46 protein-coding genes and 2 pseudogenes are annotated in these 55,078 nt (G+C 43.3%); 22 read left to right on the top strand and 26 right to left on the bottom strand.

The features are described from left to right. Nucleotides 1-289 precede the first annotated feature (289 nt). Both tnpB and L2748_RS14670 read left to right on the top strand, forming a co-directional pair. Nucleotides 290-361 (top strand): annotated as a pseudogene (tnpB, locus tag L2748_RS24725) (IS66 family insertion sequence element accessory protein TnpB); the annotation flags it as partial. Between the two features lie 442 nt (nt 362-803). Then, nucleotides 804-1,013: an SDR family oxidoreductase gene (locus tag L2748_RS14670; RefSeq protein WP_220783257.1), complete on the top strand. Its 210-nt coding sequence runs from the start codon at nt 804-806 to the stop codon at nt 1,011-1,013. A 55-nt stretch (nt 1,014-1,068) separates the two neighbouring features. On the opposite strand, the gene L2748_RS14675 is transcribed toward L2748_RS14670, so the two are convergent. Further along, nucleotides 1,069-3,141: a TonB-dependent siderophore receptor gene (locus L2748_RS14675; RefSeq protein ID WP_220783258.1), complete on the bottom strand. Its 2,073-nt coding sequence runs from the start codon at nt 3,139-3,141 to the stop codon at nt 1,069-1,071. Between the two features lie 700 nt (nt 3,142-3,841). Between L2748_RS14675 and L2748_RS14680 the strand changes: the two genes are divergently transcribed. The 5 genes and pseudogenes from L2748_RS14680 (at nt 3,842) to L2748_RS14700 (ending at nt 9,593) form a co-directional block, all read left to right on the top strand. Beyond that, on the top strand, nt 3,842-4,933 hold the full coding sequence (locus L2748_RS14680) for a methyl-accepting chemotaxis protein (RefSeq protein WP_220783259.1): 1,092 nt from the start codon (nt 3,842-3,844) through the stop codon (nt 4,931-4,933). Nucleotides 4,934-5,512: 579 nt separating this feature from the next. Next, nucleotides 5,513-6,201: pseudogene (locus tag L2748_RS14685) on the top strand (IS256 family transposase); the annotation flags it as partial. Nucleotides 6,202-6,324: 123 nt separating this feature from the next. After that, nucleotides 6,325-8,106, top strand: coding sequence for a putative bifunctional diguanylate cyclase/phosphodiesterase (locus L2748_RS14690; protein WP_248957714.1), 1,782 nt, complete (start codon nt 6,325-6,327; stop codon nt 8,104-8,106). Between the two features lie 748 nt (nt 8,107-8,854). Next, the gene (locus L2748_RS14695; RefSeq protein WP_220782580.1) at nt 8,855-9,352 is read left to right on the top strand and encodes a hypothetical protein; all 498 of its coding nucleotides are present in this window, start codon (nt 8,855-8,857) and stop codon (nt 9,350-9,352) included. Nucleotides 9,353-9,407: 55 nt separating this feature from the next. Beyond that, nucleotides 9,408-9,593 carry a hypothetical protein gene (locus tag L2748_RS14700; protein WP_220782581.1) on the top strand — a complete coding sequence of 62 codons (186 nt, stop codon included), beginning with the start codon at nt 9,408-9,410 and terminating at the stop codon, nt 9,591-9,593. A gap of 49 nt (nt 9,594-9,642) precedes the next feature. On the opposite strand, the gene L2748_RS14705 is transcribed toward L2748_RS14700, so the two are convergent. From L2748_RS14705 to L2748_RS14730, 6 genes are all read right to left on the bottom strand, one after another. Then, on the bottom strand, nt 9,643-10,917 hold the full coding sequence (locus tag L2748_RS14705) for a hypothetical protein (protein WP_220782582.1): 1,275 nt from the start codon (nt 10,915-10,917) through the stop codon (nt 9,643-9,645). A gap of 116 nt (nt 10,918-11,033) precedes the next feature. Continuing rightward, nucleotides 11,034-11,978, bottom strand: coding sequence for a PA3715 family protein (locus L2748_RS14710; protein WP_220782583.1), 945 nt, complete (start codon nt 11,976-11,978; stop codon nt 11,034-11,036). Next, entirely contained in the window at nt 11,968-12,948 is a 981-nt protein-coding gene (locus tag L2748_RS14715) for a hypothetical protein (protein ID WP_246616233.1), read from the bottom strand. Before L2748_RS14715 ends, L2748_RS14710 begins: the two co-directional genes overlap by 11 nt. Before the next feature lie 30 nt (nt 12,949-12,978). Continuing rightward, complete coding sequence (locus L2748_RS14720; RefSeq protein WP_220782584.1) at nt 12,979-13,878, bottom strand: hypothetical protein; 900 nt, start codon at nt 13,876-13,878, stop codon at nt 12,979-12,981. 2 nt (nt 13,879-13,880) lie between these two features. Then, entirely contained in the window at nt 13,881-14,606 is a 726-nt protein-coding gene (locus tag L2748_RS14725) for a hypothetical protein (protein ID WP_220782585.1), read from the bottom strand. A gap of 42 nt (nt 14,607-14,648) precedes the next feature. Next, nucleotides 14,649-14,960, bottom strand: coding sequence for a hypothetical protein (locus L2748_RS14730; protein WP_220782586.1), 312 nt, complete (start codon nt 14,958-14,960; stop codon nt 14,649-14,651). 477 nt (nt 14,961-15,437) lie between these two features. Between L2748_RS14730 and L2748_RS14735 the strand changes: the two genes are divergently transcribed. Next, on the top strand, nt 15,438-16,874 hold the full coding sequence (locus L2748_RS14735; RefSeq protein ID WP_246616234.1) for a DUF1176 domain-containing protein: 1,437 nt from the start codon (nt 15,438-15,440) through the stop codon (nt 16,872-16,874). A gap of 102 nt (nt 16,875-16,976) precedes the next feature. Here L2748_RS14735 and L2748_RS14740 read toward each other — a convergent pair whose 3' ends face one another. Further along, a complete protein-coding gene (locus tag L2748_RS14740; protein WP_246616235.1) occupies nt 16,977-17,501 on the bottom strand; it encodes a methyltransferase family protein in 525 nt (174 codons plus the stop codon). 641 nt (nt 17,502-18,142) lie between these two features. Here L2748_RS14740 and L2748_RS14745 point away from each other — a divergent pair. The 5 genes from L2748_RS14745 to L2748_RS14765 all read left to right on the top strand — a co-directional run bounded on the left by L2748_RS14745 (nt 18,143) and on the right by L2748_RS14765 (nt 25,182). After that, complete coding sequence (locus tag L2748_RS14745) at nt 18,143-19,081, top strand: DmsE family decaheme c-type cytochrome (protein WP_246616236.1); 939 nt, start codon at nt 18,143-18,145, stop codon at nt 19,079-19,081. Nucleotides 19,082-19,098: 17 nt separating this feature from the next. Further along, nucleotides 19,099-21,123, top strand: a complete 2,025-nt coding sequence (locus L2748_RS14750; RefSeq protein WP_220782589.1) for an MtrB/PioB family decaheme-associated outer membrane protein — start codon at nt 19,099-19,101, stop codon at nt 21,121-21,123. A gap of 39 nt (nt 21,124-21,162) precedes the next feature. After that, nucleotides 21,163-23,673, top strand: coding sequence for a DMSO/selenate family reductase complex A subunit (locus tag L2748_RS14755; protein WP_220782590.1), 2,511 nt, complete (start codon nt 21,163-21,165; stop codon nt 23,671-23,673). A gap of 14 nt (nt 23,674-23,687) precedes the next feature. Beyond that, nucleotides 23,688-24,353, top strand: coding sequence for a DMSO/selenate family reductase complex B subunit (locus tag L2748_RS14760; protein ID WP_028768110.1), 666 nt, complete (start codon nt 23,688-23,690; stop codon nt 24,351-24,353). Between the two features lie 118 nt (nt 24,354-24,471). Beyond that, nucleotides 24,472-25,182 carry a TorD/DmsD family molecular chaperone gene (locus L2748_RS14765; protein ID WP_220782591.1) on the top strand — a complete coding sequence of 237 codons (711 nt, stop codon included), beginning with the start codon at nt 24,472-24,474 and terminating at the stop codon, nt 25,180-25,182. Between the two features lie 109 nt (nt 25,183-25,291). Here L2748_RS14765 and L2748_RS14770 read toward each other — a convergent pair whose 3' ends face one another. After that, nucleotides 25,292-25,789 (bottom strand): hypothetical protein, encoded by a 498-nt coding sequence (locus L2748_RS14770; RefSeq protein ID WP_220782593.1) that lies wholly within the window; start codon nt 25,787-25,789, stop codon nt 25,292-25,294. A 190-nt stretch (nt 25,790-25,979) separates the two neighbouring features. Between L2748_RS14770 and L2748_RS14775 the strand changes: the two genes are divergently transcribed. Further along, nucleotides 25,980-26,330, top strand: coding sequence for a RidA family protein (locus L2748_RS14775; RefSeq protein WP_220782594.1), 351 nt, complete (start codon nt 25,980-25,982; stop codon nt 26,328-26,330). A 72-nt stretch (nt 26,331-26,402) separates the two neighbouring features. Here the strand turns inward: L2748_RS14775 and L2748_RS14780 are convergent, their stop codons facing one another. Next, nucleotides 26,403-26,840 (bottom strand): hypothetical protein, encoded by a 438-nt coding sequence (locus L2748_RS14780; RefSeq protein WP_220782595.1) that lies wholly within the window; start codon nt 26,838-26,840, stop codon nt 26,403-26,405. Between the two features lie 272 nt (nt 26,841-27,112). Here L2748_RS14780 and L2748_RS14785 point away from each other — a divergent pair, with 272 nt between their 5' ends. The 3 genes from L2748_RS14785 to L2748_RS14795 all read left to right on the top strand — a co-directional run bounded on the left by L2748_RS14785 (nt 27,113) and on the right by L2748_RS14795 (nt 28,711). Beyond that, nucleotides 27,113-27,451 (top strand): DUF805 domain-containing protein, encoded by a 339-nt coding sequence (locus L2748_RS14785; RefSeq protein ID WP_220782596.1) that lies wholly within the window; start codon nt 27,113-27,115, stop codon nt 27,449-27,451. Between the two features lie 278 nt (nt 27,452-27,729). Further along, nucleotides 27,730-28,056, top strand: a complete 327-nt coding sequence (gene yqfB, locus L2748_RS14790) for a N(4)-acetylcytidine aminohydrolase (RefSeq protein ID WP_220782597.1) — start codon at nt 27,730-27,732, stop codon at nt 28,054-28,056. Nucleotides 28,057-28,141: 85 nt separating this feature from the next. Next, on the top strand, nt 28,142-28,711 hold the full coding sequence (locus L2748_RS14795; RefSeq protein ID WP_220782598.1) for a hypothetical protein: 570 nt from the start codon (nt 28,142-28,144) through the stop codon (nt 28,709-28,711). Nucleotides 28,712-28,856: 145 nt separating this feature from the next. Here the strand turns inward: L2748_RS14795 and nrfA are convergent, their stop codons facing one another. The 3 genes from nrfA to L2748_RS14810 form a co-directional block, all read right to left on the bottom strand. After that, complete coding sequence (gene nrfA / locus L2748_RS14800; RefSeq protein WP_220782599.1) at nt 28,857-30,242, bottom strand: ammonia-forming cytochrome c nitrite reductase; 1,386 nt, start codon at nt 30,240-30,242, stop codon at nt 28,857-28,859. Between the two features lie 257 nt (nt 30,243-30,499). Further along, nucleotides 30,500-31,783, bottom strand: coding sequence for a sensor histidine kinase (locus tag L2748_RS14805; RefSeq protein ID WP_220782446.1), 1,284 nt, complete (start codon nt 31,781-31,783; stop codon nt 30,500-30,502). Next, nucleotides 31,780-32,457: a response regulator transcription factor gene (locus L2748_RS14810; protein ID WP_220782447.1), complete on the bottom strand. Its 678-nt coding sequence runs from the start codon at nt 32,455-32,457 to the stop codon at nt 31,780-31,782. Before L2748_RS14810 ends, L2748_RS14805 begins: the two co-directional genes overlap by 4 nt. A 243-nt stretch (nt 32,458-32,700) precedes the next feature. On the opposite strand from L2748_RS14810, the gene L2748_RS14815 reads away from it, so the two are divergent. After that, entirely contained in the window at nt 32,701-33,837 is a 1,137-nt protein-coding gene (locus L2748_RS14815) for an efflux RND transporter periplasmic adaptor subunit (protein ID WP_220782448.1), read from the top strand. 33 nt (nt 33,838-33,870) lie between these two features. Continuing rightward, entirely contained in the window at nt 33,871-37,002 is a 3,132-nt protein-coding gene (locus tag L2748_RS14820; protein ID WP_220782449.1) for a multidrug efflux RND transporter permease subunit, read from the top strand. Between the two features lie 147 nt (nt 37,003-37,149). On the opposite strand, the gene L2748_RS14825 is transcribed toward L2748_RS14820, so the two are convergent. From L2748_RS14825 to L2748_RS14845, 5 genes are read right to left on the bottom strand one after another with little or no spacing between them, the layout of a single operon-like run. Next, the gene (locus L2748_RS14825; protein ID WP_220782450.1) at nt 37,150-39,072 is read right to left on the bottom strand and encodes a pilus assembly PilX family protein; all 1,923 of its coding nucleotides are present in this window, start codon (nt 39,070-39,072) and stop codon (nt 37,150-37,152) included. 3 nt (nt 39,073-39,075) lie between these two features. After that, nucleotides 39,076-39,660: a PilW family protein gene (locus tag L2748_RS14830; protein ID WP_373317228.1), complete on the bottom strand. Its 585-nt coding sequence runs from the start codon at nt 39,658-39,660 to the stop codon at nt 39,076-39,078. Next, the gene (locus tag L2748_RS14835; RefSeq protein WP_220782452.1) at nt 39,596-40,036 is read right to left on the bottom strand and encodes a type IV pilus modification PilV family protein; all 441 of its coding nucleotides are present in this window, start codon (nt 40,034-40,036) and stop codon (nt 39,596-39,598) included. The genes L2748_RS14830 and L2748_RS14835 overlap by 65 nt, the downstream gene beginning before the upstream one ends. Then, nucleotides 40,033-40,512, bottom strand: coding sequence for a GspH/FimT family pseudopilin (locus L2748_RS14840; protein ID WP_220782453.1), 480 nt, complete (start codon nt 40,510-40,512; stop codon nt 40,033-40,035). The genes L2748_RS14835 and L2748_RS14840 overlap by 4 nt, the downstream gene beginning before the upstream one ends. A 2-nt stretch (nt 40,513-40,514) precedes the next feature. After that, on the bottom strand, nt 40,515-40,919 hold the full coding sequence (locus tag L2748_RS14845) for a type IV pilin protein (RefSeq protein WP_276516324.1): 405 nt from the start codon (nt 40,917-40,919) through the stop codon (nt 40,515-40,517). A 565-nt stretch (nt 40,920-41,484) separates the two neighbouring features. Between L2748_RS14845 and L2748_RS14850 the strand changes: the two genes are divergently transcribed. Continuing rightward, the gene (locus tag L2748_RS14850) at nt 41,485-41,913 is read left to right on the top strand and encodes a DUF4156 domain-containing protein (protein WP_246616225.1); all 429 of its coding nucleotides are present in this window, start codon (nt 41,485-41,487) and stop codon (nt 41,911-41,913) included. A gap of 76 nt (nt 41,914-41,989) precedes the next feature. On the opposite strand, the gene L2748_RS14855 is transcribed toward L2748_RS14850, so the two are convergent. From L2748_RS14855 to L2748_RS14890, 8 genes are all read right to left on the bottom strand, one after another. Next, nucleotides 41,990-42,646, bottom strand: coding sequence for a 3-oxoacid CoA-transferase subunit B (locus tag L2748_RS14855; RefSeq protein WP_220782455.1), 657 nt, complete (start codon nt 42,644-42,646; stop codon nt 41,990-41,992). A 12-nt stretch (nt 42,647-42,658) separates the two neighbouring features. Beyond that, nucleotides 42,659-43,399, bottom strand: coding sequence for a CoA transferase subunit A (locus L2748_RS14860; RefSeq protein WP_220782456.1), 741 nt, complete (start codon nt 43,397-43,399; stop codon nt 42,659-42,661). 94 nt (nt 43,400-43,493) lie between these two features. Continuing rightward, a complete protein-coding gene (locus L2748_RS14865; protein ID WP_220782457.1) occupies nt 43,494-44,387 on the bottom strand; it encodes a hydroxymethylglutaryl-CoA lyase in 894 nt (297 codons plus the stop codon). Beyond that, nucleotides 44,388-46,514, bottom strand: a complete 2,127-nt coding sequence (locus tag L2748_RS14870; RefSeq protein WP_220782458.1) for an acetyl/propionyl/methylcrotonyl-CoA carboxylase subunit alpha — start codon at nt 46,512-46,514, stop codon at nt 44,388-44,390. It abuts the gene before it with no gap. A 1-nt stretch (nt 46,515) separates the two neighbouring features. Continuing rightward, nucleotides 46,516-47,397, bottom strand: a complete 882-nt coding sequence (locus tag L2748_RS14875) for an enoyl-CoA hydratase-related protein (RefSeq protein ID WP_220782459.1) — start codon at nt 47,395-47,397, stop codon at nt 46,516-46,518. 73 nt (nt 47,398-47,470) lie between these two features. After that, complete coding sequence (locus tag L2748_RS14880; protein ID WP_220782460.1) at nt 47,471-49,078, bottom strand: carboxyl transferase domain-containing protein; 1,608 nt, start codon at nt 49,076-49,078, stop codon at nt 47,471-47,473. An 83-nt stretch (nt 49,079-49,161) separates the two neighbouring features. Further along, the gene (locus L2748_RS14885; protein ID WP_220782461.1) at nt 49,162-50,331 is read right to left on the bottom strand and encodes an isovaleryl-CoA dehydrogenase; all 1,170 of its coding nucleotides are present in this window, start codon (nt 50,329-50,331) and stop codon (nt 49,162-49,164) included. 99 nt (nt 50,332-50,430) lie between these two features. Further along, on the bottom strand, nt 50,431-50,826 hold the full coding sequence (locus L2748_RS14890; RefSeq protein WP_220782462.1) for a MerR family transcriptional regulator: 396 nt from the start codon (nt 50,824-50,826) through the stop codon (nt 50,431-50,433). Between the two features lie 366 nt (nt 50,827-51,192). Here L2748_RS14890 and L2748_RS14895 point away from each other — a divergent pair, with 366 nt between their 5' ends. Both L2748_RS14895 and gndA read left to right on the top strand, forming a co-directional pair. Beyond that, a complete protein-coding gene (locus L2748_RS14895; protein WP_220782463.1) occupies nt 51,193-53,097 on the top strand; it encodes a propionyl-CoA synthetase in 1,905 nt (634 codons plus the stop codon). A gap of 287 nt (nt 53,098-53,384) precedes the next feature. Beyond that, the gene (gene gndA / locus L2748_RS14900) at nt 53,385-54,920 is read left to right on the top strand and encodes an NADP-dependent phosphogluconate dehydrogenase (RefSeq protein ID WP_220782464.1); all 1,536 of its coding nucleotides are present in this window, start codon (nt 53,385-53,387) and stop codon (nt 54,918-54,920) included. Nucleotides 54,921-55,078 lie beyond the last annotated feature (158 nt).

Consider the following 55,078-nt stretch of genomic DNA (forward strand, 5'->3'; position numbering starts at 1 on the left):
TATTCAGGCTCCTAGGTTCATCTGGTGATACAGATGGTCCACTCTATTAAGCGGTGGACAGCGCTTCATACGACCTCATGTCGCACGCCCCAATATCATTTTCACGAATCAAAATGGTAAATGGGACAAGTAAAGCTTCGACTATAGAAAGGCTAATGCGAAAGGTTTTGCGTACCGTGACTTCATTGATTCTCGGAAATCCATCAATGAATTAAGTGCGGTGGTTGAACAACAAATGGAATTGTCTTCCACCGGTGGTAGCGTGTTTGTGTTCTGAAATAAAAATCGAAATAAGCTCAAAATTCTTTATTGGGATAAAACCGGCTTTGCGCTTTGGTATAAACAGCTGGAGCGAGACTAGTTCAACTGGCCAGCCAACATTAATGCCGAGCAGATGGTGTTATCTGAGCAGCAGTTTCATTGGTTACTTTCAGGTTTCGATGTGGTTGGCCATCAACACGTTTTCGTTGAGCTTAAATGGCCAATTCTGTTCCATACAGAATCTGACATTTCCTCCATCCTTGGAGGTCAGATGTACTCGTCGCGAGCCATAGCAGTATCTGCACATACGCCGACCGCAGGTCATTGGAACCACTGATAGTAGATATTAAATAATTCCTGGCCAAAATTAGCTGTCATGCTTTTAAATCACGTGTTTTTTAGTAGTTCAAAAATAAGACTAATAGAGAACGGTTGGCCTTCAGCAGAGCGAGATGGATAAGCTACCACCATACCGAAAGCCTTATAAGTAGAGGCCTAAAGAAGACCTTTGGACTTTTCGCTGAAATGGGCGCCCCCCCTATATGCATGCTAATGGTGGTGACCCGAATCGAATTGAACGTTTACAATCGCAGATCCCATTGGGACGAGGTGGCGAACTAGAGGAAGTTGCAAGTACGATAGCTTGGTTACTTTCTGATGCAGCTTCATATGTGACGGATTCCTTTATTGAATTAGTTGGAGAGCGGCAAAGCAAATTTGTAAATTTGAGCCATGAAAAAGCCCAATTTTGAATCTGGGCTTTATAGTCAGAGTTCGTTGTTGTGAGTGTGAATCACAACATGAAACTTAGAAGGTGTATCTAACGCTAAATTTTACCGTTCTGGGCTTGCCTACATTCACTTCTCCATTTTCACCGCCACCTAAATAGTCAGTATCAAATAGGTTTTCGACGTTCACTCTTAATTGTAGATCTTGCCCTGCCACAGGTATTGCGTAACTAACTCCGGTATCAACACGAGTATAAGCATCTTTTTCGAAGGTATTAGTGGCATCACCAAAACGGTCGCCTTCGTAGAATGCGCCTAAATTGACCGCTAGTCTGTCGGTGAGTGAATATTTAGCCCAAACAGAAGCAGTCCATTCAGGCACATCTTCAGGTCGATTACCTTGGAACTCGTCGTGCGAGCTATATTCAGCATCGAGATACATCAATGAGGTGATTAAAGATAGATCATCACTTATTTGCCCCATGCCACCAAATTCAAAACCGCTATGACGTTGCACACCGCCTTGGGTCGTAATTGGGTTATCGGCTGTGCCAGCATTAGTGAGAATATTCTCGCGCTCAATATTAAACACAGCAGCATTTAAGCGGATTTTGCCTGACAGTAGTTCCCATTTTGTGCCCAATTCAACCATTTTGCCTTTAATTGGGTCGAGTTCTAATCCAAAACTACCATCTTCATCGTCCATTACGCTACCTTGCGGCTCAAAGCTTTCACTGTAATTGGCATAAATAGAGGCATTATTGACCGGGTGGTAGATAATGCCAAGTTTAGGCAAAACGGTATGGCTGTCGGCATCGGTTTTATCTTGTTGATCGAAGCGAATACCTAGTAGCACTTGCCATTCATCGTTCAGTGAAATCAGATCCTGAGCAAACACACCGTAGTACTTGTACTCTTCGCCAGAGGCTTTAGCATCGGCATAGTCTAAGTCGGGTTGGGGAACAATAATAGCTGTGTTGATATTACCCTTATCCATTTTGCCTTTCACTTTTAGTGAGCTGTATTGGTGATCGACATAGTTACCGCCAAATAGCAGGTCATGTTGCATCCCCGCAAGCTCCATTGAGCCAATAAAATCGAAGTAAAATGCCTGTTGTTGCCAATCTTCAAGCTTGTTATAGGGTTTGTTTTTGTAACTACCGCTATCAGGGTCGTAGCTGCCAGTTTGTGGTTTACTTTCCCAGCGCTCACGTTCATTGTGTTGCTTGTTGTAACCTGCAGAAAATTCCCAATCATCACTTAACTGGTAGCGTAGATCTGCGCCATAGTTTTCGCTTTGAGCGTCAATTTTTGTCCATGGCATATCCCATATCATCGTATCGCCGCCAATTACATAGCCATTGTCATCGATTAAGGCGCCACTGTCTTGGCCTGCAAGTTCATCAGATTTGTCATAATGTAAGGATAGGGTGAGATCATCGCTAATATCAAAATCAGTCATTAAGCTGCCAACAAAAAAGTCACTCTCTTGTGCGCTATCATCTTGATATTCGCGCCAGTTTTGATTTTGCTCTTTCTCAAACACGGCGCGATAACGAACCGTTTTTGCTTCATTCAAACTGCCACCCGCATCAAATGAACCTCTAATCGATCCGTGTTCATCGCCTTTCATACCTAAAGTTAAGAATGTATTGTAGGTCGGTTTTTTAGTGACTAAATTGATTAACCCTCCAGGTGTTGATTGGCCGTATAGCAAACTTGATGGCCCCTTTAGCACCTCTACATTTTCCACCAAAGCCATAGGTAAACGGTATTTCGAAAAGTGCTGGTGTCCATCTTTAAGTAGGTTTGTGCTTTCATCCAAACTAAAGCCACGTAAGCTAAAACGTTCTCTGTCGGTAGTGACTCGACCAATTGAAATACTAGCATCGTTCTTGAGGGCATCACCCAATGTGCGAACCAATTGGTCATCCATCACCTCTTTAGGGATCACTACTACAGACTGGGGGGTATCTAGTAGAGATACATCTGAACGCATCGCGCCATGAGCTTGATCTGTGTTGTAATGCTGCTGGTGCCCGGTCACGGTGATGACTTCAATATTGGTATCTTCGGTGTTGGTAGCGAACGCGGAATTGGAGTGTAGAACAGCTGCGACAATTGCGGAGATTAGCTTTAATTGAGTATTCATGTGGTCAGCCTTTATAGCTCTTTGCGATGTCAGCTCTTTCGTAAGCTAATTTTGATATTCCATATCAAGTGTTAGACGCAGACAAGAGTTAAGTAATTTATGTTATCGAGGTTTTACCTTGATGCAAATGCTAATGATAACCAATATCAATTGCAAGTGAGTGATGGCTATTAAATAGGCTGTTGATTTCATGAATGGTAATTAATGTAAGCACAACCACTTTTTAACAAGCTTATTTCTGAAGCTATTTAATTTAAATATAGTAAATACAAAACTTTAGCTAGTACTTATTAATGACTTTTGAGTGGCGGTAATCATCTAAAATTAAGGAATATTAACTGAAGCTTAAAATAATGGTGTTGTAATGTTATAGTGATTTTAGTCGAGCATTAACTCTAAACTGATAGATGTCCGAAAATCCTTCTAACACAATCGTGATGACTAATCAAAAAGGAGGTCATCATGGTGGTTTTCAACAAAACGAAGCGTAGTGTAGCAGTCCTAAATAAGCGTCCAAATATCCGCTTCGAGCCTTTTAGGCGGTCTGAGGATTGTTTTTGATAGCAAAGTTGAACATTTGTCATAATAGGAATAATGAACACCTATTTTTGAGAGGTCGAACATCAAATTGCGGTGTAAAAAAACGATATGATGTGCTATGGATTTGTAGTGTTGTATAAATTAATTTAGGTCGTATTAAATGTTTGGATTTAAGAAAAATAAAATAGAAAATGAGGTGTTAAAGCAAGAATTAGAAGACCTTAAACAGAATTACCAAACTGATGTAGCTGCTCTGAAAAATCAGCTGCAGGAGGCTCAGAAACTTGTTCGCTCCGTTCAGCAGGAACACCACATTAGTGATGAGTTAATGTCGAGCAGTTTGAAAGGTGTAGATATGCTCCAAACCATTCGAACAGAGATGGTGGAGAGTGCGCAATCTATGGCGCATGAAAATCAAGAGCTGCAGCAACTGGATGAAATGTTTAAGCAAACTCATCAAGCTCTTACTTGTCTTGATAACCGAGCAGTGAAGATCAGCAACCAAGCCTCACAAAGCATTGAATCTGTTGCGATATTAGATAAAACTGCCACTTCTATTTCTCTTCTTGTATCGACTATTCAAGAGATTTCTGACCAAACGAATTTGTTGGCGTTAAATGCGGCTATTGAAGCAGCACGAGCCGGTGAAGCAGGACGGGGATTTGCTGTGGTGGCAGACGAGGTAAGAAACCTTGCAGGCAAAGCCAGCGAAGCCAGTGAACAGATTGACTCTTTGGTGAACCAAGTGCTAACGCAAGTGAATTCGATTAAAACCTCGATTGATGAAAACCAAACTTGTGCAGAGGAAGTATCAGCCTCCTCTGCGCAGATTGGTTCTGTTGTTAACGAAGTGGTCGTGAAATCGGAACACATGCAGCAGGTGATCCATATTGCTTCCACACGCGCATTCTTGGATACGGTCAAACTCGATCACGCGATTTGGAAGAACAATATCTATCGTCTCCTACGAAAAGGGGCATTCGATGAAACAGTTAATAGCCACTCTGAGTGTCGCTTGGGTCAATGGTACTACCGTGGCGATGGCAAGGGTTACAGCCATTTAAGAAGCTATGCATTGCTAGAAGATCCTCACAAAGATGTACATGAAGGTGGACGAGAAGCTATGAATCAAGCCAATTCTGGCAATATGGCAGGTATGGTTACTGCAATTAATGTAATGGAAGATGCGAGCGAGCAAGTCGTGGATAAAATTGACAATTTAATGAATGAGATTATTGTTAATTTAACGTAACTACACTTAGTGCCCACCTAAGCCAATATTTTTGCTAGTACGATCTTATTCATCGCACTAGCTCCTCACAACTAGCTTTGTCATACCTCTAGTTATTCATGGTTTGCTAATGTTCGGTTTTTCGAAAATGATAATTGTCCACGCTCGAGCTAGCTTCCATAGCTAGCTCAAAAAATTTGCCCCATTGTTGTTTAGTGCTTTTACTCATTCATATCTTGGTTGTGTACTTTTGCCCTACTAAGTAACCGTCTAACGAACCACACCTCGCATCGTTAATCTGACTATATGAAAATACCTGCCCAATGATAAATTTGGAGCATACGATGAAAATTACAGAACAGCGGCACAATGGCTGGAACTACTGCAGCAACGCAATAATTTCAAAGGCACTAATATTGAATTCTGCCAACACCATCATGTCGCTATTACCACTTACTATAAGCAACGTGCTTTAAAAGCTAAGAACCTGCAAAATCTAACCTTACTAAAGCCAAGTCTTAGTACTGCATCGTCACGCTTTATTCAAGTAAAACAAACCCCGACTGAAGCATCGTGCACTCTCATCAACATGCGGTGCAGTTTGATATCCACTATAAAGTCAAAGAAGATGGCCGCTATATCAGCAAGGCTGTTTACACACTTTTGGCGTTTAACATGCCGGGGAAGAAAGAGATATTAGGACTTCATTTATCTAAAATTGAAGGTGCTAATTACCGATTATCAGTGTTGACAGACCTTCATAATCGTGGCGTTAAAGATATGTGTCGATGGGCTGCTTCCCAGAGGCGATAGCGACTATCTTCCCTGAAACAGAGACTCAGCTGTGTGTTATCCATCAAATCCGTAATTCTATGAAGTATGTCGCCTCTAAGAATCAGAAAGCCTTTATGGCAGATTTAAAGCCTGTTTATCGGGCGATGAGTAATGACGCTGCTGAGCTTGCACTGGATGAACTAGAAGCCAAGTGGGGAAGCACTTACCCATTGGTCATAAATTCCTGGAGCAGGAAGTGGCATAACCTCTCACATTATTTTAAATATCCAGAGCATATACGGAAGGTGATTTATACGACTAATGCGGTTGAGGCCGGCCACCGTCAATTTAGAAAGCTGACTAAAACGGAGGGAGCGTTCCCTAACGAAAATAGCTTGTTGAAGCTATTTTATGCTTCAGAGAAATAGACAATGCCAATTCATAATTGGAGCCTTCGTTTATCTCAGTTAGCCATTTATTTTGAAGGGCGTTTAGACAGTGTGCTAGACATTTAAAAATTAGCCTGACACAGAATATTGAACGCGCTCAAAACTCTATATCCGAATTTATTAGTTTAAACCATAATTATAATGGAATAAGCTACGTTTTAAGTTCCATATTAAGGGTTATACCGTCAAATGTTCGATATACTTCTTGAAGTCACAGGTGCTATTCTTATAAGTGTTATCTTCTACACTATTTTTTGTGGCGCTAGACATCCACTTATACAAAATCAACCAGGTATCAAACAAATTACCATCGGTTATGGACTATTACTATTAAGTTCGTTCATAGATATTACAGACAATTTCCCCGCACTTAATTACCTCGTGATAATTGGTGATACTGAGTTGCAGGCATTTCTCGAAAAAGCGGTGGGGACGACCCTAGGTCTAGTGTTCCTATCGTCGGGACTTAGACTTTGGATTCCTATTATTCATGAACTGGTCAACACCCGCCAATCACTCAATAAGCTAACAGTAGAACTTGATGAACGAGTCCAAAGGCGTTCAATAGAATTAGAGCGGAGCAACGACAATTTAAAAATTGAAATATTGGAGCGTGAAAAAATAGAACAGAAACTCAAATATCAAGCTCTCCATGATTCACTAACCATGCTTCCCAATCGCTCTGCTCTCATCGAATTTCTTGAACACGAAATATCCAGCCCAGACAATCATGATTCTGTCAGTGCTCTATTTTTTTTAGATTTAGACAATTTCAAACAAATAAATGACTTACTTGGTCATCATCTGGGTGATGATGTGCTAGAAATTACCGCTAAACGTTTAAATAGCCTAAGTCTTACCAAAAATAGATTTGTCGGTCGTCTCGGAGGGGATGAGTTTGTGTTGGTCATGACAGACATACATCCAGACTTACATTTTGCCAAAGAATTAGTGACAAAAATGGCCCAACAGGTCATAAGTACGCTCGATAAGCCCATATACTTATATGAACATAAACTAAAAGCATCTTGTTCTATCGGCATCAAATTATTCCCAAGTCAGACGCAGGAAATTATTAGCGATTTATTAAGGCAGGCAGATATAGCGCTATATGATGCTAAGGGAAAGACAAAGATAAAAGGAGGGTTCAGTTTTTTCCACGAAGATATGCAGAGCCTAATGATTGAGCGAGTGAATCTTGCTAGAGAGATACATGACGCTCTGGAAAGAAAACAGTTTTACTTACATTATCAACCACAGGTATCAAGTGATGGCCAGGTATTTGGACTAGAGGCTCTATTGCGTTGGGAGCACCCTACAAGGGATATAATTGGACCTGACGAATTTATACCTATAGCAGAAGAAGCTGGGTTAATTGATAAATTAGGCCGTTATGTTTTACATAATGCTCTTTCTGAATGCTCTTCCTTTTTCGCCAATGAAGTCCGTGATACTAAGCTCAAAATAGCAGTAAACATAAGTCCAAGTCATTTCCTACAGATCGACTTTGTTAATCAGGTTAAAGAAATTATGGACTCTTTTGAACTTAATAATTGCCATCTTGTTCTTGAAGTTACTGAAAGTGTAGCGATTGAAAATATTGATGAAATTTCAGAAAAAATGGAACAATTACAGAAGCTTGGAGTCGGGATGTCGTTAGATGATTTCGGTACCGGTTACTCTTCTCTTAGTTATATCCAAAGATTGCCATTTGATACTATTAAAATAGATCGTTCCTTTATTCGTGATATTAATACTAATTCAAATGACGCAGCCATTGTAGACGCTATTCTCGCCGTGTCGAAATCGCTGGGGGTTACCGTAATTGCAGAAGGGGTTGAAACCAGAGAACAGCAATATTTTTTAGAACAGCGGGGTTGTGAACATTATCAAGGATATTTATTTGCACGACCAACTTTGTTGTTCGACTGTAGTAGCATTTTAAATATAGGTATCACTGACTCCACATAGCGCATACTATGTTTATTGTGAGTGAATGGAATTACGCTCCTACAAAATCTAATGTGTATTACTTTTGTTAGTACAATAACTCTAAGCCATTTTTGTCCAAAAATGAGTTAGACCTTTAGCCGTAACTCTAAATATTAAAGGTTACGCTGTTCTAACCAAGTGCAGATACGGCTGAGGCCTTTGATGGCATGGATGCCATCGTAGAGCTTACAGGGACGTACTTGAAGCGTGTCTCAGAAGTGTCTGCACATGCGCTGGCTGCAGACCATTGGAACCACTTTTGCTGATTGTTATCCTCAGCTTAAAAATGACAATCAGTTTTTGTGGGGGTGGGGTTACTGCTTCTGTTTATAAATATCAAACGGAGTTTGATTGCTCTAGCTTAAAAGCGATAAGGCCTCGCGTTGAAGCTTATCAAGGCTTCCACCATCGCTCACTGAGTTGCCAATCTCTTTTATCACTAAGTCCAGACTCTAGAATGTAATAACGTTCACTATCAAACCGCAAACGGGTAATGGTGGTACGGCTTGGAGTGCTAAATAATTATGGATGTCTTGGTTTTTTACCATTAAATCTATAGCTGTAATTAATCGCTGATAAACGCCTATAGAATATAGTGAGTAAATTGTTCTGAGTTATACGAATTGTGAATACTTAAATTGTATTTCTTGTTTACGTTTTTATGTGCAGTTGCAATAATTCCGCGCTATGTGCATGAAGCACTTATAAATATAAACAGGGAATAATAATGAAGTTTAATAAAAATTTACTATTTGTAGGGTTAGTTGTTTCTACCTGTGCTTATTCTGAGCCGCGAGTTGATGGTAATGATGTAGCAATCACTTCAAGCCATTCAAATTCAATTGAAACCACAGCGGATACGAGCTTTTCACTAGGTATAGGATATCAATATGGTGGAGTGTTAGGTGTCCGGTACAATTATCAAAAACTGAACCATGTTTTCTTTGGCTCTTTAGGTCTAGTTGGTGGAGCTTTAGGGTATCAATATGCATTTAGTGAGCAAAAACATTTGTTTGGATTCAGTGTTGGAAGTGAGGTCCTTACTAGTGAAGATGGCTTTGCAGTGCTGACATATGAGTATTATCCAAAAGGTTTTACTGATGGTGGTTGGCAATTTGGTGTCAGTGGAGGTGTTAGAAGGGAGGATGACGGCGGTTCTTTCGGGAATGTGGGAAAAACGGCTACCGAGCCTACCGGCATGATTTCACTGGGCTACAAGTTTTAAAAGCAGCATATTCTCGGCCAATCTTTTTTAAACAGCCTATTACTAAGGAAAGTAAATGAGCAAGCAAGTTGAACTTAAACTAACCGAAGATGAAGCTTGGGTACTTTTTGAGTTTGTTCGTCGATTTAGTGATAGTGACAAGCTCGATATTGAAGATCAAGCCGAGCAGCGTGCACTTTGGAATTTGTGCTGTACCTTTGAAACAACACTTCATTTAGAGCAGAACATCACTTATGAATAGTTCATCTCTCAGTGCCGCGCTACACTGAGAGATGAGTTTTAGCGATACATCATCGAAAATTGTTGTCGCTGAGCCGCATGAGTTGCTCTACAGCTTCGAGTAAATGATTTAACTTTTTCAATTCACTGCGACCTGCTAGTTCTTCGGCAAATTCTGTAGGGGTTGCCAATCCGTATTGACGCTTAAGTTTAAGTAAATCATCATCGTCAATAGCTAGGCAGCACTGGCCGTTGGCGTTCACCTCAAACACTAAACGGCGATATGCATCTTTTAGCTCCAGAAACTTTTCTACAGTAGCGGGTTTTAGCAATTTAGCGGCTTGCATTTTATGTTGGCAAACCGTTTTATAACTTTGATTAAAGGCGTTGGAGGCATCTTTGTATTTGGTGCCTTTAATAGCGGGGATGCCGTCTGCATCGAGCGCAACGCTTTTCACGTAGGGGAAATCAAATAACAATCCGTGACGATGGTAGTGGTCGTACACTGTGCGTCTTGTGGTTTTACCATTGGCGTCAGTATCGGTTTGTCTGCGTTTAATTACGTAATGAAAGTGATACAGATTAAACTGGAAACTGTGCGCTTTACCTTGATATTGCCCTTCATAAAAGGCGTCGATGGTTCGGCGGTGATTACCCCGATGAAACTCTTTGAACTGAGCTTCAAGTGCTTTAGATTTAGCTTCAGGCGTTATCTTGACCTGAGTTAAATTGTTGTCGTGGAGGATGTCTAAATGGTGGATGCGATCTGATACTGGCTCGCGCCAACGTTTGCGCATACGTAACCAGACCCACAGAATAGGAACAATAACACCAGCCAATAGCGCTAGGTTAATCGGGATTTTAATTTGCCCATCTAGGCTAATGAGCTGAATGAACTTTTCAAATACGAACCAATAAGCCATATGCCATTGAGGAAAAATATTTGCTATGAGCAAAGGACAGGCGGCAATGGCTGCCATTCTAAGCCATGGGCGGCTTATGGAGCGAAACAGTGGTATGCGTTTACCTTGGCGTTCGAGATAAGTGACTAATAAGGGAGCCGAGATTGTCGGTAGCCAATAGACAGAGCTCTCAATAACATCAAACACTAAATGAACAAGACTGCTGGTAAATTGCGGGTAGACATAATTTACCAAAATACCATAGCTGCTAAATGCAAGCAGTAACCACTTTAGTAAATTAGGTAGCTTGTCATTGTAATCAAGTGGGCCGGGGTGATGCTTAACTGATTCGACAACTTCAATGAGTTGCGCCTCGGAGGTGGCGGCTTCAACATTTGCTTTTATTTGCTCAATATTAGCTTTCACCCGTTTATTGTGGTTCATTTTATTCCTTCTAGTACCGCTGTTGCGCCAACAGTGTAAAAACGCCTATCTGTAGGCGTTTTGGTATTAATATTCACCGCTATTGAATTCGAATTTAATGTGGTAGCAATAAACTCTTACCTAGGCTTCCACCATGGCTCGCTGTGTTGCCAGTCTCTTTTATCACTAAATTTGGACTCTAGAATGTAATAACGTTCACCATTAAACCGCAAATGGGTAATGGTGGTACGGCTTTGGCTGCTATCTGTGCGTTTGGGCAAAGCACCTGACAGCTTAGTCTTGGTGAGCAGTTTAAGGTCGGAAAAGCCTTTGTATTGTTTGGGCTCAATATGCAGCGCACCTTTGCCGCTCTCAACGATATAGCGCGTTGTCAAACCCGCTTTGTCGTTAGTTTCACTTTTAATGACCACAGGTGTTCTGGCAACATGGTAGCCACTTGGCTCGCTTTTCCAGACTTTCCAATAGTAAAGGGGCAGTCTTTCTACCACTGGAATTAAAAAGCGCCCTTGATGAACAAATAAATTCAAATAATCAGATTGATACTCAGTTGCGCCCTCTGGGAGTTGTTGCGCTTGTACTCGTACCCCCAGTGCGCGGGTATCACTGTTAAGCTTGTAGTTAGCGGTATCAATCCAAAGGGGCGCTGGCGAATTTTGCTCTTTGTTATCTAGCGAGCCTGCCACAATGGTTAATCCTGGCCCCTCGTATAAACTGCCTGTATGACGAGCGATAACTTCATGAGTCTGAGTGTCCATAATGACGGTGCGTAGGGTGTAACGCCTTTCACCTGCATAGCTTCCGCCTGTCCATTGTAAGTATGCGCCCATGGTAAATTGTTCTTGGTGCGGCAGTTGCTTACATACAGCAGCGCTGAACCCTCGAACATCACCACTGTCATTTTCCATTGCTTCCAGGGCATCTATGCTGCACGCTTGCTTGGCATGACTTGCTGGCGAAAACGCTAGCGTCCAAGTCAAAATAGCGCAAGTTAAAAGGCTGCTGTTAAATAGCGCGGTTAATCTGCAGCAAAATGGGCTGGTTTTAGGCTTGTTAGTTAGCATTTTGGCTCTCCGATTGACTGCTGTTTGGATCTGTTTTCGATGCGCTTTCATCGTCGCTGTCACTTAAAAAATTGACGCCAGTTTGGTTTATTTGCCAAAACTCAGGGGAGGGTAATCGCTCGGTGACAAACGGATAACGCTTGCCATCATATTTAAGCTCGCTGCTAAAATTGATTGGTTCTACTTGATCGTATTCGCCATCGGTACTGTATTGCTGACCTTGGGTTATTAACTTTAAATCATGGTAGCCATGGCTAGTTGTTGGTAACACCTCAACTTCACCTTCAACGCCATAGTGCAGGTATACGCCACCGTTACTTCCAGCGAGATCTGTGCCTTCAATTTCGTAATCCAGTGGTAGGTGTTTCAGTACTGGGCGTAACTTATCACCTTGTTGTACAAATAAGGTCATAAAGCGGTTGGTTTTAAAGGCTTGATAGTCACCATGTTGCTGGCTTTGTGGGGAATTGTCGTAGTTGACGAGGTCGAGTATTAAACCCACTGCTGGCGTATTGTCGTTTAGCGCGTACTCGCGGTGAACGATGCTATTCGTGTCAGAATGCACCTTGATGTTGCTACTTTCATTAATGATCCCCGTATAGCGTGCTTCAACTTTATTACTATAGCGGTTAACGATGATCACTCGCCATAGATAGCTTGTGTAGTTATGCTCGATTTCTTTGTAGGGCTGGAAATAAGATAGTAACGCTTGCTCTTTATTATGTGGCAATACCCAGCACACAGGATAGTATGTTGCCGCGCTAATACCGTGCTTTCTGCTTAGGAGTGCGGAATCAAAATCGATCACGCTGTTTAATTGATTCAATCCACAATCTTGTTGTTGACCTTTTTGTTGCTCATATAACGCTTGTTCAAGAGTGTCTTTTTTTAAGCTGCCGAGTGCGTAGCTATTGGCGCTACAGAGAGTAGCCAATAGTAATGCGGTAAAAATAATTAATGGTTTATTCATAAGGTCGATTAACTTGTTCTGGTGATTTTATTAATTAGCAAGGGCGCGATAAATCGAGGTTTTATAACCTCTAACTTGTACGCCTTTACGTAGCGGGATAGCGTATTCGGGCGCTGGTCGGTTGCTGTAGTCAATATATTGCGGCGTGGCGTAATAAAACACACCACGATATTGCGCCGGTAAATCCGTTTGTTGCAGCAGATCATATTTAAGGTTATAGCTGCTGATAGCTAATGGCCTACCGTTATTGCTAACCACTTCACCCATTTTGTCGGCAAGGGCTTTCGTGGATCGATGTGCGCCTGCATCCTCTACCCAATTAGCGACTAACTGGCCGGCAGCATTGTGCTTGAGCGGCATTAAAATAGTGTCTTTAATCACAGGGATGGTTTTGACTTGCGCTAATTTCATTTGATAAAGCTCAAGCTGCAGTGCTTTGTTTTTCGATACTTTTTCTATGTGCGGTGCATTGATGCCATAAACCATGTGGTCACAGGTTATTTCGTCATAGCCTTGGTTGCTGCATACAGCGCCCCAGTCAGGCATAGTGATTTCAATCAGTGCAGCACCGTAACCAGAATGACTGCTACTCGATTTTGTGTCTGTCGCCTCAAAGTAGCTACCGAGAATGTTGTAATCAACACTGCGGCGGCTTTGCAACCAACGCTTGTTAAACGAGTCACTGCGTTTGCCTTCACAAATGAGCAGAGGGAAGGGGATACGGTTGCCTGCTTGTGCCGCTTGATACATGGTTTTACGTTCATGCTCATCAAACTGACAACTGCCTAAATCGGTCATCAAAGTTTGAATTTTTAGCGCATTTTCAGCATCAGCATGGCTTGGCAACAGGCTACAGCCGCTGAGTAAACAGATGCTTGTAAAACAAGTTACTAGTAAGGCATTAGACCCTGTGTTCGTTAATATAAACATGATTATTGCTGTAACCTTTTTGAGTCTGAGCTTGATTCTGGAACAGGGGCTGAATCTGCAATAAACTTGCGTGCTTGTTCAAGGTTCATGCCTTTATTGCCCGTTATGGTTTGTGCTCTTAAGGCGGCTGATTGTGCGATGATCTGTTGTAATAACTCATCGGTGAGCAGAGTGTATTTTTGGTAGGTAAATCCAAATAGCGAGTTATCGCCGTATAGCGCGAGTTTGTCGCCAGCTTGATAACTATCCCAATCCTGTTTGCTAATGCCGCAAATATAATCGTTGCCCCAGAAACGGTAGCCTTGCAGGTATAAACCACCATCACAGGTACGACTGTAATAGCCAAAACGTTTATCATCAATCGTAGTAATGACGACAGCTTTATCGGCAATAAAACTATGTAGCACTACAGGTAAGCCTTTAGCTATTGAAAAGTGCAATAACACGGGAATGCCGATAGTGACAGATAAGATAACTTTTATCGGGCTGCTAGGTTGATTATCGAGGTTTACTCTTAGCCATGAATTTTTCTGCTTTAATCCCCAAAACATGGCTATTAACAAAAGCAGCGATAGCGCAGCGGCAAAAAGGCTGAGTCGCTCGTAAAGCACATCATTAACTAAGGTATCGCTAAATACGGCAACCATCATCAAGGCTAATAACAACATAAAAAAGTACCCCAGTACTTTTTGCGTTGTGGTGGTTTTTGGCGCGAAGATATTACCCATGCAGTTCCTTAGCTTGTGGTATTTTGAGGTTGTTGAATGATTTTACGATAAAAGGTAGGGCAAGTTTTGTGATAATAGGTAAAAGATCCAAATTGCTAGCGGCGTGTTGGCCCATAAACCGTAGCGCAGACTTTTATAATGAACCTTGGAAAACACTAAGCTGCCAATCACCAGTATGCTTACCCAAATTAAGCATTTAAAGATAAACACGAGACCTGTGCCTACACCTTCATGGTCGACCCGTGCCACACCAATCAAAAAGTTGGGGCCGATATATTGCAGTAGCGGTATGGCAATCACAAACAGCACCTTGCCGAGCCGTGTCTGCATTAATGTTGAGATAGCGTTTGGCATATTGTTATTAGTCCGATTTCTTGTTTTTATGAATGATTGTTTTCTATTAATGCAGTTTTAAATAGCATGTTAATAAATGCCTTTTAGATAAATGCTATCTAATGTTCTGGATGAAGTCTGGGTTCAACCATTGAGGCCGGCACCTTATCGATAGTCGCTTTATGATTACAAGTGTATGAATTGTAAATTGTTATAACGCCTTGCGTTTTGTGATGAGCGTCACAAAAATGCTTTCAGTTTGAATACCCTTGGCTGTTATCTATTCACAATGGCGGCGTCATTAAGGCGTAAGGTGTTTAGCAATACGATATAAATTAACTTATTAGCAATCATTTTTTGTTGGATAGGTTTTTTATCGAAAAGTCATCAGCTATTGGCAAGTAACAGAAGTTTAGGCTTACGCAAAGGATTGCCAATTAAATTTATCGTTTGGAGTGTTTAATGCTGCCGTTTTCGAAAACAGTAAGATCTGGTTCCATGTTTGTTTCAATATTTGTCTCAATGTTTACCTCTCCATTTACGTTAGCGTTACAGGTGCAGAGCTTTTCTCATGGTGACTGGCAAGTCACCTGCGATAATACTCACGCCTGCCGTACGGTGGGTTACCATAATCCTGAACAACAACATAAACTTGATGAGTACGCTCCGGTTTCTGTGATATTGGAACGAGCTGCGGGAGCTGACGCCCAGCTTACGGGGAAAGTGAAGTTTGGTCAGATTGCAATGGATTCGACTGACAACCGTGAAAAGTCTACTGAAACAATCACCCTGAGCATTAATGATAACTATCAAAGCCAATTAGGCCCTGAGTTGCCAGTTTATGAAGAAATGGAGCTTAGCTTTAGTGGTGAGCATGAGCTAAGCAAGGAGCAAGTTAGCCAATTACTCAATGCACTAACCATGAAGGGCCAGGCGTCGATTAAATTTATCGATAGTGCGGGCAAAGTGTGGCGATTATCAACTAAAGGCTCTACTGCTGTTTTATTAAAAATGGACGATTATCAAGGCTTGGTTAACACGCCTTTTGCGATTGTGAAAAAAGGCGTTCGTAGCAACAATTTGGTGCAGCCAAAGCAAGCGCCTGTTATTTCGGTACCCGCTCAGCCAATACCCGTTACAACTGCCGCAGATCTTGCATTGGCCACAGATACTGACTTTATCCTGAGAATGAGATCTGCACTTGATAACGCCTGTGATAATGTCCCTGCAGCAGACGAGCCTTTAAAGCTTGAGGTTGCCAGACTGACATCAAATAAGCTTGTTGTGTCAACTATGTGTTGGTTCGCTGCATATAACTATGGCGAAGCTGTGTGGCTGGTTGATGATAACTTTGAGACTGGACCTGTATTAGTGACTGATAGTGCGGTGAATTATGCTAATGGTGTAATTGATGAGTTTATGCGTGGGCGAGGAGTAGGAGATTGCGTGTCTGGAAGGCGCTATATTTGGAACGGCAGTGAGTTTGTTTTAGCTGATTCTTATTCTACCGGAGCCTGCCGAGAGATTGCGGCTGGCGGAGCTTGGTATATCCCTACCACTGTGAGCACGGTTATTGTTGGCGATGATCCCGCTGCCGGAATCGATTGTCTGTCTGAGCAAGCTTATAGCACAGAAGGTATGACTAAGTGTGGTCAGCGAGAGTTAGCTAATGTCGAGTGGAAACTCACCGAGGTTATTAAATCTATTAGTGCCCTTGAACACGTGGCAAGTAATAGCGAGTTAAGCACTGCCTATCGTCAGGCGCAGACCTCTTGGTTAACGTACCGTAATGATGTCTGTAAGGCGGAAATGCTGACTTACGTTGAAGGCTCGATGGCAATGCCTGTATTGGTAGGCTGTAAGCTTGAGCTAACACAAAAGCGCTTAAAGGAGCTGCAGTTAACTAAAGAGTCGCTTACTTTCCGCGACTTTTAATTGCTCAAAAGTTATTGAGAGCCGATATCTAGTGATGATAATCGGCTCTTATCAAGCAATGTGATTTCTTTTCTATTTTGTCTCTATCCTATTTTATTTGGGTCAAACCCAAGGCCTGACTCGTTTTTTATAGTCAATAAACTCCTGACCAAATATTGTTTCAAGTGCGCGTTCTTCCGGCGCAATTTGAAATCGCTGCATATAAAGCATAAAGCCGACAATACCGAACATGCTGCAAAGTGAGGCTAAATAAACAGCCCATGCACATAAAGCTAATGCCATACCTAAATACATAGGGTTACGGCTGAATTTATACATGCCTGAAGTGACGAGTGCGGAAGTGGACTCTGGTTTGAGTGGATTAACAGTGGTGCGTGCCTGTCGGAAGCTAATGACGCCAGCGATGGCTGAGGCCATGCCTAAACTTAACAAACCGTATATGGCTATCTGCCTGATGATGGTTATATTAGCTGTGTAGGCATTCGTTGCAGTTAGGCTTGTGTCAGAGCCTGTAACTTGGGTTAACGCGAGAGTTAGCTGTGCAATTGTCCACATAATGATTGCTGCAATGAATGCGACAATAGGTGGCGGGATAGTATTTTCTAATCTGCGAATAAAAATTGGCAAAACTCGTCCTGTGAGTTATCTAAGATGTGAACAAAATAATAGGCTAACCAAGCTTATCAATAAATAGCCTTGCGCTAATTATGAGCTGGCATGTTGACAATAGCGTGAAGCGGGGAAAGTTCTTTCATACCTAAAGTGTACAGCTGTTTAGTCTGTTGTTTTTGGTTTATACGCAAATAAACCGAAGATTTAAGCGTATCTAGACAGGTGAAAGTGGGGTGTTTTGTTGTTTTTATCCACAACTTTCATACTTATTATGGGGTATTTTGTGGTTATTGCTTGTTAGCGCCAAATTTATTCGTGATCTAGCTTCAGAATATAACCATAATTAAAACAGGTTTATTAACAATGCTATATCTAGTGTGTAACCAATGGTGATGATAATCATTCTCGATAGAACTCTATCTTATTGTTATTTAGTGTTTTGTTTTGTTTGCGTGTTTATAAGGTTCTTTTGAGATAAATCTTTTTAGTGTGAGCTATTAAACGGTTTTGATAAAAACGAGCCTTACGCCTCACCTTGTTAGTAGATATGCACAATATTGAATTCAGATATTCTTAAATAATAAAATACCCACTTCGATATACAACCGGCCTGTAAGTTAATGTCCAGCATAAAAACCATAAAGTCAGTGAATTTTATGGCCAAATTAATGGCTACAAGTTTACTCACTCTGCTCATCAGCGTTGTGCCTGCACAAGCGACTCCCTGGGATAAGCTAGATTCAGCTCAACTCGAACAAAAATTAACAGAAAAGTTTAGCGAGGGTAAATACTCTCCAAAAGGCGCTGACTCTTGTCTTATGTGTCATAAGAAGAGCACTAAAGTCATGGCGATTTTTGACGGTGTTCATGGCGACATGAGTAATAGTAAATCGCCAATGGCGGGAATTCAATGTGAAGCCTGTCATGGTCCACTAGGGAAGCATAATCGTGGCGGTAAAGAGCCAATGATTAGCTTTAGCCCTGACAGTAAGTTACCTGCCGAAACGCAAAACAGTGTTTGCCAAGGTTGTCACAATGACCCTAAGCAGATGGCATGGCATAACAGCACTCACAATCTAGAAGAAGTGGCTTGTAGTGATTGTCATAACGTTCACGCGGCAAAAGATCCTGCTCTTGACCGTTTAACGGTTAACGACACTTGTACTTCTTGTCATACCCGCGCTAAAGCTGACATGAACAAGCGCTCATCACACCCAATGAAGTGGGACCAGATGACGTGTATTGATTGTCACAACCCACACGGATCTATGACCGAAAGCGCGTTGATTAAGCCAAGCCTAAATGAAACTTGTGCTGAGTGTCATGCCGACAAGCGCGGCCCATTCCTTTGGGAGCATGCGCCGGTAATGGAAGACTGCTCAAGCTGCCATACGCCGCACGGCAGTGTTAACGACAACTTACTTAAGTCGCGTACTCCACAGTTATGTCAGCAATGTCACGCAGACGATGGCCACGCAAGTCGCATGACAAGCCAAGCCGGTCTAGATGCATTCAGTGCTGGTAAGAGTTGTTTAAATTGCCACAGCAAGATCCATGGTTCTAACCATCCTGCTGGCAGCAACTTTGCCCGTTAAGTCTAGGAGTGACAAATATGCGTTTAATTAAACCTTTTTCATTAAACCTGATCACCCTAGCGTTATTGGGTGCAGGTTCTAGCGTGTATGCGGCAGACTTTGGTGTGCAAAACGCCAATATCGCCGCAGGTAAAACCGCAAACTATCAATGTAAGCGTTGTGTTGAAACCCAAGGCTACACAGGTAGTGTTGGCGTGAGTGTTGGTGCGGTTGATGCAGATGACAACCATGCCATCAATCAGTTTGGCACCGGTGAAGACGGTGCTATTGCTGGGGTGAATGCCGATCTTGCTTATCAGCAAAGTGGCTACAAAGCGAAAGTTCAAGCTCATCAGTTGGGTATGGATAACGGCTTTGTGACTATGGAAGCAGGTAAGAGCGGTCACTATAAGCTTGATGTCGATTACCAAACGATTACTACGAACCAAGGCAGTAATGCTTCGACCAATCTTTGGCAAAACAATGGCATGCTAACGCCAAGCGATCAAACTCGCGTATTGGATTTAGCCTTACAAAGACAGCGCAGTGGTATTGGTTTTGAATATGACTTCTCTGAAGTATTAGGCCTTGGCCTAAGCAGCTATGCACGCTATGACCGTGAAGATAAAACCGGTCACCGCAGCGCAAGTCTAATCAGTCCAAGCCCAACTAACTTTGCTGAAGCTGTTGATGAAACTACTGATAAATTCAGTGCCGGTGTGGTACTTGATGGCGCTAACTGGTTGTCAGAGCTGAGCTACAACGGCTCACGCTACGACAACAACATGAGCGATTTAAGTCTGCCATATGCCTATGACGTTTATAGCGCAACGCCAGATAACCAAGCGCACCAAGTGTCTTTGTCTGGTCAATACCGTTTAGCTTCGAGTGTATTTAGCGGTCGTGTGGTAACAGGTCGTATGATCCAAGATCAAGACCTTATACAGATGAGCGGCAACCCAATTCAAAACTGGGACGGTCAGGTTGATACCTTAAGCTCAAATCTAGCAGCAAGCACGCGAGTAAGCAGTCGCTTACGTCTAGGTGCAAGCTATGACTACAGCAAGCGTGATAATCGCTCATCGGTATTTGACTTTGCTCAATACGAGTTCAATTCAATGTCAGGTGCGTTTAAACAAAACGTGCCAATGGATATTGAGCGTCAAACTTTTAAAACCAATGCTAGCTACCGTATTGCCAGTGGTTACCGCTTACAAGCAGGTTACGATTACAAACAAGTTGAGCGTAGCTACGGTGAGCGTGAAGAAACCCGTGACAATGAGTTTTGGAGCAAGCTAAACATCCGTGCGATTGACAAGCTTACCCTAGATTTTGGTGTCAGCTATGGCGAGCGTGGCGGTAGTGACTACCAAGCTAATGAGCTAACTAGCGACGAAACCGAGTCGTTAATGCGTAAGTACAACCTTGCCGATCGCAAGCGCACAGAAGTTAACGCCAGAGCAAGCTATACCCCGCTTGAATGGTTAACTTTCGATGTTAGCACTTACTACGCCAACGATGACTATGACGCAACTGAAATCGGTCTGACTCAGGCTAAAGATTACGGTTACGACATGAATGTTCATATTCAAGTTGCTGAGCCGTTGTCAGTGTATGCATTCGCTGGTCAGCAGTGGATTGATTCAGACCAAAACGGTGACCAAGCGTCAGTTTGGCACACTGAAGTTAATGACGAGTTCATTAACTTAGGTTTGGGGGCTACTTACTCCGGCTTAATGGATGGCAGATTAATTTTAGGTAGTGATTATCTATTTGCTAACTCGTCAAGCAACACCGGTGTTAACGGCTACAACACTGGTAACTCAAATACCAATGCTTATGGCAGCTATTACTCGTACAACCACAGTGTGAGTTTATACGGCCAATACCTGATCTCTGAGCAAATGGCTGTCAAGTTGGCTTACCAGTTTGAACGTTATTTTGATACCGACAGTGCTGCGGTCACTCCCGATAGCATTCCAGGTTTAGTGACCTTGGGTGACCTGAACCACAATTACAACGCCCATCAACTGATGTTGACCTTCAGCTACAAGCTGAAATAAGTCGATTCAGATATTAATAAGTTTGAGGAAAACAAGATTATGGAACGTAGAAGTTTCTTAAAAATGAGTGCCGCGCTGGGCTGCGCCGCAACAGTTACCGGCTGTAATTCAAGCTCTGATGATGCCAATGTTATTCCGCCACAGCCGCCAGTAACTGACGAAGTGGTGAACTGGTCATCTTGCCTAGTTAACTGTGGTTCTAACTGTCCAATTAAGGTTTTTACTAAAGACGGTATCGTAACCCGTGTCGAAACTGACCACCAAGTAACCGATGAGTACGGATTACATGAAGTACGTGCTTGTGCGCGTGGTCGTTCACTACGTCAAAGAAACTACGCTGTTGACCGTCTAAAGACACCAATGAAGCGTGTTGGCGAGCGTGGTAAAGCTGAATTCGTACCAATTAGCTGGGACGAAGCAACTAGCATTATCGCTGAAAAGCTTGCTGCTGTTTACGCACAAGAAAATGGTGCTAAGTCAGTATTCCGTAGCTACGGTTCTGGTGCTTACTACGGTTTTGCATCAAATGCGTGTTTCAACCGTCTATTTAACCTAAACGGCGGTTACCTTAATGCTTATGGTAACTACTCTTGGGCGCAGCAGATGGAAGCGGCGAAGCACACTTTCGGTACTGGCAGTACTGCTGGTTCGTCAACGATTACTATCGAAGACAGTGACTTCTTCTTAGGCGTGGCTTACAACCCAAGCGAAATCCGTCAGTCGGGTTCTGGTGAAGGTTACGATTACCTACAGGCGCTACAAAGAAACAACGGCCTAGAAGTGGTGATGATTGATCCTCGTTACACTGACTCTATGTTAGGTAAAGAATCAAGCTGGTTACCAATTCGTCCAGGTACAGATGCTGCGTTTGCTGAAGCGGTTGCTTATGTGATGATCAACCATGCTAACTTTGCGGGTCAATCGCTACCGTTTGTACTTGAGCATTCAGTGGGTTTCAACAAGCAGTCAATTGAAGATCAAAAAGCGATTTTTGCAGCGAGCAGCGATGCCACTGACCAAGAATACGCTAAAGTGATGAATTCAGATGAAAACTACCAAGACTACATTCTAGGTCAAGGTATTTACACTGACGCTAAAACACCTGAGTGGGCTGAAAAAATCTGTGGTATTTCTGCAGAGAAAATCCGCTATATCGCTGGCAAGCTAATGACAGCTAAAGCACCTTACATTGTTGTGGGCGCTGGCGTTAACCGTCAAGCAAACGGCGAGCAAAGCATGCGTTCTCTATACATGCTATCAGTGCTAACCGGTAAGCTAGGTACTCGCGGTGCATCAAACGGTGAATTGCCATACATGAGCAGTATGTCTCGTGCAGGTATTCCAACAGGTAGCAACCCAGTTAAAGAAAGCATCTCTTTCTTCACTTGGTCTGAAGCGATTAACCATGGCGAAACCATGACGGCGCGTAGCCACGGTATTCGCGGCACTGATGGCCTTGATACGCCACTTGGCGCTAACATCAAGTTCATTCTGTCTGCATCTGATAGCTCGCTACTGAACCAGCACGCTGAAATCAACAATACGGCTGATATCTTCCGTAATGCTGAAGACTTATTCATCGTATCGTGTGATTGCTGGATGACGCCTGGCGCTAAGTTTGCTGACATCATCCTACCTGACACTAGCTGGTTAGAATCAAACGACTTAGTTAACGATTCATATGCTTCTGGTTCATTAGGTTACCTAACTGCAATGTCTTCTTCTGTTGAGACAATGTGGGATTGTAAGTCTATGTACGAAGCGGCAGCGATGATCGCCGACAAGATGGGCGTTGGTGCTGGCTTTAGAGATGGCAAGAACGAAGATGAGTGGTTAGAAGAGCTTTACCAAAGCACTAAAGCTAACAGCAATAACATCGGTGTTTCTCCTGCGTTCCCGGCCACTTACAAAGAAGCACAAGAAATTGGTTTCTTCCGTAAGAACATGAACGACAACCACGTTGCACTGCAAAGCTTCGTTAAAGAAGGCAAAGCGCTTTCAACACCAAGTGGCAAGATTGAAATCTACTCTGCTGAACTTGCATGGCGCGCGGCTAACTGGGATCAAGAGTCTGAGACAAAGGTTAAGGGTGACACCATCACAGCTATTCCACAGTACACAGTAACGTGGGACGGTTATGAAGATGAAGGCACTAAAGAAGATTACCCAATTCAGTTAGCGGGTTACCACACTAAGGGCCGTACTCACTCAAGCTACCACAACGTACCTTGGTTACGTGAAGCCGTAGAAGACGCAGTTTGGGTTAACCCAATGGACGGCGCTAAACACGGTTTAAGCTCTGGCGACAAGGTTGAGATGTACAACGAGCGTGGCTCAATTGAAGTGACTGTACGTATCACACCACGTGTTGCTCCTGGTGTATTTGCCCTAGGACAAGGTGCTTGGTACAACCCAGGCAACAAGCGAGGCAGCACTGGTCATATCGTTGACGAAGGCGGCGCAATCAACTCGTTAACTCGCTACCAGCCTAGCCCTGTCGCTAAAGGTAACCCACAGCACACTATTCGTGTTGCCATTAAAAAGATTTAAGAGAGTAGTTAATTATGACTGAAGCAACTCAATACGGTTTTTACGTCGACAGCACTAAGTGTACTGGCTGTAAAGCGTGTCATGTATCTTGTAAAGACCGTCAAGGTAACGAGATCCGTAACAATACCAACCCTGAACAAAATGGCGTACCTGCGCTAAATGGTGTGACTTGGCGCCGTGTGTACGAATACGGTGGCGGACAATGGACTGAAGGTCAAAATGGCTGTTTTGAGCAAAGTGTATTTGCTTACTATATGTCTATTGGTTGTAACCACTGTTCTGAGCCTGTGTGTGTTAAAGCTTGCCCGACGGGTGCAATGCATAAACGCCGCGAAGATGGTCTAGTACACGTTGCACAAGATCTATGTATCGGTTGTGAGAGCTGTGCTCGTGCATGTCCTTACGATGCACCACAAATTGACCGTGAACGTAAAGTCATGACCAAGTGTGATGGTTGTTTCGAGCGCATCGCTGAAGGCCGTAAGCCTGTATGTGTTGAGTCTTGTCCGCTACGTGCACTAGACTTTGACACTATGGATAACCTACGCGCTAAATATGGTAACGGCGATGGTCACATTGCACCATTACCACCTGAATCAATCACTTCACCAAACCTTATCATCAAGGCGAACGTGAATGGTGGACAAGGCGGCGATATCCTAAACCCAACTGAAGTATAATTTCAGTTTTTGGTTAGTTATCTAACTTACTGTTAAGTTATTTAAGCTATCAAGCATTCGTATTTAAGGATCACAAGCGCAGCGGGCTGCAAGGCCCGCTTAACTTGTAAGGTAAATTATGTCTTCAAAATCTGAGTCGTTAAGTCATTCATCTATTGCTGCCGTGGACTTTGTCGAGTACCAAGGGCTAGCACGAATACTGCATCATTGTCTTATTCGTTATCCCGAGGCTGGTTTTATCGACGGACTAAAAGAGTGTGATGTGGCTGGCAGTTGGCCAGAGTTTGGCGGGCGCGAGCAAAATTACACTGGTCGTCAATTGCTGGGCGATTTTTTACAGCAATGGTCGAGTGACGTGAGCGCGGAAGATGCAGAGAAGGCATTAATTACCTTAAAGCTGGACTACGGCCAACTTTTCTTCGGACCTGGCGAACCGACAGCTGTGCCGCAAGGCTCAGTCTACTTGTGTGAAGAGCAGTTAATTAACGATAGAACCACGGTTGAACTGATGGATTTTTATCGGGCTCATGGCGTTGAGTTGCAGCTTGATTACAAGCAGCCCATCGACCATATTGGTTTGTTTTTCGCTGTACTTGATCAAACATTTGGTCGTTTGCAGAGCGAAACAGATAACCAAGCTTTGATCCGCTTTACTCAAGTGTTATTACAGCAGCACCTATTACCTTGGGCAATGCGTTGCTGTGAGTTAGCTGTAGAGCATGCCAACACCGATTTTTATCGCGGTATTGGTTTGCTAACTACAGACTTCTCATTGCAACTGCAACAAGACTTCCAAGTGCTAGCACTGGATAAACGCTTGTTCCGCTAATACGTTAGCGGTGATGTGAGTACTAAAAAGCCCGTAAATTTAATTTACGGGCTTTTTTTATGTGTCTTGAGACTCGCGTATTATTGGCGTAAGTTGCCTGATAAAAACCTTAGTTAAAACTACCCATATTGCGGCTTGATTGGCGTTTTTCGCTGCGTACTTGTTCTAGTTGGGTATTGATTGTCTGTAATAACTGGCAAAGTTGTTTTGCATTATCATCGAGTAGCGCTGCAGGATTTTGATTATCTGCGCTTGGGGTGATTAATGACTGGCTCCATTGGTAGCCGATAGTTAACACTAAATGCTCTGATTGATTGAGTTCGCTTTGCTCAATCTCTTTGACAAATAATAAACGGCTCGCAGCAAACAAGCAGTGCAGGGCAAGTTCATTAGCCAAGGGCGTTTGTTCATCGCTTGTCATAGCTGGCAGCCACACAGGTTCTCCTTCAGCAAAAACTAATGCCGAAATCGTGTTGGTCACTGTGCTAAGAGAAGTCGCACCACCAAACAGTTGCACCACTTTTTCTGATTTTTGCAGTGTCAGGGCTAAGCGACTAGCAAGGATGGACTTACTCCATTGTTGCCCTAAAGAACGTCTTAACGTCATCTCATCAAAATCTCATATAAACAGCCTCATCATAGAGGCTAAACCAAGCTGAGAGATAAGTTTAGCATTTTGGCAATTAGCCCGATGTGCTAGGTGCAGCATTATCGGATTAAGATGCTAAATTCACTAGGTCTGCGGCACATTTCTGTTAAAATCCTGCCTCTATTTTGATGAATTTTAAGGTTCCCCAATGGATATTCAACGTGTTAACCCATGTGCAAATTGGTCAGATGCGACCGTGTTTAATAACATGGTGCATTTTGTCGAAATTGCAGCTGATGTAGAAGGCGATATGCTTAGCCAAGCAGAGCAAGTTTTTGCTCAAGCAGAAGCGACACTTGCCAGTGTGGGTAGCGATAAGTCTCGTTTGCTATCAGTGACTATTTACGTGACAGATTTTGCCAACGTAGCGGTATTTAACCAAGCATGGCAGGCATGGTTACCTGAAGGATGCGCGCCTAGCCGTGCATGTTTAAAGGTAGAGCTTGCTGATCCAAGCTACCTTGTTGAAATCGCTTTTGTGGCTGCGGTTAAGGCCTAGTTTTAAAGCTTAATTTAAAGCTTAATTTAAGGATTAGTTTTAAAATTAGCTATGGCTATCATTATGCGTCGGTTATTCTAATTGCTTGAGTAACTGACGTACATGAGCGCGAGTATCATCAATTTTACTTACAACAGCTTGTGCACTGGTCTCATCCTCGGGCAACAGCTGCCAATTTGATTGCCAGCTCAGTTTTAGTTCCTCTGCTGCCACACTGAGCTCTGGTTCGGTTATCATACTCAAGTCGGCAATTAAATTGACTTTCACCCAGCCTTGGCGTGGATTACCTTGCACAGGATCTTTGTCGTAATGGGCGGCATAGACAATTGATTCGAGTTCGGAAAGTTGCAGCAATAGCTCAAAGCTTGCTGAGCGCACATTGTTGTTATACTCAGTGATCTCCATGCGCCAAACGTTGTAGCTAAACCCCACCAAAGCAAACAACATACTAAAGACGGCTGTAAGTTGAAATACCGAAATGGTTTGCTCACCAGAAATTGCGATCTTCACAGTTAACGCCTTTTGTTAATGTGCTTAGCATAATTCTAGCCAATGCTACTCGAGCTGCATGCCTGACTCGTAGATTACACAAGCGGTTTATGTATTTGCTTAGGGTTATCCAATTAAGGATCTGGTCTGATGAGTTAGCGATGAACTCTGCTTAAGCTACTGTATCTGTTTAAATTTATTGTATACAACTTTTATATTAGTAGTGGCTATTGATAGCATTTAAGCGGGGTGGTACTTTAGGGCGGTTTTATACATTATAAGGAGATCATGATATGGAACACTTTATTGGTGCGTTAAAAAAATATGCTGAATTCAGTGGGCGAGCGCGTAGAACTGAATTTTGGATGTACATGCTAATTTATTTTGTTATCAACTTTGTTTTAACTTTACTGGGTTTAGATACCATTGCACTCATCGTTGCTTTGGCTTTAGTCGTACCAAGTTTAAGTATTGGCGCAAGAAGATTGCATGATACAGGCCGTTCTGGTTGGTGGCAGCTGCTTTCACTTATTCCCATTATCGGTGCTATCGTACTTATCGTTTTCTGGGCACAAGATAGCCATGATGCGAATAGTTATGGTGCAAACCCGAAAGAAGGCGTACCTGCGTAACTTTACTTTGCTAAGTGGTGCTCTTAAATAAGATGTACTAGCATCACCTGGTTTAAACAGGTGGAAAGCGACAAGTATGGCCTCACGCTATTTTTAAGCTTTCTACCTTCCTCAAATCCCTTACCTCAAAACATTGTGTTGGTGCTTATCTCTGTGACAGCCTTATTCTAAGTTCTAAGCCGGTATCCGCTAGTTGGTCTTAGTCTATTAATTGTGAAATTACATTTAATTTAGATATGATATCAGCAGCTAACTCATTACTTTATAGGCTAATTCATTTGAGTGCTTGTATGACATTCTTGCCAAAGCTTGCAGGACAAATTATTTCAGCAAAGAAAACAGCAACAATAAGAGATGTTAGTGATAGTCATTTTTTTGCAGGCCAAGTAGTAGATGCGCGAGTCCATGGCACTGAGCAGTATATTTGTCAGATTGAGATTATTGATATTAAACCTATTCAATACCATGAGTTAAACCGAAGCCACGCTAAAGCTGAAAATCTGCCGTTTGTCTTTATTTTAAAGTGGTTGATTCGGAGAATTTATCCAGGTGAACAGCAACTCTTTTATATTCAGTTTAAAGTTCATGGCGACTCGCCATATTGATTAGCGTGTTATTGAGCTTTTGCGCTGCTTAGCATTTGTAGGTGTTGATGGATTAATGCGGCGGTAGATTCAACTAGGAGGGACGATGCGGGTTTTATTAGTGAGTGATATATTCGGTCTATGTGAGTCGACTGATTTGTTGATTTCAGCGCTTACTGCGCAAGGTCATAGTTTAGAAATCGTAGAGCCCTACAATAAACAGCGGCATGACTTCGTCGATGAAACTGGCGCTTATGATGCCTTTGTTGAGCATTGTGGACATGACGATTATCTTGCGCTTACAACCGCTGCGCTAGTTGCATTTAAGCCTGATGTGGTGATTGGCTTTAGTGCCGGAGCCAATGCGCTGTGGCGGGCATCGACCTTAAAGCAATCGAATGGCCTGCAGTTTATTTGTTTTTATCCAACGCGAATTCATCGGTTTTTAGACCATGAAGTAAATAGTACAACTGAAGTGATTTTCCCGGCATTTGAAAGCGCGTTTGATGTGGCAGAAATAGACAAGGCGATAGCAACAAAAGAAAATGTCACCACACAAGTAACGCCCTATCAACATGGCTTTATGAATAGCCGCTCAAAGGCATATTCAGATATGGCGCAGGCTTATGGTTTGGATTTACTTAAAACACGGCTACTGGCTTACTCAGCATTGTGAATACTATTAGGCAACACTGATTGCTAATTTGTGAGGGAAGACAGTTAAAGACAATAAAAAAAACCGGGGAGGATCCCCGGTTTTGAGACTGTGAGCTGTCACTCTTTTTGATACTTTACTCCTAAGCTAACGGCAATAGCTACTGCTAGTTCGCACCGTTGTTTGCTTTATATTCTGCCTCCCACTTTGGCACCACTTTTTCGATAAAGATGGCTTTATCGGCGCGCATCTTATCCATATCCATGCCTAATACAGCTTGAGCTTTCGCTTTAGTAGAGATATCTGGAATCGCCACCGTGGATACGACACCTTGCGAATTGAGAATTTCGGCTAGCTTTTTACGAGCTTCAGCTGATTTTGCAAGTGATGTTTTAAGGATGCGAATACCTTCTTCAGGTGCGTGAGCCGCAATACCGTGCGAGGCAATGGCAAAGTCCCAGCGCCATTGCGCATGACGGATATCAGTTAGAGCCGCCGTCATTTTCTCTTCGTTAGCACCCGCTTTCCAAGCGGCAGCGGCTTCAAAGTGAGCTTTAACTAGTTCGTCTTCGGCTTGTAGCTTTAGCGTGTTTACTTTGTCTTTGTTAGTTTGAACAAGAGCCTGCATTTGCTCTTTAGTTTGGTCATGACAGTTGGCACAGGTAAATTCAAACTGATCAAATGGGCTGCCTACGTTATGGTCAGTGTACTCTTTGCCTTCTGCATTGGTGACACGCGGCATATGACAATCGGTACAAGACACCCCCATGTCACCATGCAAACCTTTGGCTGTGGTTTCATAACCTGGATGCTGAGCTTTTAACATTGGTGCTTTAGACAATTGATGCGTCCAATCTTTAAACTTCAGCTTGTCATAGTAAGCTTCCATCGCTTCTACTGACGTACCGCCATCCCATGGGAACTTAACCCAATTTGGATGCTCTTCATTCTTTTCAAAATAGTATTCAACGTGACACTGACCACAAACCATATTTTGTTTTTCAGTTTTGTCGGCTTTATCAAATGGTGTGCCTAGTTTGGCAAACGCACGTTCAGCGAAGGGTCTAGCAATTCTCAGTTTTGGTGTGCCTGGCTTATGGCAATCTGCACAACCTAGTACGTGAACGATCTCAGGGCCGCCTTTAGCCCACTTACCTTTAAAGTATTCAGCTTCACCTTGTTCCTCAATAACTCGTGGCACATCAGGGCTTTTACAACTCCAACAAGCCATAGGCATTGGGCCTTCATCTTCTGTCATTGGTGCGCCTGTACGAAGGGTACTTCTTAGGTCGGTAATCACATATTGGTGTCCACGTGGGGCATTGTAGTCTTTAGAAAAACCATAACCGGCCCACAAAATCACTAAGTTAGGGTCGTCTGCTAATGCGTCTGTGACTTCTTTACTTTCTGCTGTCTTTTGCCAGCTTTGGTATTGTTTAGGGAAGCGCTTTTCATATTGGGAATTATCAGCAGGATTGGAGTTTGCAGTGGCATTTAGGGTCATCAAACCTATGCAAGCTCCTATTAAGAGGGGGATTTTGTATGCGTTCATTTTTATCTCATCCTTTAAATAAGGTTTTGGTTATATGTAAAATGTAGTCGCTAGCTTGATGTTGTCAAAACTAATAGGATGATATTTTTTACATTTAATTTACGTATCGCTTAAGAGGGAGAGAACCCTAGAACTTAATACTACAGATACAATGTCTAAAAATTGATTTGTTGCTTTAACGACGACTTTGTCATTGGGGAGTTCTAAGCGGTTTTACTGATAAAAAATTATGGAAAAGCAGCGGTATAGAAAAACCGCTATATATGCTCTCCAGTACATGAGAAAGTTAAGCTTGCAAGATAACGTAGTGGTTCAGTTTGTATTGTTAGCTGCCAGTTTTGTTGTTCACAAATTTGCTGAACCAGTTTTAACCCTAATCCAAAATTGTCTGACTTACTGGCATCGCTATTTAGCTGCGCTTCTTGCGCGCTATTGTTTTCTATGGTGAGCCTATTGCTGGTGAGCGTAATAATAATCATACCTTCATCTATGTGCTGCATCGCATTACGGATGAGGTTCGCAGCAACGATTCTAACCAGAGTTTTCGGCTGTAAGACTGTCACTGTACTCAACTCACTTTGCAGCTTTACTGCTTTGCCTTTGAGCAAATAGCTGTGTTCTTCAATAAGCTCATTTATCAGCGAATTTAATTGGAAATCACTGGCTGCGGATTGTGCTATCTCTTTACGAGTCAGCCATAGCAGAGTTTCAGTCAGGTGATGCATGGTATTGCTGGCCCTGATTATTCGCTGTAATACAGGCATGTTGACGGGCGATATCAGTTGCTCTAGTAAAGCTGCGTTGCTCTTTATCACTGTTATAGGCGTTCTTAGCTCGTGACTTGCAAATTGGAGGAACTGAGACTCACGCTGATAAATATTATCAACTTGTCGTAAGCTTTGGATTATTTGTTCTGCGAGTCTATCAAGTTCGCGATAGCCAAATGAGGGGATAGGTGTATCAAGATCGCTACTGCTTAATTGTTTAGACCATGTATTAAGTCGATAAATTGGTTTTGCTAAGTAACGAAAGCAAAACACAATTAATATGACCAGTAATAGGGTAACAATAACAGAAACGGTCCAGATCTGCTGTAACTGTGAATCTGCAATATCCCAATAGCTAGCCGTTTCAGATTCTTCATATTGTTGTACAAGGTAATAAATACCACTATTAGTATGTTCGGCCGTATAGATAAAGTAGTCTCTATGTTGGGCTTTATCTGTTTGGGTTATACCGTCAGCGTAATAATGCTTACCAACCTGCAATTCTTGTTTAGAAAAGGTGAGTTTAATGCTTTCTGGTAATGCTTGATATTGACGAAATAACTGGGCATCTATAATGGCTAAACCCGGGGCGACAGGTTCAAATCCTTGAGCATTAATGAGTTCTTCAGCCTTATGCATGCTCACGCTAAAAGAAGTATCTAGGGCACGAAAGTAGTTCTCTCGTGCCCACAAGGTATAACTCAGTACCAGTAATAACAGTATAAAACTGCTACCTCCAAGTACTAACGCGGTTAAACTTTGGCGAAGTTTCATTGAGTACTCTTTGGGCGTAGAGCCCATCCTTTACCGGTATATGTAGATAGCATATCGGCAATGTTGACTTGAGTTAACGCGCGACGAAGATAGTACACCTGTGCTTTTAATACATTGCTACTTGGTGGCTCATCACCCCACAATTTATTTTCTAGTGATTGGCGACTGACTATTTCAGGGCTTGCACGCATGAGTACTTCTAAAAGGGTGTAACTGGCTGGTGTGAGTTCAAGTTGCTCATTTTGGTAAGTTACAATTTGTTGTTCGCAATCCATGATTAACCCTGCAACTTCGAGTCGTTTTACACGGCTACTCTTTCTACCCGCTAAGGCTTTTATGCGTGCAATAAGTTCTCGGTTATCAAACGGTTTAGCTAAGTAGTCATCGCCGCCAGAGGCAAAGCCTTCGAGTTTATCGTCAATACTCGAAAATGCAGTTAGAAACAGTATTGGGGTGTCGATGCCACTCGCTCTTAATTGTTTGCAGAGACTGTAACCGTCGAGCTTAGGCAACCCAACATCAATGACTAACACCTCATATTGATTGTTGCTTGCTAAGTTCCGCCCAGCAATTCCATTACTTGCATGATCGGGTAGCATCTGCGAGATCTCCATTAATTGACTTAATGTCTCGGCAAGGTCGCGATCATCTTCAATCAATAAAACACGGATCATCTTGGTTATTCCAGTTAGTTTTCGGCAAAAGGTCTATCTAGCCTCGGAGACTACAGTTTAGCGACTTAGGGGTAAATATTGAGTAAAGCGATTTTATAAATTTACATGGGATTTTAGTATGGCATTTACCCGTTTTTTACCTATCAGCTTTTATTCTATGCCCATTAAATGTTAATGCTCGAATTTTATAGCTATTACATTAGCTGTTCGGGCAATTCTATATGGTACGAGTAAAGGTTAAACATGGCTTATCATTTAAAGCGAGTGACCCGATTAGGTTTGCTCTTTGTCGTTATTTTTAGCGTTGCTGCTTGTAATAAAACCAGTGGTGATGAATCGTTTAGTTATTCAAATACTGCCAATGTTGCTACGGTTACCGCAAAGCTGACCCAAGTGACTTTGTTTGATGAGCTACAAGGGCGAGTTAGACCATTACGCAGTGCTGAAATTCGTCCCCAAGTAGAAGGCATCATCACTCAGCGACTGTTTAAGCAAGGGGATACCCTTGCTCAAGGTGAGGCATTGTTCCAAATTGAGGACGATGTATTTACGATTGATGTTGAGATTAAACAAGCTGCGCTGGCACAATCGCGAGCAAACTTAGCGTTAATACAGAGTCAAGTCGACCGTTTTACTCAATTAGATCGTACACAAGCTGTTAGCAAACAAGCCTATGAAGAGGCTAGTTTTAATTTGCAGGTTGCCGCTGCCACTGTGCAACAAAATAGTGCCCAACTTAAACATAGCGAGCTGCAACTTGAATATGCAACTGTAACCGCCCCCATCTCAGGGATTATTGGTGAGGCATTGGTTACAGAAGGGGCATTAGTTAGTCGCACAGACCCTAAGCCTCTCGCTATGATCCAGCAGATTGATAAGGTTTATATCGATGTGCGTCAGCCTGCATCCAACCTTGGTCAGTTGCGCAGATTACTCGCTAGTGAACAACGAAATAGCGAGCAAGGGGTTAACGTTATTGTTAAGCCATCGGCTGATACCGCTGATAATATTGACGGAAAGGTCCTGTTCTCAGGGATCAGTGTTGATGAAAATACTGGTGACCTGAATATCCGTATTATTGCTGATAATCCCCAACAGACGTTACTCCCTGGCATGTATGTGCGCACTCAAATCCCACGCCAGAAGCTGCAAGCGATAACGCTTCCTGAGCACGCTGTGCGCCGTAATAGTGCAGGTCTAGCCTATGTTTACGTTATTTCTGACGGAAAATTTGAGCAAAAAATTGTGACAATTGAGGGACTGCAATATCGGCAATATGTGATCTCTGAAGGGGTGAGTGCAAACGACATTATCGTGGTGACCGGCCAAGATCGTTTACGTGAAGGGGCTACGTTGGTCCTATCAGATTGGCAGCAGTAATACGCAAACGGATTGCGTAAGAGGAAGTTTATTGTGTCGCATTTTTTTATATCTCGCCCAGTATTTGCTTGGGTTATTGCCATTCTAATTAGTATTGCTGGGGTCGTCGCTATTCCTAAATTGGCTGTAGAACGCTTCCCGAGTGTGGCGCCGCCAAGTATTGGTTTGTATTTGTCTTACCCTGGAGCGAGTCCAGAAACGATAAATGATAGCGTGGTAACCTTGATTGAGCGTGAGATCTCAGGGATCAATGGCTTGCTTTATTTTAGCTCTTCCTCAGATGCTAGCGGCAGCGCTTCAATTACGGTAACGTTTGAAAATGGTACCGATCCTGAGATGGCGCAAGTTGAAATTCAAAATAAAATCCGAGCAATTGAGCCAAGATTGCCATTAGCCGTTCGTCAAATAGGTATCACAGTTGAAACAACCTCTTCAAATAATTTGATGTATTTAGGGCTTATCTCGCCTAATGGTGTTTACTCGGAGCAACAACTGAGTGACTACATGGTGCGTAATGTTGTTGAGGAGATAAAGCGTGTCCCTGGCGTTGGACGAGTGCAGATGTACGGCTCAGAATTTGCGATGCGGGTCTGGGTTGATCCTGTGGCATTGACTGGCTACAACTTGACGATGGAAGACGTGACTTTTGCAATTGCAGAGCAAAATGTCCAGATCTCTCCAGGTAAAGTGGGTGACTCGCCGACATTCGGTGGTCAAAAGACGGTGCATTCACTGACGGCGCAAGGACAGCTGGAAACGCCTGAACAGTTTAGAACCATTGTATTGCGATCAAATAGCAATGCCGGCATGGTGTTACTCGGTGATGTCGCAAAAGTCGAGTTAGGTGCGCAAAACTACCTGTTTAGTAACCGTGAAAATGGGCAGCAATCCACATCAGCAGCGATTCAATTGTCTCCAGGGGCAAACGCGATTGCAACATCACAAGGAATAAGGGACCGTATGGTGGAGCTGAAGCAGGCTATGCCAAGTAATATGGATTACTCCATCACCTCTGATGCGGCTATTTTTGCCAAAATCTCAATTCAAAAAGTGATAGTGACATTGCTCGAAGCAATGGTACTGGTATTTTTGGTGATGTACCTATTTTTGCAAAATATCCGTTATACACTGATCCCGGCTATTGTTGCCCCTATCGCCTTGTTAGGGACATTCGCAGTGATGTGGTTAATGGGCTTTTCTATTAACGTTTTCACTATGTTTGGTATGGTGCTAGCGATTGGCATTATTGTTGATGATGCCATTGTGGTCGTTGAAAACGTCGAACGGGTGATGGCAGAGACGGGGTTGCCACCTAAGGCGGCAACAGAAAAGGCAATGAAGAGCATTTATAGTGCTGTGATTGGCATCACTGCGGTACTGGCGGCAGTATTTATTCCTATGGCATTTGCCTCTGGCTCAATAGGCACTATTTTTCAGCAGTTCTCTCTTGCAATGGCGGTATCGATTCTGTTTTCAGCTTTTTTAGCATTGACCTTAACGCCAGCGCTTTGCGCAACATTATTAAAGCCGTTATCTGAACATGCACATCATCGTCGTGGTTTTTTTGGCTGGTTCAATCGAAGCTTTAGCGCTTTTACCGAGCGAGTGACTCTAGGTGTTGGCTATCTTGTGAAGCGTGTGAGCCGGGTCATGGCATGCTATTTAGTCCTTGTGGCGGCCTGTATTTATAGTTTTACTTTAGTACCCAGTACCTTCTTACCTGAAGAGGATCAAGGTTACTTTATGACCTCCATCCAACTACCCGCAGATGCAACAGTGGAGCGTACTATGGATATTGTCACTCGTATTGAAGAGTTTACTTCAGAGCGAGAAGCCGTTGAGGGCAATATGAGTGTACTTGGGTTCAGCTTTAGTGGCACAGGACCGGGCTCAGCATTTGGGATTACAACGTTAAAAGATTGGCAGCAGCGCGCTGGTAGCTCGACACAACAAGAGTTAGCGGCATTAAGTGATGAGTTAAGTGATTTGACAGAAGGTGAAGTATTTAGTGTTTTGCCTGCTGCAATTGATGGTTTGGGGAACTCATCGAATCTGTCTTTCCAATTGCAAGATAGTGCAAATGCGGGTTATGAGCGTTTTCAGTCGCTACAACAAGCATTTCTTGAACAAGCTTATGCCAGTGAAAAACTCGCATCGGTTTTTTATGAAGCGCTCCCTGAAACGAGTAGCATTCATTTAAAAATCGACAGGGCTAAAGCCCGAGCATTGGGTGTGCCGTTTAATGCCATTAGCGACACCATTTCAACGGCAATGGGCTCTAATTATGTTAATGACTTCCCGAATAATGGTCGTTTACAACAGGTGATAGTTCAAGTACAGGCTGAGTCGAGAATGCAGCTTGAGGATATATTGCAATTAGCGATCCGTAATGAGCACGGCGGAACGGTTTATCTATCGGAATTCGTGACACCTGTTTGGCAAATGGCGCCGCAGCAATTAACTCGATTCAACGGCTTATTAGCTGTTTCTGTTTCTGCATCACCTGCGCCAGGGATCTCTACAGGAGAGGCAATGTTAGAGGTTGAGCGAATAGTGGCATCTTTACCTTCCTCAGCGAGTGTTGAATGGACTGGTTTGTCGTTACAAGAGAAACAAGCTGAGTCTCAAACCGTGTGGTTACTACTGTTTTCTATGCTAGTGATCTTTCTGGTATTAGCAGCACTATACGAAAGCTGGTCGATACCGATAGCGGTAATTTTAGTGGTGCCATTAGGGATAATCGGTGCCATTGCTTCAGTAATGCTGAGCGGCGGCGCCAATGATGTTTTCTTTAAAGTCGGCTTAGTGACGATTATTGGCTTATCAGCCAAAAATGCTATTTTGATTGTAGAGTTTGCCAAGCAAGCTCAAGCCGAAGGTAACCATTTAGTCGACTCTGTGCTACTCGCAACAAAGCAGAGGCTTAGACCTATTTTGATGACATCACTCGCCTTTAGTTGCGGAATTATTCCCTTGTATTTAGCCACGGGACCGAGTTCAGAGATCCAACACGCGATAGGTACAGGTGTGCTTGGCGGTATGTTTACTGGAACTGTGTTTGCAGTGCTATTTGTACCGGTATTTTTTGTGTTCATTTGTCAGATTTTGGTGCTTCTTAGAAAGCAAAAGTCTGCGGCTAATGTCTGTAAGGTGCTAACTGAGTAAGTTTGCGTATTAATGATACTGGATTAATATGAGCTCAAGGCGCAATATAATGTGCCTTGAGCTTTTTATTGTCAGCGCGAAACAATCTACTTCAGTTGGTGATTTAAGACTGGAAATTGAGTCTTATTTTACAAAATTAGTGGTCGATTAGTAAGATTGCCATCCTTTAAATACTAAGCTTGGTGGCGCTGCTTTCACGACATTACCAACGTGACCTAGACCCAAAGCTTCATCATAGTGAATACCACCAGCGCCAGATATATCGACTTTCTTACCCAGAACAGAGCCCTTAAATGCGACATCTGAGGCTATTTCCACATCGGATAACGGTGCATAAATCGCAGCGTATATTTGCTCTACACCACCTAAAATATCGACTCCAGTGCCACTATAAGAGCTGTATATTGAAAACACAGGGATCCCTGCCTGTGTTAAGCCATTAGTAGGGGTATTAATCGTTGAGCCTGAACCGATAATAAGCGCTCCCTTAACGATAAGCGTTAAGCTACTGTTATCGGGTATTGTTAAAGTGCTTGCACCTTGTAGATAAAATCCACCCTTGGCATACAGAACTACATTATGCCCAGGCTTAATTTCAATATTTCCATTAATTTTGACATTGTCATACATGAGAATATTGTGTTGATCACCTAAAAATGTCGCGTTAGTTGAGGGGATAGGATTATATTCTGCTCCAGAACCTCCCCCTTGGGAGTATTCCCCTCGAGTATTACTGAGTGTATAGACGGTACTAGACGCCCCTTTACCGGTATCTTTAATAATCAAGTCTTTAGCGCTATCAGCAAAACTGTCGACAGTTAATACCGCATTTTCAATATCGAGTGGATCGCAAGTCAAATCGTTGGGATCATTTGGATCTAATATTCCGTCATCAATCGGTTGTTTTTCAACCAAAGGGACTTGTGGCAGTTGCGGTTGAGGCGGTGAAACTTTGTAAGGCGCACTGGCGTATGGATCGCTTGGATCATTAAATGCCCCAGCGAAGCGCAAATTGTCATTGTTAATGATGGCATGAGTGGCAGATAAGGTTACGTTTCCCTTAGATTTGACACCGTTTATACTCCCTTCGACCTGTTTATAGTTAGCGTAGGTTTGTCCAAGTCCTGCAACAGTAACTCGCGTTAGGCTGATATCCCCTTGGGATAAGATGTCGCCGCCAATTGTTTCACCATCAGCTGTGACTTCGCCCATTGAGGTGATATCACCACCCACAGGTGTTTCGCTTATGTTGACGTAACTATTGGCATGAATAGCTCCAGTAATGGAACCACTGGTTTGCTTAAAAAAAGTAAATGCCGATGCATTGCCACCGATAGTGCTATCAGACAACATTGTAATCGAATCATTACTGTGCACATTACCGGCTATATGGGCTGAGCCACCAAAGTTGACTTTGCCGATAGCAATAAGATCGCCATCAATAATGCTGGCTCCTGATAATGTTATAATGTCATTATCATTGAGGGTTCTGACGGTCACATTGGCATTTTTATTTATTTCACCTTGAGCCGGGTCTGAATTGTAGTCACCCAAGCTTGAGTCGTAGCTGTCAATTATGCCGCTGCCACTTAGCGATATCCCGTCACAGCCTATAACTCCACCGCCAAAGCCTGATGAAGATTGCGATGAGCCACTGACCAGTTCAAAGTTAGCTTTTAACTTAGTTTCACCATCAAAGCGTTCACCATCACTTTGTAAAAACAGCTGATTACTACCCGCAGGGATATTGGCTATGAGGTTATAGGACATATTAGAAATGCCACTTGCAGATCCGCTGGTTTGCATTGCAGCAATTAGTTGATCTAGCGTTTGGTTAGGATTTGCTGCAAGTTGGGCATTTAGATAGTTATAGGTATCGAATACGCCTTTTTCTGCGACTAACCGTGCATTCATTTTCTTTTGAAAATTACCACTGAGGCGCTCTTGTGCAACATTATCTTTTAATGAGTTAAGGACTAATACGCCAGCCATCATACTCATAATTAGCACAGTGACTAAGGTAAAGCCTTGTTGTGAACCCTTAAGGTTTTTAAAGTGCAATCCTTGCAAAACCTAACCTCCAGTTGCTTTTGTGAGAATTATTCCCGTTAACGCAATATCTATTTGCATTGGAGCGGCTGGACCGACTCCTGCTGGTTCCCCTTGCTGTGCTTGGGGAGTAATAGTAATGGATACCAGATCATCGACTCTAGTAAATTGAATATTTTGCACACCAGTTAAAATTGTCTGCGGATTTGCATCGATATCACAGAGTAAATTAACGCCATTAAGGCTATATTTTTCGGTATAAGGGGCAATCGGGCGTGAACCGTCACATGCTATGGTGTTAGCGGCTTGGTTTACGTCTAACTCTGTTGGCGAGGTAATGCTGACAATGTTTGCTTGTTTTAAACTGCGAGTAAATGTTTGGGTACTAAAGCGTAATACCTCTTGAGCGTTTTCGATATTCTTGCTGCTTAAGATAACAGAGTTTATTGAGGTGTATGCAAGTGAAACACCTAATATTAATGTCATACTAATAAGCAAGGCTATTAGTATCTCGACGATAGTAAAACCCTGTTTTTTTGATATGTTAGGGTGCATTACAGGTACTCGGCAATTGTGGAAATGCAGCGTTAATATTGATTTGGTTATCATTTATCCCTTGGTTTGGGTTGTTCACTCTTTCATCCGTCCAGCTGATGTTGATGGTGAAGTTATTATTAAATGCATTGGCTGCAGTGCCAATTAACGCCATGCTGTAACCTGTGATATCCGGCGCTAACGTATTATCGATGTAAGCTTGGTTGAATGCTTTAGCGCCATGCTGTAGATCACAGGCATCAGCCCATACCCTTTCTACTGCATTGTTTGCCTGAATCAAAGCTACTGTATATTGGAAGCTATTATTTGCGTATTGCAGAGACTTTAGTTGTCCAGCTGCTAGTGCAAGTAACGCAACAGAAGAGATAAACATAGCGATTATCACTTCAACCAAAGAAAAACCGTTTTGTTGTTTTTTTAACTGCTTCATTGGCAATTTGCCGCTTTAGTTAGCAACGTTTGGCCACTAATATATATGCAAAGAAGCCTATCATCTGTTTGGTTATCGTTATCTGTAACTAATAAATTCGCGGCAGTTATTGCACCAGTTTTGGAGATAGTCATATTTTGGAGGTTATTGACGTTGATAGATGAATGAGTTGGTGAAAACTGCGCTAATGTCCGCTCTTGTGCGGTGTCTTTGTCTATTTTTACTAACCATTTACTGCCAGTAACAACTAAATCTATTTGTTGATCGCGCTTTGCTGCTTCACTGCGGGCAAATTTAACAACACTTTGTAGTTGATTTGCGTTGGTGGTTATACGGTCATTTTTAATTTGTGCAGAGAAAGAAGGCAGAGCAACTATTGCCAAAATACCGATTATAGCCAGCACAACGAGCATTTCGATTAAGGTTATGCCCTTATTAAAATTGTTTGTTTTTAGTCGTTTCACCTGCCAAATCATGTCTATCTCCAGCAGTCATCAATTAAAGCGTTTGTTTGCCCGCTGTGATCTATGCTCAATTTGCCACAGCCATCAGTTGATTGGGCGTTTATTGGTGTTGCTGTTAAGGTAAATATTGTGGAGTCATTTAGATTACCTGGTGTAGCTATTGCTGCATTTGAAGGGCTATATTCAAAACGATAATAGTCACTCGCATCGGGGATGAAAGCGTCAGGATAGCCGCCAAGGCGAGTAAATTGTCTCTCTAAAATGGAGACTTGTTGTAATAGAAATTGCTGCACATCCGCGCGACGTGCGTCTTGCACATAATGAGTATAAGCAGGTATTGCGACAGCGTATAAGATCCCAATAATGGCAATAACTACCATTAATTCAATTAAAGTAAATCCGTTTGAAATCGCTTTCACTCTTCGCCTCGACATCACAATTTTATTGTGTGGTGGTTAAAAATGATAACGCTGTCATAACAAGATGTAAACAATTACCTGTGTAGTAATTTATATACGATATATCATTTGGTTTGGAGCGGGTTTTATGGCTTTAAAATGGCTTGATAGCTGTTTTCAACATCATTTAAAATCGTTATCTGGCGTTTGATTCTAAAGAAAAGCGGTAAAGCGATAATAAGCAAGTGAGGAGTGGTATATTCAAGTAAAACATTTTTTATCAATAACTTGGTGTGTCCCGTTAGACTTGGGTTAGCCCAACCTTAAATTTTATAATGTTTATTTTGTGTTCGTATTATTAATGTGGCGAACTTTTTACACTGAAGTATAATCTAAAGCTGATGAGGATTTTTACCACACTAATCTTGTAACCTGATAACGATTATCTAAGTGAGAATTTACCTCACCTCAAAGCTGTCTGCTAAATAAAAGAGTTCAGCGTGATGTCTTAAAACTAGAATAGGGTGATTCCTTTTAGTTCGAAAAGTCTATATTATCGCCTCCCTTTAATTTTTGACTGTTAACAATGAAACTTGTAAAACTGGCTACGATCGCACTTTTATGTTCGAGCCTTACTGCCTGCATTACCTTTCCAACTGCTGAATCCAACACGGTAAAAGTGCTGTGGGATGACACCGATGCTTTACTTGGTTGCGCTCATAAAGGCACTGTTATTGGTTCACAAGGTCATTTTTATGACTATTGGCTGCATGCCGATAAGGATATGGTGTGGGGCACGCTTAATGAAATGCGCATTAAAGCTGCCAAGCTAGGGGCTGATACCATTTATCTGTACAAGCCACTTGGTTTTACAGGCTCGGTGACAATGATTGCTAACGCATATGATTGTGAAGCTCCAGTAGCAGCCACAGTAGTAGAATCTACTACTGATTCGACAACAGATTCTGTTAACGTTGTAAAACCGACTGTTAATGAAGCCTTAGCTGCAAAATAGCTTTAGTTATAAAAACGCAGCCAATTGGCTGCGTTTTTATTGGTATATACCTTTAGGCTGTTTTAGTTAGCATTGGCTAAAATGTCATCTCAGGCACATGCTCTGGTACCACTAGTTTACCAGCGGTCTTTGAGACGATTTCTTCTACCGATACTCCCGGTGCACGTTCTAGAAGATGAAACGCACCATCTTTGATTTCCATAAAGGCTAAATCAGTCAATACCCGTTTGATGCAACCAAAACCTGTAAGTGGCAGTTCGCACTTAGGCAGCAGTTTTGAATTACCTTTCTTATCGGCGTGCATCATGGTGACGATGATATTGTCAGCGCCTGCCACTAAATCCATAGCGCCGCCCATGCCTTTAATCAATTTGCCAGGGATCATCCAAGAAGCGATTGAGCCTTGCTCATCAACTTCAAATGCACCAAGTACGGTTAAATCTACATGGCCGCCACGGATCATGGCAAAGCTTTCACTTGATGAGAAAAACGATGCACCATCAACCGCGGTGACAGTTTGCTTACCAGCGTTAATTAAGTCTGCATCGATGGTGTTTTCAGTCGGGAATTCGCCCATACCTAATAAACCATTTTCAGACTGCAGCATCACGTCAATGCCTTCAGGGATGTAGTTGGCCACTAAAGTTGGAATACCAATACCCAAATTAACGTAAAAACCATCTTGCAGTTCTTTAGCAACACGTTGTGCCAGTTGTTCTCTTGATAATGCCATGGTGTTGCCTCCTTATGCCTTGTCTGCAGTGGTTGGTTTTACGGTGCGCTGCTCGATACGCTTTTCAAATGTGCCTTGAATAACTCGATCAACATAAATGCCCGGCGTGTGAATATGGTCAGGGTCTAGCTCACCTGGCTGTACGATATGTTCAGCTTCTACCACAGTGATTTTGCCTGCGGTTGCCATCATAGGGTTAAAGTTAGCCGCTGTTTTACGGAATACTAAGTTACCCATAGTGTCAGCTTTCCAGGCTCGTACAAGTGCGAAATCGGCTTTTAGTGCTGGCTCCAATACATAGTGACGACCGTCGATTTCACGGGTCTCTTTCCCTTCTGCAACGGGGGTGCCGTAACCTGTAGCGGTAAAGAATGCTGGAATACCAGCACCGCCAGCACGAATTTTTTCAGCCAAAGTGCCTTGTGGAGTCAAGATAACGTTGAGCTCACCCGACAACATCTGTTGCTCAAAGGTGGCGTTCTCACCGACATATGAGGCAATCATGGTATCGATTTGACGGCTTTTTAATAACAGACCTAAACCAAAGTCATCAACGCCGGCATTGTTTGAAATTGCGGTAAGCCCGGTTACGCCAGTTTTAACCATTTGTGCGATTAAGCCTTCAGGGATACCGCACAAGCCAAAACCACCGACCATAACGGTCATGTCGTTAGTTAGGCCTGCGAGGGCTTCCTCGTAACTTGTTACTACCTTATTCAGCCCTTTATTTGGCTCTTGATTTAGTCCTGCCATTTTTGTTATCTCCATATTCTGTCAATGCTAGGACCTTGGACCTAGGATCTTCTTGCTCTTTATTCGCTTAAGGCTATCTATTCGCTGATGGCTCTTAACTTAGCGCTCTGGCCACTTTTGAGCCAGACTGACGGCCCAGTGCTTGGCTAATCTTGTTGCCTGCATTCACCAGCTTGTTTAAATCGATACCCGTTTCTATTCCAAGCCCATGCAGCATATACACTAAGTCTTCAGTGGCTAAATTGCCTGATGCGCCTTTTGCGTAGGGGCAGCCACCAAGGCCTGCAACCGACGAGTCAATTACGCTAACGCCAGTTTCTAAACACGCGAGGATATTGGCGAGCGCTTGGCCGTATGTGTCATGAAAATGCAGCGCGAGCTTTTCAACTGGCACCACTTGAGCAACGGCTTCTACCATTCTACGGGCTTTACCTGGTGTGCCAACGCCTATGGTGTCGCCAAGTGAAATCTCATAGCAGCCCATTTTGTAAAGTAATTCAGACACGCGAGCTACTTCACTAACCGCGATTTCGCCTTCATAAGGGCAACCTAACACGCAAGAAACATAACCACGTACAGGGATGTTTTTGGCTTTAGCCAGCTCCATCACTGGGATAAAGCGCTCAATTGATTCTGCAATTGAGCAGTTAATATTTTTTTGGCTAAAGCTTTCTGAGGCTGCACCAAAAATAGCAACTTCATCGGCGCCAGCGTCAAGCGCAAGTTCCAAGCCTTTTAAATTGGGAGTCAATGCACTGTATGTTACGTCGCTATGTCGGGTAATATTTGAAAGCACATCAGCAGAATCTGCCATTTGTGGCACCCATTTAGGCGACACAAAACTAGCAGCTTCAATGCGCTTTATCCCTGCAGTAGCTAAGTCTTCAATGAGTACGACTTTATCTTGAGTCGTCACAGGCTTTTCATTTTGCAGGCCATCGCGAGCACCCACTTCAAAGATGCTGACCTTGTTGGGATAAGCAGCCATCTATGCAGTTTCCTCGGTTTTAGCTGATTCAGATTCAGCCGCTTCAACTGCAGCTTCTACTTCTGCTAGCAACATACCGTCACTCACCAGTTCACCGGCTTCAAAGAAAAATGCACTGACGATGCCGTCAAATGGGCTTTCTATGGTGTATTCCATCTTCATGGCTTCCATCACCATAATACCTTGGCCAGCTTTGACGCTATCACCGACGGCGACAAGTTGCGTCACAATCGTGCCGTTCATCGGCGCCTTGAGTTTATCTTCAAGATTATCTTGCTCTTCAATCACTTCAGATTGCAGTGCGCGGTAGTGATAGCTGGTGGAATCAATAAACAGGGTAAAGTCATCGCCTACTTGGCTAACAGGCAGGCTGATTTTATGACCGTTAGTTTTATCGCTATGACTCTTACTCGCCATTTGCTCAGTATTGTCACTATCGAGTTTTTGCAGGCTGATCTCGGCGTGCAGGATCTCAGCCACTAATTCGCCTGTAAGGGTAATTAGGCAATCATCAAGTTGTAGCTGATATTGCGACTGGCCAGCAACTTGTGTCTCGATTAAATCAAGATGATTAATCTGATGATTGTCATCTAACAGCGCCACCTGATGTCTGTTGGCATTATTGAGTCTAAAGCCGCTGTTATTGCTCCATGGAGAATAAGGATCATGGCTTGTTTGCGCGGCAACTTTTGCTTGTTGTTTGCGAACACAAAGTTGATAAAGTGCTGCTAAGCCTAGGGCAATTTTTTGTTGCTCAGGGCTTACTGCCGACTGTGTTAATAACCCCTCGCCATAGCGCTCGATAAAGTCGGTGCTAAAGTCGGCATCCTTAAACGCCGTGTGTTTAGCAATATTGGCTAAGAATTCAATATTGTGTTTAAGGCCACTGATTTGATAATCATCTAAGGCATGCACTAAGCGCTGCAGAGCACGAGGGCGTGACTCATCCCAAGTGATAAGCTTAGAGATCATTGGGTCGTAAAAGTTACTGATCACGTCATTTTCACGCACGCCTGAGTCGATACGTACAAATTGGCTTTGTTTAGGCTCACGTAAAAAATCAAGCTTGCCGCTGGCGGGTAAAAAATCATTTTGCGGATCTTCAGCGTAAATACGGGCTTCAAAAGCATGACCAGTAATTTTCACTTCACTTTGTTTTAGCGGCAACTCACTACCGCTGGCAACCATTAATTGCCATTTGACCAGATCTTGGCCTGTTACCAGCTCTGTTACAGGATGTTCAACCTGCAGACGGGTATTCATCTCCATAAAATAGAAGCTGTCATCGGTATCTAATAAAAACTCTACGGTACCTGCGCCTTCATAATTAATGGCTTGGGCTGCAGCAACCGCAGCTTCGCCCATTTTTACTCTTAGGGCATCGCTTAAACCTGGTGCAGGGGCTTCTTCAACCACTTTTTGGTGACGGCGTTGAATTGAGCAGTCACGATCTGACAAGTAAATACAGTTACCTTGGCTGTCGGCAAAGACTTGTACTTCAACGTGGCGCGGCTGTCTCAGGTAACGTTCCATCAGGAGTTTGTCGTTACCAAAAGAGCTAATGGCTTCACGTCTGGCTGAATTAATCGCTGCAAGTACTTCATTGCTACTTTCAACAATGCGCATACCTTTACCACCGCCGCCAAAGGCCGCTTTTATCAGTAAAGGAAAGCCCATTTTATTGGCTTCATTAACCAGCAAGTCATCATCTTGTGCATCGCCGTGATACCCAGGCACTAACGGCACATTGGCGGCGCCCATAATCTCTTTAGCGGCACTTTTGCTGCCCATTGAATCAATTGCAGCAGCACTTGGGCCAACAAAGGCGATATTAGCTTTCTCGCATTTAAGTGCGAACTCGGCATTTTCAGATAAAAAGCCATAACCTGGGTGAATAGCCTGCGCGCCTGACTGCTTGGCGATATCAATAATTAAATCGCCTTTAAGGTAAGAGTCTGCGGGCGCGCTACCACCTAAGTAAAAGGCTTCATCGGCCATGGCAACATGGCGAGCATTGATATCGGCATCTGAATATAAGGCTACAGTGCGCACGCCCATAGCTTTTGCAGTATCGATGATACGGCAAGCAATTTCGCCGCGATTGGCAATTAGCAATTTAGTGAACATATTATTTGGCTCCTTGCCCGCTGGCGTTTTGGTTATTATTTTTTGTTGCCGCGTTAAAGTCGGTCGTAGTTGGCCATTGTGGTGCGCGCTTTTCAAAAAAGGCATTTAGGCCTTCTTGGCCTTCATCAGATACTCGGATGCGGGCGATACGCTCGCTGGTGTGATCTAATGTCTGTTGATTTATCTCACCATTTTCTAAGGTAGATAGCAGTGCTTTTGCCCACGCCATACCTTGTGGGCTGTTACTCTGCAGTGACGCAATAATCGGCTGTGCTGCTGCGTCGAGATCGTCATTTACTTCATGGATAATTTGCAGCTCAAGCGCCTTTTTCACATCAAATCGCTCGGCGGTTAGCATGTAGCGCCTTGCTGCACGCTGCCCCATAGCACGGGTGACATAAGGGCTAATAACTGCAGGAATAAGCCCCAATTTGACTTCGCTTAAGCAAAAGCTCGCACGCTCATTGGCAATGGCGATATCGCTGCAACAAATAAGCCCGAGTGCGCCACCAAAGGCGGCGCCTTGAACTAAGGCAATAGTAGGTTTTGGAAATTTATCAAGCACTGACATCAGCTTAGCCAGCTCATTGGCGTCAGTTAAGTTTTGTTCAAAATCCATCTTGGCTTGTTTGCGCATCCAGTTAAGATCGGCGCCAGCGCTGAAGTTTTTACCATTGGCTTTAAGTACTAATACTTGGCACTCTGAGTTAACCGCAAAATGCTCCAGTACTTGGATCATTTCGCTTATCATCACTTCATCGAAGGCGTTATGTTTATCGCTGCGATCAAGCACCATTTGCGCTACGCCGTTATCGACGGAGCAGTTTACAAATTGTAATTGCTCAGCGAGTTGTTCTGTTTGGCTAGTGGCTAGGTTATTCATTGTTATCGATCCATTTTATTATCAACCATTGTTTTAGCTAAGTAGGTGTTCTATTTGAAATAGCGCTTAGCTACTACATACGGAACACACCAAACTTAGTGTCTTCAATTGGCGCATTTAACGCCGCAGACAAGGCTAAACCAACAACATCACGGGTTTGCGCTGGGTCGATAATGCCGTCGTCCCACAAGCGGGCGCTGGCATGGTACGGATGACCCTCCTTGTCATACTGCTCGACAATTGGCTTACGGAAATCTTGTTCATCAGACTCTGACCATTCAACGCCTTTACGGGCGAGGCCGTCACGTTTAACTGTGGCTAATACACCAGCTGCTTGTTCACCGCCCATCACCGAGATGCGAGCATTAGGCCACATCCACATCATGGTTGGTTCAAATGCGCGGCCACACATACCATAGTTACCTGCACCATAACTGCCGCCAATAATCACAGTAAATTTAGGCACATTGGCACAAGATACTGCGGTCACCATCTTGGCGCCGTGCTTTGCTATGCCTTCATGTTCATACTTTTTACCCACCATAAAGCCGGTGATATTTTGCAGGAACAACAGCGGGATTTTACGCTGGCAACACAGCTCAATAAAGTGCGCGCCTTTTTGCGCCGACTCTGAGAACAAGATGCCGTTGTTAGCGACAATGCCAACTGGGTAGCCATGAATGCGAGCAAAACCGCAAACTAAGGTATTGCCATAGTTAGCTTTAAACTCATCAAAATCTGAGTCATCCACTAAACGCGCAATCACTTCTTTTACATCGAATGGTTTTTTAAGATCGGTACCGACGATGCCGTATAGCTCGTTGATATCAAATTTGGGCGGTTTAACTGGGCTAAGCTGAGCTGCGATCTCTTTTTGATGATTAAGGCGAGTCACCGCTTTGCGGGCAAGCTCTAATGCGTGTTCATCGTTTTGTGCCATATGGTCGGCAACACCTGATATTTTAGTATGCACTTCAGCGCCGCCAAGCTCTTCAGCTGTCACTTCTTCACCGGTTGCGGCTTTTACTAACGGCGGTCCCGCTAAGAAGATGGTGCCTTGCTCTTTAACGATAATCGACTCATCTGCCATTGCAGGTACATAAGCGCCGCCTGCAGTACAAAGTCCCATTACCACCGCGATTTGTGGAATGCCTTTAGCAGACATCTGCGCTTGGTTATAGAAGATACGACCGAAATGGTCTCTGTCTGGGAATACTTCATCTTGGCGGGGCAGGTTAGCGCCGCCAGAGTCGACCAAATAGATACAAGGAAGGTGACAACGGCTAGCAATATCTTGGGCGCGTAAGTGCTTTTTCACGGTGACAGGGTAATAAGTGCCGCCTTTTACGGTAGCATCGTTGGCAATAATCATGCACTCAACGCCACTAACTCGACCAATACCCGCAATTACACCCGCTGCTGGCACCACATCTTCATAAAGCTCATAAGCGGCAAACTGCGAGATCTCTAAAAAAGGAGAGCCGGGATCTAATAGCTTTTCAACTCGTTGACGTGGTAGAAGCTTGCCACGTGATAGATGACGGTTACGCGCGACTTCTCCGCCGCCTTGTTCAATTTGATGGAGTTTTAGTTTTAAGTCTTGAACCACAGTTGCCATGTCATCAAACTTGGCTTTGAATTCATCGCTACGGGCATTAATACGGCTGCTTAGTTGCGTCACAATTTCAATCCTTTTGAAGCTGTTTGAGTGAGGCGGCGTCGAGCAGCCGCCTTGATGCTTGTCTGTTTATAGAAAGGCTTAGGCTACTTAGATTCGTTAAAGAGTTCGCGGCCAATTAGCATACGGCGAATTTCTGAGGTGCCGGCGCCAATTTCATAGAGCTTGGCATCACGTAGTAAACGGCCTGTGGCGTATTCGTTGACGTAGCCATTGCCGCCTAAAAGTTGAATTGCATCTAATGCCATTTTGGTGGCAAGCTCTGCTGAGTAAAGGATTGCACCAGCGGCATCTTTACGAGTAGTTTCACCACGATCGCACGACTTAGCCACGTTGTAGATATAAGATTTTGCAGCGTTCATGCCGGTGTACATATCGGCAAGCTTGCCTTGAACAAGCTGGAACTGCCCAATTGATTTACCAAATTGCTCACGCTCATGAATGTATGGCACAACAATATCCATACATGCCGTCATAATGCCGAGAGGGCCACCTGATAGCACAACACGTTCGTAATCAAGGCCGCTCATCAACACTTTTACGCCGTTGTTTAGACCGCCAAGAATATTCTCTTCTGGTACTTCACAATCTTCAAATACCAGTTCACAGGTGTTTGAACCGCGCATGCCGAGTTTGTCGAGTTTTTGCGCGGTGCTGAAACCTTTATAGCCACGCTCAACGATAAATGCAGTAATGCCTTGGGCACCTTTATCAAGATCGGTTTTAGCGTAAATCACATAGGTATGGGCATCTGGACCATTAGTGATCCACATCTTGTTGCCGTTGAGTATGTATCTGTCACCCTCTTTACGGGCATGCAGTTTCATTGAAACCACATCTGAACCCGCATTCGGTTCACTCATGGCCAGCGCGCCAATATGCTCACCTGTGATTAGTTTTGGCAGGTATTTGGCTTTCTGCTCACTATTACCGTTACGGTTAATTTGGTTAACGCAAAGGTTTGAGTGTGCGCCGTAACTTAAGCCAATAGATGCTGAGGCGCGAGATATCTCTTCCATTGCCACAACGTGGGCTAGGTAGCCCATATCGGCGCCGCCATACTCTTCAGATACAGTAACGCCTAATAGACCCATATCACCTAAAACTGGCCAAAGCTCGTTAGGAAAGGCGTTATCTCGGTCGGTTTTTTCTGCTAATGGCGCGATTTCGTTAGCGGCAAAACTTTGTACTGCATCACGCAGCATATCGACGTCTTCACCAAGGCCGAAATTTAGAGATGTGTAGAGTTGGGTCATTTGCTTGTGTCCTGTCAATTTTGTTTGGTTTAAAGCTCACCGATCTTTGCCGAGATGCTTATTTAACTATGGTTAATCGCCTTTATTTAGGCTTTATTATTAGGTGTTGTTTGCAAGTGCATCGCGGCATTGTTGCTCGGCAGAATTGAGCTCCATTAACACCACTTTGATATCGTCCATTTGCTGCTGTAGTGAGACTTTCTTTTCTTCTACTAGCTCAAGCATGGTGTGCAATTGACTGCTGCTGTTTTTATCGGCATCGTATAGTTCGAATAATCGACGAGTTTCAGCCAGTGAAAATCCTAAACGCTTACCACGAAGGATAAGTTTCAGTCTGACTCTATCTTTAAGACTGTAGATCCGTGTTTGACCACGACGTTTAGGTTTAAGAAGACCTTGGTCTTCATAGAAACGAATACTACGGGTGGTGATATCAAACTCTTTTGATAAATCACTGATCGAGTAAGTCGTTTGTGAAAGCTGAGTTTCTGCCATCAAAAAACACCATATTTATTTACATTTACTGCACGATATATGAAGTTTACGTAAAGGTAAAGTTTGTGTGGTTTAGCTCACATTGTTTTCATGTCAATTGCAGTTTCCACAAGCGAATACGAATAAGTATTTTCGTCTGCAAGCTACAAACACTTACTGTTGCTTAAGTTATTGTTTAAAAGTGTTTTATTTTTTACTTTTATGCTGTGTTTAAGCTGTTTAACTGCGAGTTCACTTACTTATTCTAAGGTCTAATGGGGATTTGTTAATCGTCGGAGCATAATGCTATTAGACCTTAAGCGAATAAAAAGTCATCGCAACAAGAGCGTTTAATCGCCATGCACAAGCAAACAGGGAGTCAGTATTGTGAAACAAAAGCATAAACAATTGCATGCTAAGTCAATTAACCAACCCGAGGAGTTCTGGGCTGACGCAGCTAATCAAATCGACTGGCATACTTGTTGGAATAGCGTGCTTGATGACAGTGATGCGCCTTTTTATCGATGGTTTGCTGGTGGCAAGATGAACACTTGCTATAACGCGGTCGATAGACATGTGGCTCAGGGAAGAGGAGAGCAGATCGCGCTGCAATATGTTAGCCCTGTAACTGATTGCGAATATTCTATCACTTACCGAGAATTACTCGCGCAGGTAAGCAGACTGGCTGGATACATGGATTCAATTGGCGTTAAAAAGGGCGATAGGGTGGTGATTTATATGCCCATGGTGCCAGAAACAGCCTTTGCTATGCTAGCTTGTGCACGTATTGGGGCTATCCACTCTGTAGTGTTTGGTGGCTTTGCTGCTAATGAACTGGCAACTCGCATAAATGATGCTAAACCTAAACTGATTTTATCGGCCTCTTGCGGTATTGAACCTTCGGGCGTTGTACCCTATAAACCGCTACTCGATGATGCTCTTTTGCAGGCATCACATAAGGTTGAGCATTGCTTAGTGCTAAATAGAAGTCAGCTTGAAGCAGAGCTTTTACCCCAGCGAGATCGAGATTGGCAAAGTGCGGTTGCAGCAGCACCTGATATTGGCTGTGTGCCACTTGATGCGACCGACCCACTCTATGTCTTATATACCTCAGGTACAACGGGCCAACCTAAAGGCGTAGTGCGGGATAATGGTGGTCACGCGGTCGCACTGACTTGGTCAATGAAGCATATTTACGACATCGACTGTGGCAATACCTTTTGGGCAGCATCTGATGTGGGCTGGGTCGTTGGCCACTCTTATATTGTTTATGGTCCATTATTGGTCGGCGCGACCAGTATTATGTATGAAGGTAAACCTATTGGTACGCCCGATCCCGGTGCGTTTTGGCGCACAATTGCTAAATATAAGGTTAAAAGTTTTTTTACTGCGCCAACGGCGATTCGTGCCATTAAACGAGACGATCCCAATGGCAACTATCTACAAGACGTAGACTTAGGTTGTTTGAAGAATGTGTTTCTAGCGGGTGAGCGCTGCGATCCAGACACTTTACACTGGTCAGAAGATACACTGAAAAAACCAGTCATTGATCATTGGTGGCAAACTGAAACCGGCTGGCCTGTGGCGGCAAACTTGATGGGGTACGCGCCAGTTGAGGTCAAAGCGGGCTCGCCTGCATTAGCTGTGCCCGGTTATCAAATTGATGTAGTCGATGTGATGGGCGATGAAGTTAGCGCTAATGAGTCTGGCAATGTGGTAATAAAATTGCCGTTACCACCGGGCACTTTAACCACGCTTTGGCAAAACGAGCAGCGTTATCAAGATAGCTATTTATCTATGTATCCGGGTTATTACCTCACTGGTGATGCTGGTTATAAGGATGAAGAGGGTTATCTGTATATTATGAGTCGTATTGACGACATTATAAATGTTGCAGGGCACAGATTATCGACTGGACGTTTCGAAGAGGTGCTGTGCCAGCATGAAGCGGTTGCTGAGGCGGCGGTAATTGGTGTTAAAGATGCTTTAAAAGGTCAAGTACCACTGGGTCTGGTGGTACTTAAACATGGCGTGACGCTCAATGAAGAGCAACTTAATCAAGAATTAATGGCTTTGGTCCGTCAAGAAATCGGTCCAGTAGCAGCATTTCGGCTGGTAAGTGCAGTGCAAAAGCTGCCCAAAACCCGTAGTGGCAAGATCCTTCGCGGCACAATGCGCAATATAGCTGACAACCAAAGCTATAAAATGCCCGCAACCATTGAAGATCCAGCTACTTTAGATATTGTACGTAACACCTTGACCCGTATGGGGTATGCCGATGCTCACGTATGAGTTTATTATCCGTATAGCAAAACGAGCGGGTTATTTTGTTTGAATAGTCAAAGCGTCCAGTCGATTTTAAAGCTGAAACCTAGGTTTCAGCTTTTTTGTTTTTGAACTAGATTAAAGCGATTAAGGTGATTTGTTAACTCGTTAGCCTTTATCTAGTAATTAAGTTACCAAAGTCTGTATAATCGCTAACAAAATTAAACCCATCACAGCAATAAGCAATGGTATCGATTGTTGCTTATAAAAAATAATAGATGGGTAACTCTCTGTGACCTACGGAACTAATCTACATGAATAACCAAAATCAGCTTTATGATATCGGTGTAATTGGCTTAGGTGTAATGGGCAAGAACCTTGCACTAAATATAGCTGACAACCAGTATAAAGTTGCAGCGTTTGATCTTGACGCACATAAAGTGCAAGACACTGTGCAGCAAGAAGAACGTGAGCGTAAACAGTACCTAAAACAGATAACAGAGCCGCGGATCTTAGGCTGTAACAATCTTTCTGAAATGTTATCTAAATTAGAAAAACCACGTGTATTACTGCTTTCAGTGCCTGCTGGCGCACCAGTAGATGGTGTGTGTAAATCGCTAATCGAAGCGGGTATCGAAAGCGATGATATCGTCATTGATACTGGCAATAGTCTGTGGACGGATACGGTTGAGCGTGAGCAGCGTTATAGTAAAGACTTTGCATTCTTTAGCTGCGCAGTTTCGGGTGGTGAAGTCGGTGCGCGGTTTGGCCCGTCTTTAATGCCAAGCGGCAGTTTAACCGCTTGGAATCGCATCGAACCAATTTGGCAGGCGATTGCGGCTAAAGTGGATGCTAAAACTGGTTTACCAATTGAGCGTTTTGAGCCTGGTAACCCAGTCATCGAGGGCGAGCCTTGCACAACTTATATTGGTCCTGCGGGTTCAGGCCATTATGTGAAAATGGTACATAACGGCATTGAATATGCTGACATGCAGCTGATTTGTGAAGCTTACCAATTACTTCATCAGGGCTTAGGTTTAACTGCGGCAGAAGTTGGCGATGTATTTGAGCGTTGGAACCAAGGTAGCTTAAATAGCTACTTAATGGAGATAAGTGCCGATGTGCTTAAGCAGGCCGATCCATTAACTGGCGCGCCATTGGTTGAGATGATCCTCGATAAAGCTGGCCAAAAAGGCACAGGATTGTGGACAGCGGTCAGCAGCCTGCAAATAGGTTGCCCAGCGCCAACAATCGCCGAAGCCGTATATGCGCGAGCGGTGAGTACTCAAAAGTCTCAAAGACAGCAATTAAACCAGTTGTTATCCGGCCCTTCTGAGTCTATTAAAGTGGAAGAGCAGCAAGCCTTTATCAATCAGCTTGAAAATGCACTCTATTGCGCTAAAGTTTCTTGTTATGCCCAAGGCTTCCAGTTGATGGCGATGCAAGCTAAAGAGCAAGGTTGGCAGTTAGACTTTGCTGAAATTGCTAAGATTTGGCGAGCAGGCTGTATTATCAGAGCCACATTCTTGCAATCAATTACTCAAGCTTATCAGCAAGATAGTGAACTTGAGAATCTATTGATGGCAGATACGTTTGCTAAAGGATTATCTGATAAACAACATGATTGGCGTATAGCGGTTTCGACAGCGGCTATGGGCGGTATTCCTGCGCCGTGTATTAGCTCTGCGCTGGCCTATTATGACAGTTACCGCAGCGTCACATTGCCTGCAAATTTGCTGCAAGGTCAACGTGACTATTTTGGCGCGCACACTTTTGAGCGTACCGATAGACCTGCAGGTGAAAAGTACCATTTAAACTGGAGCAGCGATCGCTGTTTACACAAGGTTTAACCCTATCGAGCTAAATTAATTAACAAAATAAAAAGCCCTTTAATTAGGGCTTTATAGGGTTATTAATATGTCCCGTCCTGAGATAAGTTGACACTTTGGAGACTTATCTATGAAACCCTCAGGTGCAATCCGCAGTAAACGTACACAACGTGACTACA

It is taken from the genome of Shewanella sairae, from assembly GCF_023283535.1.
In the GTDB taxonomy this organism is placed as follows: domain Bacteria; phylum Pseudomonadota; class Gammaproteobacteria; order Enterobacterales; family Shewanellaceae; genus Shewanella; species Shewanella sairae.

What these genes read in the sequence shown, in the direction of transcription:
- L2748_RS14735 (WP_246616234.1), top strand. Translation starts at nt 15,438, where the DNA reads ATGTTTGTTTCAATATTTGTCTCAATGTTTACCTCTCCATTTACGTTA.
- L2748_RS14805 (WP_220782446.1), bottom strand. Translation starts at nt 31,783, where the DNA reads ATGAAACTTCGCCAAAGTTTAACCGCGTTAGTACTTGGAGGTAGCAGT.
- L2748_RS14695 (WP_220782580.1), top strand. Translation starts at nt 8,855, where the DNA reads ATGAAGTTTAATAAAAATTTACTATTTGTAGGGTTAGTTGTTTCTACC.
- L2748_RS14860 (WP_220782456.1), bottom strand. Translation starts at nt 43,399, where the DNA reads ATGGCAGGACTAAATCAAGAGCCAAATAAAGGGCTGAATAAGGTAGTA.
- L2748_RS14715 (WP_246616233.1), bottom strand. Translation starts at nt 12,948, where the DNA reads ATGAATAAACCATTAATTATTTTTACCGCATTACTATTGGCTACTCTC.
- L2748_RS14670 (WP_220783257.1), top strand. Translation starts at nt 804, where the DNA reads ATGCATGCTAATGGTGGTGACCCGAATCGAATTGAACGTTTACAATCG.
- L2748_RS14870 (WP_220782458.1), bottom strand. Translation starts at nt 46,514, where the DNA reads ATGTTCACTAAATTGCTAATTGCCAATCGCGGCGAAATTGCTTGCCGT.
- L2748_RS14770 (WP_220782593.1), bottom strand. Translation starts at nt 25,789, where the DNA reads ATGACGTTAAGACGTTCTTTAGGGCAACAATGGAGTAAGTCCATCCTT.
- L2748_RS14755 (WP_220782590.1), top strand. Translation starts at nt 21,163, where the DNA reads ATGGAACGTAGAAGTTTCTTAAAAATGAGTGCCGCGCTGGGCTGCGCC.
- L2748_RS14890 (WP_220782462.1), bottom strand. Translation starts at nt 50,826, where the DNA reads ATGGCAGAAACTCAGCTTTCACAAACGACTTACTCGATCAGTGATTTA.
- L2748_RS14725 (WP_220782585.1), bottom strand. Translation starts at nt 14,606, where the DNA reads ATGGGTAATATCTTCGCGCCAAAAACCACCACAACGCAAAAAGTACTG.
- L2748_RS14835 (WP_220782452.1), bottom strand. Translation starts at nt 40,036, where the DNA reads ATGAAGCAGTTAAAAAAACAACAAAACGGTTTTTCTTTGGTTGAAGTG.
- L2748_RS14855 (WP_220782455.1), bottom strand. Translation starts at nt 42,646, where the DNA reads ATGGCATTATCAAGAGAACAACTGGCACAACGTGTTGCTAAAGAACTG.
- L2748_RS14730 (WP_220782586.1), bottom strand. Translation starts at nt 14,960, where the DNA reads ATGCCAAACGCTATCTCAACATTAATGCAGACACGGCTCGGCAAGGTG.
- L2748_RS14745 (WP_246616236.1), top strand. Translation starts at nt 18,143, where the DNA reads ATGGCCAAATTAATGGCTACAAGTTTACTCACTCTGCTCATCAGCGTT.
- L2748_RS14705 (WP_220782582.1), bottom strand. Translation starts at nt 10,917, where the DNA reads ATGAACCACAATAAACGGGTGAAAGCTAATATTGAGCAAATAAAAGCA.
- L2748_RS14865 (WP_220782457.1), bottom strand. Translation starts at nt 44,387, where the DNA reads ATGGCTGCTTATCCCAACAAGGTCAGCATCTTTGAAGTGGGTGCTCGC.
- L2748_RS14690 (WP_248957714.1), top strand. Translation starts at nt 6,325, where the DNA reads ATGTTCGATATACTTCTTGAAGTCACAGGTGCTATTCTTATAAGTGTT.
- nrfA (WP_220782599.1), bottom strand. Translation starts at nt 30,242, where the DNA reads ATGAACGCATACAAAATCCCCCTCTTAATAGGAGCTTGCATAGGTTTG.
- L2748_RS14850 (WP_246616225.1), top strand. Translation starts at nt 41,485, where the DNA reads ATGAAACTTGTAAAACTGGCTACGATCGCACTTTTATGTTCGAGCCTT.
- L2748_RS14885 (WP_220782461.1), bottom strand. Translation starts at nt 50,331, where the DNA reads ATGACCCAACTCTACACATCTCTAAATTTCGGCCTTGGTGAAGACGTC.
- L2748_RS14785 (WP_220782596.1), top strand. Translation starts at nt 27,113, where the DNA reads ATGGAACACTTTATTGGTGCGTTAAAAAAATATGCTGAATTCAGTGGG.
- L2748_RS14830 (WP_373317228.1), bottom strand. Translation starts at nt 39,660, where the DNA reads ATGATAACCAAATCAATATTAACGCTGCATTTCCACAATTGCCGAGTA.
- L2748_RS14795 (WP_220782598.1), top strand. Translation starts at nt 28,142, where the DNA reads ATGCGGGTTTTATTAGTGAGTGATATATTCGGTCTATGTGAGTCGACT.
- L2748_RS14765 (WP_220782591.1), top strand. Translation starts at nt 24,472, where the DNA reads ATGTCTTCAAAATCTGAGTCGTTAAGTCATTCATCTATTGCTGCCGTG.
- L2748_RS14680 (WP_220783259.1), top strand. Translation starts at nt 3,842, where the DNA reads ATGTTTGGATTTAAGAAAAATAAAATAGAAAATGAGGTGTTAAAGCAA.
- L2748_RS14775 (WP_220782594.1), top strand. Translation starts at nt 25,980, where the DNA reads ATGGATATTCAACGTGTTAACCCATGTGCAAATTGGTCAGATGCGACC.
- L2748_RS14720 (WP_220782584.1), bottom strand. Translation starts at nt 13,878, where the DNA reads ATGTTTATATTAACGAACACAGGGTCTAATGCCTTACTAGTAACTTGT.
- L2748_RS14700 (WP_220782581.1), top strand. Translation starts at nt 9,408, where the DNA reads ATGAGCAAGCAAGTTGAACTTAAACTAACCGAAGATGAAGCTTGGGTA.
- L2748_RS14875 (WP_220782459.1), bottom strand. Translation starts at nt 47,397, where the DNA reads ATGAATAACCTAGCCACTAGCCAAACAGAACAACTCGCTGAGCAATTA.
- gndA (WP_220782464.1), top strand. Translation starts at nt 53,385, where the DNA reads ATGAATAACCAAAATCAGCTTTATGATATCGGTGTAATTGGCTTAGGT.
- L2748_RS14815 (WP_220782448.1), top strand. Translation starts at nt 32,701, where the DNA reads ATGGCTTATCATTTAAAGCGAGTGACCCGATTAGGTTTGCTCTTTGTC.
- L2748_RS14750 (WP_220782589.1), top strand. Translation starts at nt 19,099, where the DNA reads ATGCGTTTAATTAAACCTTTTTCATTAAACCTGATCACCCTAGCGTTA.
- L2748_RS14810 (WP_220782447.1), bottom strand. Translation starts at nt 32,457, where the DNA reads ATGATCCGTGTTTTATTGATTGAAGATGATCGCGACCTTGCCGAGACA.
- L2748_RS14760 (WP_028768110.1), top strand. Translation starts at nt 23,688, where the DNA reads ATGACTGAAGCAACTCAATACGGTTTTTACGTCGACAGCACTAAGTGT.
- L2748_RS14710 (WP_220782583.1), bottom strand. Translation starts at nt 11,978, where the DNA reads ATGCTAACTAACAAGCCTAAAACCAGCCCATTTTGCTGCAGATTAACC.
- L2748_RS14840 (WP_220782453.1), bottom strand. Translation starts at nt 40,512, where the DNA reads ATGATTTGGCAGGTGAAACGACTAAAAACAAACAATTTTAATAAGGGC.
- L2748_RS14675 (WP_220783258.1), bottom strand. Translation starts at nt 3,141, where the DNA reads ATGAATACTCAATTAAAGCTAATCTCCGCAATTGTCGCAGCTGTTCTA.